This is a genomic window from Deefgea piscis, assembly GCF_019665785.1.
GTDB lineage: Bacteria > Pseudomonadota > Gammaproteobacteria > Burkholderiales > Chitinibacteraceae > Deefgea.
This window is the reverse complement of record NZ_CP081149.1, coordinates 2,304,268-2,361,938: the sequence shown is the minus strand read 5'-3', so window position 1 is coordinate 2,361,938 and position 57,671 is coordinate 2,304,268. Positions and strand designations below refer to the sequence as shown.

At 46.1% G+C, this 57,671-nt stretch carries 48 protein-coding genes (2 of these 48 only partly in view); 33 read left to right on the top strand and 15 right to left on the bottom strand.

Features of this window, described 5'->3' with window-relative positions; all coding sequences use genetic code 11:
- The 3 genes from smc to ligA form a co-directional block, all read left to right on the top strand.
- Nucleotides 1-785, top strand: the final stretch of a protein-coding gene (gene smc / locus K4H25_RS10860) for a chromosome segregation protein SMC (protein WP_221020528.1). It extends 2,686 nt beyond the left edge of the window; only the last 785 of its 3,471 coding nucleotides appear in the window; its start codon lies off the left edge, out of view; the stop codon is at nucleotides 783-785.
- Nucleotides 786-872: 87 nt separating this feature from the next.
- Nucleotides 873-2,192: a cell division protein ZipA C-terminal FtsZ-binding domain-containing protein gene (locus K4H25_RS10855; protein ID WP_221020527.1), complete on the top strand. Its 1,320-nt coding sequence runs from the start codon at nucleotides 873-875 to the stop codon at nucleotides 2,190-2,192.
- 265 nt (nucleotides 2,193-2,457) lie between these two features.
- Nucleotides 2,458-4,872 carry an NAD-dependent DNA ligase LigA gene (ligA, locus tag K4H25_RS10850; protein WP_221020526.1) on the top strand — a complete coding sequence of 805 codons (2,415 nt, stop codon included), beginning with the start codon at nucleotides 2,458-2,460 and terminating at the stop codon, nucleotides 4,870-4,872.
- Between the two features lie 158 nt (nucleotides 4,873-5,030).
- On the opposite strand, the gene K4H25_RS10845 is transcribed toward ligA, so the two are convergent.
- Nucleotides 5,031-5,273, bottom strand: a complete 243-nt coding sequence (locus K4H25_RS10845; RefSeq protein WP_221020525.1) for a hypothetical protein — start codon at nucleotides 5,271-5,273, stop codon at nucleotides 5,031-5,033.
- A 189-nt stretch (nucleotides 5,274-5,462) separates the two neighbouring features.
- On the opposite strand from K4H25_RS10845, the gene galU reads away from it, so the two are divergent.
- The 19 genes from galU (at nucleotide 5,463) to K4H25_RS10750 (ending at nucleotide 29,745) form a co-directional block, all read left to right on the top strand.
- Nucleotides 5,463-6,338: a UTP--glucose-1-phosphate uridylyltransferase GalU gene (gene galU / locus K4H25_RS10840; RefSeq protein ID WP_173534735.1), complete on the top strand. Its 876-nt coding sequence runs from the start codon at nucleotides 5,463-5,465 to the stop codon at nucleotides 6,336-6,338.
- A 355-nt stretch (nucleotides 6,339-6,693) separates the two neighbouring features.
- Nucleotides 6,694-8,130, top strand: a complete 1,437-nt coding sequence (locus K4H25_RS10835) for a class I adenylate-forming enzyme family protein (protein ID WP_221020524.1) — start codon at nucleotides 6,694-6,696, stop codon at nucleotides 8,128-8,130.
- The gene (locus K4H25_RS10830; protein ID WP_221020523.1) at nucleotides 8,108-9,490 is read left to right on the top strand and encodes an aldehyde dehydrogenase family protein; all 1,383 of its coding nucleotides are present in this window, start codon (nucleotides 8,108-8,110) and stop codon (nucleotides 9,488-9,490) included. Before K4H25_RS10835 ends, K4H25_RS10830 begins: the two co-directional genes overlap by 23 nt.
- Before the next feature lie 193 nt (nucleotides 9,491-9,683).
- On the top strand, nucleotides 9,684-10,796 hold the full coding sequence (locus K4H25_RS10825) for a radical SAM protein (RefSeq protein WP_221020522.1): 1,113 nt from the start codon (nucleotides 9,684-9,686) through the stop codon (nucleotides 10,794-10,796).
- 11 nt (nucleotides 10,797-10,807) lie between these two features.
- Nucleotides 10,808-11,296, top strand: a complete 489-nt coding sequence (locus K4H25_RS10820) for an acyltransferase (RefSeq protein WP_221020521.1) — start codon at nucleotides 10,808-10,810, stop codon at nucleotides 11,294-11,296.
- Between the two features lie 10 nt (nucleotides 11,297-11,306).
- A complete protein-coding gene (locus tag K4H25_RS10815; RefSeq protein ID WP_221020520.1) occupies nucleotides 11,307-11,528 on the top strand; it encodes a hypothetical protein in 222 nt (73 codons plus the stop codon).
- Nucleotides 11,529-11,787: 259 nt separating this feature from the next.
- On the top strand, nucleotides 11,788-12,813 hold the full coding sequence (locus tag K4H25_RS10810) for a class I SAM-dependent methyltransferase (RefSeq protein WP_221020519.1): 1,026 nt from the start codon (nucleotides 11,788-11,790) through the stop codon (nucleotides 12,811-12,813).
- Nucleotides 12,810-13,952, top strand: coding sequence for a dTDP-4-amino-4,6-dideoxygalactose transaminase (gene rffA, locus K4H25_RS10805; RefSeq protein WP_255587544.1), 1,143 nt, complete (start codon nucleotides 12,810-12,812; stop codon nucleotides 13,950-13,952). Before K4H25_RS10810 ends, rffA begins: the two co-directional genes overlap by 4 nt.
- Before the next feature lie 283 nt (nucleotides 13,953-14,235).
- A complete protein-coding gene (locus tag K4H25_RS10800) occupies nucleotides 14,236-19,110 on the top strand; it encodes a rhamnan synthesis F family protein (protein WP_221020518.1) in 4,875 nt (1,624 codons plus the stop codon).
- Nucleotides 19,111-19,256: 146 nt separating this feature from the next.
- Complete coding sequence (locus K4H25_RS10795; protein WP_221020517.1) at nucleotides 19,257-20,882, top strand: flagellin N-terminal helical domain-containing protein; 1,626 nt, start codon at nucleotides 19,257-19,259, stop codon at nucleotides 20,880-20,882.
- A gap of 88 nt (nucleotides 20,883-20,970) precedes the next feature.
- Nucleotides 20,971-21,345 carry a flagellar protein FlaG gene (locus K4H25_RS10790; RefSeq protein WP_221020516.1) on the top strand — a complete coding sequence of 125 codons (375 nt, stop codon included), beginning with the start codon at nucleotides 20,971-20,973 and terminating at the stop codon, nucleotides 21,343-21,345.
- 33 nt (nucleotides 21,346-21,378) lie between these two features.
- On the top strand, nucleotides 21,379-23,646 hold the full coding sequence (gene fliD, locus K4H25_RS10785) for a flagellar filament capping protein FliD (protein WP_221020515.1): 2,268 nt from the start codon (nucleotides 21,379-21,381) through the stop codon (nucleotides 23,644-23,646).
- 34 nt (nucleotides 23,647-23,680) lie between these two features.
- The gene (gene fliS, locus K4H25_RS10780; RefSeq protein ID WP_221020514.1) at nucleotides 23,681-24,136 is read left to right on the top strand and encodes a flagellar export chaperone FliS; all 456 of its coding nucleotides are present in this window, start codon (nucleotides 23,681-23,683) and stop codon (nucleotides 24,134-24,136) included.
- Nucleotides 24,123-24,443: a flagellar protein FliT gene (fliT, locus tag K4H25_RS10775; RefSeq protein ID WP_221020513.1), complete on the top strand. Its 321-nt coding sequence runs from the start codon at nucleotides 24,123-24,125 to the stop codon at nucleotides 24,441-24,443. Before fliS ends, fliT begins: the two co-directional genes overlap by 14 nt.
- Before the next feature lie 18 nt (nucleotides 24,444-24,461).
- Nucleotides 24,462-24,848, top strand: a complete 387-nt coding sequence (locus tag K4H25_RS10770) for a DUF2802 domain-containing protein (RefSeq protein WP_221020512.1) — start codon at nucleotides 24,462-24,464, stop codon at nucleotides 24,846-24,848.
- On the top strand, nucleotides 24,848-25,885 hold the full coding sequence (gene fliK, locus K4H25_RS10765) for a flagellar hook-length control protein FliK (RefSeq protein ID WP_221020511.1): 1,038 nt from the start codon (nucleotides 24,848-24,850) through the stop codon (nucleotides 25,883-25,885). The genes K4H25_RS10770 and fliK overlap by 1 nt, the downstream gene beginning before the upstream one ends.
- Nucleotides 25,875-26,225, top strand: coding sequence for an EscU/YscU/HrcU family type III secretion system export apparatus switch protein (locus tag K4H25_RS10760; protein ID WP_221020510.1), 351 nt, complete (start codon nucleotides 25,875-25,877; stop codon nucleotides 26,223-26,225). The genes fliK and K4H25_RS10760 overlap by 11 nt, the downstream gene beginning before the upstream one ends.
- Nucleotides 26,222-27,361: an MFS transporter gene (locus K4H25_RS10755; protein WP_221020509.1), complete on the top strand. Its 1,140-nt coding sequence runs from the start codon at nucleotides 26,222-26,224 to the stop codon at nucleotides 27,359-27,361. The genes K4H25_RS10760 and K4H25_RS10755 overlap by 4 nt, the downstream gene beginning before the upstream one ends.
- A gap of 377 nt (nucleotides 27,362-27,738) precedes the next feature.
- Entirely contained in the window at nucleotides 27,739-29,745 is a 2,007-nt protein-coding gene (locus K4H25_RS10750; protein WP_221020508.1) for an NADPH-dependent 2,4-dienoyl-CoA reductase, read from the top strand.
- Between the two features lie 313 nt (nucleotides 29,746-30,058).
- Here the strand turns inward: K4H25_RS10750 and K4H25_RS10745 are convergent, their stop codons facing one another.
- Nucleotides 30,059-30,970 carry a recombination-associated protein RdgC gene (locus K4H25_RS10745; protein ID WP_221020507.1) on the bottom strand — a complete coding sequence of 304 codons (912 nt, stop codon included), beginning with the start codon at nucleotides 30,968-30,970 and terminating at the stop codon, nucleotides 30,059-30,061.
- 161 nt (nucleotides 30,971-31,131) lie between these two features.
- Here K4H25_RS10745 and K4H25_RS10740 point away from each other — a divergent pair, with 161 nt between their 5' ends.
- From K4H25_RS10740 to K4H25_RS10725, 4 genes are all read left to right on the top strand, one after another.
- The gene (locus K4H25_RS10740) at nucleotides 31,132-32,127 is read left to right on the top strand and encodes an extracellular solute-binding protein (RefSeq protein WP_221020506.1); all 996 of its coding nucleotides are present in this window, start codon (nucleotides 31,132-31,134) and stop codon (nucleotides 32,125-32,127) included.
- 209 nt (nucleotides 32,128-32,336) lie between these two features.
- On the top strand, nucleotides 32,337-33,938 hold the full coding sequence (locus tag K4H25_RS10735; RefSeq protein ID WP_221020505.1) for an ABC transporter permease: 1,602 nt from the start codon (nucleotides 32,337-32,339) through the stop codon (nucleotides 33,936-33,938).
- The gene (locus K4H25_RS10730; protein WP_221020504.1) at nucleotides 33,938-34,981 is read left to right on the top strand and encodes an ABC transporter ATP-binding protein; all 1,044 of its coding nucleotides are present in this window, start codon (nucleotides 33,938-33,940) and stop codon (nucleotides 34,979-34,981) included. The genes K4H25_RS10735 and K4H25_RS10730 overlap by 1 nt, the downstream gene beginning before the upstream one ends.
- A 94-nt stretch (nucleotides 34,982-35,075) precedes the next feature.
- Nucleotides 35,076-37,148 carry a methyl-accepting chemotaxis protein gene (locus tag K4H25_RS10725; protein ID WP_221020503.1) on the top strand — a complete coding sequence of 691 codons (2,073 nt, stop codon included), beginning with the start codon at nucleotides 35,076-35,078 and terminating at the stop codon, nucleotides 37,146-37,148.
- Between the two features lie 219 nt (nucleotides 37,149-37,367).
- Here the strand turns inward: K4H25_RS10725 and K4H25_RS10720 are convergent, their stop codons facing one another.
- The 4 genes from K4H25_RS10720 to K4H25_RS10705 are packed head-to-tail and all read right to left on the bottom strand — an operon-like array spanning nucleotide 37,368 to nucleotide 40,268.
- Nucleotides 37,368-39,086, bottom strand: coding sequence for a SulP family inorganic anion transporter (locus K4H25_RS10720; protein ID WP_221020502.1), 1,719 nt, complete (start codon nucleotides 39,084-39,086; stop codon nucleotides 37,368-37,370).
- Nucleotides 39,083-39,499, bottom strand: coding sequence for a DUF6691 family protein (locus K4H25_RS10715; RefSeq protein WP_221020501.1), 417 nt, complete (start codon nucleotides 39,497-39,499; stop codon nucleotides 39,083-39,085). The genes K4H25_RS10720 and K4H25_RS10715 overlap by 4 nt, the downstream gene beginning before the upstream one ends.
- Nucleotides 39,500-39,508: 9 nt before the next feature.
- Nucleotides 39,509-39,934: a YeeE/YedE family protein gene (locus K4H25_RS10710; RefSeq protein WP_221020500.1), complete on the bottom strand. Its 426-nt coding sequence runs from the start codon at nucleotides 39,932-39,934 to the stop codon at nucleotides 39,509-39,511.
- Nucleotides 39,924-40,268 carry an ArsR/SmtB family transcription factor gene (locus K4H25_RS10705; protein WP_221020499.1) on the bottom strand — a complete coding sequence of 115 codons (345 nt, stop codon included), beginning with the start codon at nucleotides 40,266-40,268 and terminating at the stop codon, nucleotides 39,924-39,926. Before K4H25_RS10705 ends, K4H25_RS10710 begins: the two co-directional genes overlap by 11 nt.
- Before the next feature lie 81 nt (nucleotides 40,269-40,349).
- Here K4H25_RS10705 and K4H25_RS10700 point away from each other — a divergent pair, with 81 nt between their 5' ends.
- The 3 genes from K4H25_RS10700 to K4H25_RS10690 are packed head-to-tail and all read left to right on the top strand — an operon-like array spanning nucleotide 40,350 to nucleotide 41,866.
- Nucleotides 40,350-41,222, top strand: coding sequence for an MBL fold metallo-hydrolase (locus K4H25_RS10700; RefSeq protein WP_221020498.1), 873 nt, complete (start codon nucleotides 40,350-40,352; stop codon nucleotides 41,220-41,222).
- Between the two features lie 9 nt (nucleotides 41,223-41,231).
- Nucleotides 41,232-41,660, top strand: a complete 429-nt coding sequence (trxC, locus tag K4H25_RS10695; RefSeq protein ID WP_221020497.1) for a thioredoxin TrxC — start codon at nucleotides 41,232-41,234, stop codon at nucleotides 41,658-41,660.
- Nucleotides 41,661-41,677: 17 nt separating this feature from the next.
- On the top strand, nucleotides 41,678-41,866 hold the full coding sequence (locus K4H25_RS10690; RefSeq protein WP_221020496.1) for a YgaP family membrane protein: 189 nt from the start codon (nucleotides 41,678-41,680) through the stop codon (nucleotides 41,864-41,866).
- Nucleotides 41,867-41,960: 94 nt separating this feature from the next.
- Here the strand turns inward: K4H25_RS10690 and pbpG are convergent, their stop codons facing one another.
- Nucleotides 41,961-43,061, bottom strand: coding sequence for a D-alanyl-D-alanine endopeptidase (gene pbpG / locus K4H25_RS10685; RefSeq protein WP_221020495.1), 1,101 nt, complete (start codon nucleotides 43,059-43,061; stop codon nucleotides 41,961-41,963).
- A gap of 240 nt (nucleotides 43,062-43,301) precedes the next feature.
- Here pbpG and K4H25_RS10680 point away from each other — a divergent pair, with 240 nt between their 5' ends.
- Nucleotides 43,302-45,002, top strand: a complete 1,701-nt coding sequence (locus tag K4H25_RS10680; RefSeq protein ID WP_221020494.1) for a PHA/PHB synthase family protein — start codon at nucleotides 43,302-43,304, stop codon at nucleotides 45,000-45,002.
- Between the two features lie 99 nt (nucleotides 45,003-45,101).
- Nucleotides 45,102-46,280, top strand: a complete 1,179-nt coding sequence (locus tag K4H25_RS10675; RefSeq protein ID WP_221020493.1) for an acetyl-CoA C-acetyltransferase — start codon at nucleotides 45,102-45,104, stop codon at nucleotides 46,278-46,280.
- A gap of 89 nt (nucleotides 46,281-46,369) precedes the next feature.
- Here the strand turns inward: K4H25_RS10675 and mscL are convergent, their stop codons facing one another.
- The 7 genes from mscL to K4H25_RS10640 form a co-directional block, all read right to left on the bottom strand.
- Entirely contained in the window at nucleotides 46,370-46,795 is a 426-nt protein-coding gene (gene mscL / locus K4H25_RS10670; RefSeq protein WP_221020492.1) for a large conductance mechanosensitive channel protein MscL, read from the bottom strand.
- A 90-nt stretch (nucleotides 46,796-46,885) separates the two neighbouring features.
- A complete protein-coding gene (gene rlmM, locus K4H25_RS10665; RefSeq protein ID WP_221020491.1) occupies nucleotides 46,886-47,947 on the bottom strand; it encodes a 23S rRNA (cytidine(2498)-2'-O)-methyltransferase RlmM in 1,062 nt (353 codons plus the stop codon).
- A 119-nt stretch (nucleotides 47,948-48,066) separates the two neighbouring features.
- Nucleotides 48,067-49,617 (bottom strand): sensor histidine kinase, encoded by a 1,551-nt coding sequence (locus K4H25_RS10660; protein ID WP_221020490.1) that lies wholly within the window; start codon nucleotides 49,615-49,617, stop codon nucleotides 48,067-48,069.
- Nucleotides 49,618-49,665: 48 nt separating this feature from the next.
- Nucleotides 49,666-50,337 carry an energy-coupling factor ABC transporter permease gene (locus tag K4H25_RS10655; protein ID WP_221020489.1) on the bottom strand — a complete coding sequence of 224 codons (672 nt, stop codon included), beginning with the start codon at nucleotides 50,335-50,337 and terminating at the stop codon, nucleotides 49,666-49,668.
- 5 nt (nucleotides 50,338-50,342) lie between these two features.
- Nucleotides 50,343-50,978 carry an alpha/beta hydrolase gene (locus K4H25_RS10650; RefSeq protein ID WP_221020488.1) on the bottom strand — a complete coding sequence of 212 codons (636 nt, stop codon included), beginning with the start codon at nucleotides 50,976-50,978 and terminating at the stop codon, nucleotides 50,343-50,345.
- 185 nt (nucleotides 50,979-51,163) lie between these two features.
- The gene (locus K4H25_RS10645) at nucleotides 51,164-51,493 is read right to left on the bottom strand and encodes a (2Fe-2S) ferredoxin domain-containing protein (RefSeq protein ID WP_221020487.1); all 330 of its coding nucleotides are present in this window, start codon (nucleotides 51,491-51,493) and stop codon (nucleotides 51,164-51,166) included.
- A gap of 13 nt (nucleotides 51,494-51,506) precedes the next feature.
- Nucleotides 51,507-52,595 carry a hypothetical protein gene (locus K4H25_RS10640; protein WP_221020486.1) on the bottom strand — a complete coding sequence of 363 codons (1,089 nt, stop codon included), beginning with the start codon at nucleotides 52,593-52,595 and terminating at the stop codon, nucleotides 51,507-51,509.
- 268 nt (nucleotides 52,596-52,863) lie between these two features.
- Here K4H25_RS10640 and K4H25_RS10635 point away from each other — a divergent pair, with 268 nt between their 5' ends.
- Nucleotides 52,864-53,337 carry a WbuC family cupin fold metalloprotein gene (locus tag K4H25_RS10635; RefSeq protein ID WP_221020485.1) on the top strand — a complete coding sequence of 158 codons (474 nt, stop codon included), beginning with the start codon at nucleotides 52,864-52,866 and terminating at the stop codon, nucleotides 53,335-53,337.
- Between the two features lie 492 nt (nucleotides 53,338-53,829).
- Here K4H25_RS10635 and metG read toward each other — a convergent pair whose 3' ends face one another.
- A complete protein-coding gene (gene metG, locus K4H25_RS10630; RefSeq protein ID WP_221020484.1) occupies nucleotides 53,830-55,875 on the bottom strand; it encodes a methionine--tRNA ligase in 2,046 nt (681 codons plus the stop codon).
- Between the two features lie 126 nt (nucleotides 55,876-56,001).
- Between metG and K4H25_RS10625 the strand changes: the two genes are divergently transcribed.
- Nucleotides 56,002-57,671 carry the beginning of a PAS domain-containing hybrid sensor histidine kinase/response regulator gene (locus K4H25_RS10625; RefSeq protein ID WP_221020483.1) on the top strand. 2,611 nt of this gene lie beyond the right edge of the window, so only the first 1,670 of its 4,281 coding nucleotides appear in the window; the start codon lies at nucleotides 56,002-56,004; its stop codon lies off the right edge, out of view.

Genomic DNA, 57,671 nt, shown 5'->3' with positions numbered 1-57,671 from the left:
AGATGCGCTTAACTGAGCAAGAAACCCGACTTAATTTGGCGCGCTATGCCGATGAAATGCAGGCTTTGGCGGTGGATGAAGCGGCGCTGCAACCATTATTGGGACGTAGCGTCAAAGCTTACGCGGCAGAAATTACTCGATTGAATGGACAATTGAGTCAGTTGGGCCCGGTGAATTTGGCAGCGATGCAAGAATTGGCCGCTAATGAAGAGCGGCAAAGCTATTTGGCCGAGCAGTCCAGTGATTTGGAGCAAGCAATGGCCACACTGAGCGCGGCGATTACTCGGATTGATAAAGAAACCCGCAGTCTATTGCAGTCGACTTACGACAGTGTGAATGCCAATTTACAAGAGTTATTCCCTGCGCTATTTGGTGGTGGTCATGCTGAGTTAACGTTGACAGGGGGTGAAATATTAGATTCGGGCATGAGTTTGATGGCGCAGCCACCGGGTAAGAAAAATGCAACCATTCACTTGTTGTCAGGTGGTGAAAAAGCACTGACAGCATTAAGTCTGGTATTCTCTCTATTCAAGCTCAATCCAGCGCCTTTTTGCCTATTAGATGAGGTCGATGCACCGCTGGATGATGCCAATACGCTACGTTTTTGCGAATTAGTGAAAAAAATGGCACTGCACACGCAATTTTTGTACATTAGCCACAATAAATTAACCATGGAAATGGCGCAGCAATTGGTCGGCGTGACGATGCAAGAGCAAGGGGTGTCGCGGATTGTGGCGGTAGATATTGAAGCTGCGCTAAAAATGCGTGAGCCTGAGTTCAATTAAGAGAAAGCGCCTCATCCCTGGGTAGTGGGTGCAAAATATAATTAACGCGTAAATTAATTACGCCTAAGTTGAGACCTAAATAAAACAATGACTGAGTTGCAGATTTATTCCTTAGTCGGTGCCGGTGGGATTGTCGCCGCAGTGTATGGATTTAATTGGTGGCAAGAATACCGCTTTCGCCAGCAAGCGAATAAGGCGTTTGCGCGCAATCAGCCCGATGTATTGCTCAATACGCCCAAAAATATGGTGCGTAAAGGCGATGGGCAGCGTCTTGAACCGATTTTAGAGCCAACGCCGGTCGCGGAATCCGCGCCACTTTACGATGAAAATCGCTTGGATCAGGCCGAATACGATGTGCCCGATTTAAGTGAAGCGCAATTGAGCGATGCGCAGTTGAGTAATACGAGCAAATCGACGTTAAGCGACGATATGCCCGATGACATTCCTGAAATGCCGCCAGCCTATCGCTCGATGTATACGCCGCCAGCGCCAGTAGAACCTATCGCGCCAGCTTATACTGAGCCGACTTTTTCTGCGCCACCACCGCTTGCACCTGTTGCGCCAGTAGTCGCTGCCGTACCGACACTGCAGCAAGAAGTCGTCGATGAAGTGGTATTGGCCGGCAGTTTGCTTGATCCAGCGTTAGATTTTATTGCCGAAGTGCATGCGCCTGATGCGATCTCTGCTTCTGAAGTGCCGCCGTTTCCAGCGAATAAGCGGATTCAGGTTTTGGGTTTAAACCAAAACAAGCAATGGGAAATGCTTAATAGCACCACGCGAGGCCGCTTTAAAGAATTGCGCATTGGCTTACAAATGGCCGATCGGCAAGGCGCTTTAAGCCAAGAGTCGCTGAATGCGTTTTGTATGGGTGTGCAGCAGTTTGCTGATGCACTGGATGCTTCGGTAACCTTTCCGCAGCGCGCTGCCAAGCTTAATTTGGCGGCAGAGCTGGACGAATTTTGTGCTTCGGTCGATGTATTGATTGGCTTAAATATTCCTGCTGGTAGCCGACCATTGCCGATGGAAAAGGTGCGTATTTTGGCTGAGCAAGCCGGCTTGGTGCGCAATCATGCCGATGGCACGTTCCAGTATCGTAGTGATTCAGGCAAAACCTTGTTTGTTTTAGCCAACCAAGACCAAACGCCGTTGATGTCGACTTCGCAAGGTTTAACCTTGCTATTTGACGTGCCGCGCGTAGCGGGTGGTTTGGCGGTGTTTGATTATCTGGCCGATTTTGCGCAAAACTTGGCGATGGCCTTGCATTGCGATTTGGTCGATGACAATCAAAAACCACTCAATGCTGCGAGTTTAGCCAATATCCGTAAGCAACTGAGCGGCCTGTATGCCAGCATGGATGATCGCGGTATTGCTCCCGGCTCAATGGCGGCATTGCGCTTGTTTGCCTAGGGGCTGGGCGCTTTTCGCGGTGACTCTGCGTTGTAGCAAGCTCACATAGAATGACTATGTATCGCTTACTACGCCTTGATACGCCGCGAAAATCGCTCCAGCGCGGCGGGAAGCCAAGCGTCAACAGACCCTAGATGGTTAAGATAGGCCACGCTGTTGGCCTTACCGATTTATTTAGATTTAGTTTTGAGTGGTATAGAGTGAATAGCGCCGCTTCGGTTGAAGCGGCGTTTGCTATTGAAGTCCCTAATTTGGAAATTGAATCATGCTTGAAACTGCACAGCGCGCCGAGCAATTGCGCGAAGAACTCAACCGGTATGCGTATGAATACTATGTGCTCGATCAGCCAACGGTGCCGGATGCCGAGTACGACCGTTTGTTTCAGGCTTTGCAGGCGCTAGAAGTCGCGCATCCTGAATTAAAAACCGCCGACTCACCCACGCAGCGCGTTGGTGGCGCAATCTTGCCGCAGTTTTTGCCGGTAACGCATGTGATACCGATGCTGTCGATTCGCACCGAAACCGATGTCACGGCGCAAGGCGCGTTGGCGTTTGACGCCAGTGTGCGTAAAGAGTTGGATTTAGGGGCGAGTGCACCCGAAATTGAATACGCTGCTGAATTAAAGTTTGACGGTTTGGCGATTAGTTTGCGCTATGAAGACGGCGTTTTGGTGCAGGCCGCAACCCGTGGCGACGGCGCAACGGGTGAGGATGTGACGCAAAATATTCGCACGATTAAGCAAATCCCATTGCGCCTGCGCGCCAGTCAAGGCGTAGAGGCTGCACCGCACTGGCCCAAAGTGCTCGAAGTGCGCGGCGAAGTGTATATGCGGCGCGATGATTTTGAAAAACTCAATGCGCGCCAGCGCGAGTTGGGCGAAAAAACCTTTGTTAATCCACGCAATACCGCCGCCGGTGCGGTGCGCCAGTTAGACCCTAAAATTGCCGCCGAGCGGCCTTTATCGTTTTATGGGTATGGGCTGGGGGCGATTGAGGGCTGGGATCTGCAGCCTAATACCCATAGTGGGGTGCTGGATGCTTTGGCGGAATTTGGCTTTCCGGTGTGCGAGATTCGTGAAGTAGTGCAAGGCGGCCAAGGTTTGGTGGTCTACCATCAGCGCGTAGCGCAACTGCGCGACACGCTGCCGTTTGATATCGACGGTGTGGTTTACAAAGTCAATTCATTAGCGCTGCAGCGCCAGCTGGGCTTTCGCACCCGCGAGCCACGTTGGGCGGTGGCGCATAAATACCCAGCGCAAGAAGCGCTCACCGTCGTCGAAGCGATTGATGTGCAAGTGGGCCGTACTGGCGCTTTAACGCCAGTAGCGCGCTTGGCACCGGTGTTTGTTGGCGGTGTCACCGTCACCAATGCCACGCTGCACAATCAAGATGAAATCGATCGCAAAGACGTTCGCATCGGTGACACTGTCATCGTGCGCCGTGCCGGTGATGTAATTCCAGAGGTGGTGTCGGTGGTGATCGATCGCCGACCGATGGTCGAGGTATCTGGCACTGATTTATTTGATAGAGAGCTTGCAGCACAATACCCCGCCTATCGACTGCCCGAGCAATGCCCGGTTTGTGGTTCACACGCGGTGCGCGAAGAAGGCGAGGCGGTTACGCGCTGCACTGGCGGGCTGATTTGTGCGGCACAGCGTAAAGAAGCGGTACGGCATTTTGCTTCGCGTCGCATGATGGATATCGACGGTCTTGGCGAGCGGTATATCGATAATTTGGTGGATTTGGGTTATGTCACGAGCTTAGCCGATTTGTATCGTTTAACGCTGGACGACTTTTTGGCGATGAAGCGCCGCGCCGATGAGCGCGATGGCGTAACGCCAGAAAGCGTTAAAGCTGGGCAAGTCACCAGTAAGTGGGCCGAGAATTTATTGGCAGGGATAGAAGCCAGTAAGCGCCCGCCGTTGGCGCGATTTATTTTTGCGCTGGGTATTCGCCATGTGGGTGAGTCCACCGCCAAAACGCTGGCCGATTGGTTGGGTAGCCTAGCGCGAATTCGCCATGCTCCTGCGCCTTTGCTGCGCGTATTGCCCGATATTGGCAGCACAGTGGCTGCTGCATTGGCCGAATTTTTGACCGAGCCGCATAACCAGCAAGTGATTGATGACTTTTTGGCTTTGGGGGTCGCGCCGCAGGGCGAGCATGCACCGCATCCAGCTTTGCGCGAAAAACTCACGCCTGGTGCAATGTTGGCGGCATTGGAAATTCCTAAATTAACCGCAGCGCGCTGTAATGCGCTGGCTCGATCGTTCACCAACTTGGCCGATTTGCACGGATTTAGCCTTGGTCGATTGCAAGACGCAGGCCTGCCGCTGGATCTGGCCCAGTCTTTATTGGCTTGGCTGGCAACGCCTGCGGCGCAAGTGTTGGCACAGCTCGATACCGTGCGTGCCGAATTATTGGCTGCGCTGCCTGCGGCGGATGCCGTGACGCAAGGCGTGTTAAGCGGAAAAACGCTGGTGCTTACCGGCACATTGCCGACATTAAGTCGCGATGAAGCTAAAGCGATGGTTGAAGCTGCTGGTGGCAAAGTCTCGGGTAGTGTCTCGAAAAAAACCGACTATGTCGTAGCAGGTGAAGCGGCGGGAAGTAAATTGCAAAAGGCTGAGGAATTGGGCGTGGCGGTGTTGAGTGAGGCCGATTTGATTGAGATGTTGAGCTAGGGTATCTGCTGGTAGCTGTTTTTTGGATAAGACTGCAATGAGATACCTATGGATGTTTGGTGATGTTCAGACCGTGGATTGAGGCTCTGCTGGCTGAGCTGGCGCTAAAAAATCGGTTTAAGTGCGCCGAGTGAGTCAGAGGCAGCCTGAAGATGTCTCTAATTCAGACGCGCTGCGTAGGAGCGGGCTTGCCCGCGAAGGTTTTTCTTATTTAGCGCGCAGGGCGAGCCCGCTACTCCAAATTCCATGCTTGTATCGGTTTCTAAAGCAAAAATTCGATCAGTAACAGGTTTGTCATCGCTCTCACTACAATCAGCAAGCGCATGTACATTTTGTTTAATAAAATAAACAAATTTTAAGTCTAGGTAAGTGTTGACTTTGCTGTTTAAATGTTTAAACATAACGGCATGCGTAAGTCTGATGCTCTACAATTATTTGGTTCACAAACCCGTCTCGCCGAAGCCTTGGGCTTGGGGCGTTCTGCGGTTTCGCAGTGGCCGGATGAACTCAATCAAAAACAATCCGATCAAGTGATGGGTGCTGCTTTGCGCCTAGGCTTGATCGCGTCACCTGTTCAACAAGGAAGTTCCATGCAAAAAATCCGCAAAGCCGTATTCCCTGTCGCCGGCATGGGTACGCGTTTCTTGCCAGCTACTAAGGCTAGCCCCAAAGAAATGATGTCAATCGTTGATAAACCGCTGATTCAATACGCGGTAGAAGAGGCGTTGGCTGCGGGCATTACCGAAATGATTTTTATCACGGGTCGACATAAACGCAGTATTGAAGACCACTTTGACAAAGCCGGTGAACTAGAGGCGGATTTAGAGGCTAAGCAAAAAACCAAATTGCTCGAAATCTTGCGCGGAATTATTCCTAAATCAGTGACGTGTATTTATATTCGCCAGCCCGAAGCCTTGGGTTTGGGGCATGCGGTATTGTGCGCCAAGCCAGTGGTGGGTGATGAGCCGTTCGCGGTGATTTTGGCCGACGATTTGATCGACGGCAATGGCGTCTCAGAAATGAAGCGCATGGTCGACGTATTTGACGATACCCATTGCTCGGTACTCGGGGTTGAAAAAGTAGCGATGGAAGAAACCGGCAGCTACGGCATTGTTGAAGTGTCTGAGCACGCTGGTCGCTTGCGCATTGGCAATATCGTTGAAAAACCAAAACCGGAAGAAGCACCCTCAAATTTGGCCGTTGTTGGCCGATATATCCTTACCCCGCGGATTTTTCATCACTTGCAGCACGTGCAGCCGGGTAAAGGTGGTGAAATCCAGCTCACCGACGGCATTTTTGCCTTAATGCAAGAGCAACACATCCTCGCCCATAAACTCGAAGGCACCCGCTACGACTGCGGCAGCAAAATCGGCTTCTTGAAAGCCACAGTTGAGTTGGGTATGAAACACCACGAAGTGGGGGAGGAATTTACGGCGTATTTGAAAGATTTTTGCCAAGCAAAGTAAATGTGAGTAATGAATGAAACAAAAGGGTGCTACTTCTGGTAGCACCCTTTTAATTTATTTAAGATGTACTTCTACCATAAATATTATTTTTGATCGAAAATAGGTTGTTGCTGCTTAATGGAATAGGGTTGATTAACTTATTAATACATCTAGGTAGCCAAGTTATGTACTCTCTTTGCTGTAAGCATTTCTTGTTTATGGGCATTATGGGCTGGCGTAAGTATGTAGGATAAATGATTTTTTAATATTCCTATGCCTCTCTAAAACATTTAAATTTTAGTGTTTTTTATTGGGGTTATTTTCTCAACTGAGGTTAAGCTCTAGGTTGACTCTGCGTTTTTTGAATGATGAGGCCATGATGAAGAATAGGTACGATTTCTTTTCAGAAATAATTGAAAACAATAAAGATCAACAATTTATTCAAATTGATGCGTCTAAATTTATTACTTATAGTGAATTCTTAGATCGTGCAATTCGATTGTTGAATTATCTTGTAAAGCAAGGTGTTCGCTACGGTGATCGTGTCGTAGTTTGTCTTGAAAATAGGCATGAATATTTGGAGCTTATAATGGCTCTGGGTTTGGGGGGGGTAGTAATTTGCCCTGTGGATCCTAGTGTTAATATTGGGCAATTAGATAAGATTAAATTTTTGACTAAGGCAACGATGGTCATTAATTCATATGATCAGCTAGCTTATTCATTTGATTCAACAGTCCCAGGTTGTGTGTATCAAGGTGGAGTGGCTGACCCATTTTTAATTGTTTTTTCATCAGGAACAACAGGTGCTCCAAAGGGAGTCGTGCAAACATTGGAGAATTTTTTTGGCTCAGCAATCGCTTTTGCTAAATGCGCTGATTTTTTGCCAGGGAAACTAACGTTACACAATTGGCCGATGTTTTATAATGCGGGTTTGTTTAATTTATTTGCTTGCCCATTAGTTAGTGGGGGGCGAATAAAAATTGGAACTCGGTTCTCAGCAAAGAGTATTGAAAATTTTTGGAATGATGTTATTAATTTTAAACCTGATTATATTTATCTATCGCCAACAATGGCATCGTCACTAACAAAGACATTTAACTTTTTCAAATTTGATGCTGACTTATTAAAAGAAGTCAAGGTTATATCTACTGGTTCAATTTTATATCCTTCAATTAAAAATGAGTTTTTAAAAAAATTTGGAGCATCACTTCTTCCTTGTTTTGGAGTTACAGAGTTAGGCGGGTCATTTACAATTGGTTCCTCTGAGTCTACATCTTTTTCTGTTGGTACAGTGGTTGATGCTGTCACTGTGAAGGTTTGTTCCATATCTGATTCTGAGCTTTTAGTTAGTTCCCCTTATATGGCATTAGGTTATTTGAATGATTGTGGCGGATTGGATCTGTTTGATCGTTCCGTGCCATTTCATACCGGGGATTTGGCGCGCTTAGAAAATGGTGAGTTATTTATCTCAGGAAGAAAAAAGGATTCTATAAAAAAAGGTGGAGAACTGATCAACCTTTCAGAAATTGAAGATCTTATCCTTTCTGAAAATCTGTGTGATGAATGCCTTGCAGTGGGGCGTTTAGATGTTTTTTGGGGTGAAGTTTACGATGTATTCTTTATACCAAAGCAGAATTTGCGGAGTAATGAAGTTAAAGATGCACTAATTCGCTTATTGAATTGCAATTTATCGCAAATACAGCGCCCTTCATTAATCTCGGAAGTTGCCGATATACCAAAAACATCATCAGGAAAACCGATCAAAAGGCTTATTAGCTATGAAAATATCGATGCCGATCAATTTAGAAACTGAAGTGTCGCAACTAAAGAATTCGAGCCCTAGCGTAGTGGAGTCAGGGGGGCTTTGCACGAATCCGACATTAGTTGCGAAAGCTTGTCGTCAAGCTAAAGAAGCTTTTTATAGTTGCGGGCGCTCTTCAACCGCCACGGAGCGTTCTGAAGCTTTGTATGGTGTGGCTCGTTTAATTCGAGAAAATAAGCAAGAATTTGCACGGTGTGAAGCCGCTGATACAGGTAAATTAATTGAAACGGCCCTTCTGGAGGTCGAAGGAGCCATTGCATTGTGGGAATATGCTGCAGCATTAGCGCGAAGCTCTAGCAGTCATGCATTTTCATCTTCGATGAGGCAAGGGCTTGCCGTGACTTATTCAGAGCCTGTCGGTGTGGTTGGGCTTATTGTGCCATGGAATTATCCGCTGGTTACTACTTCAGAGCGTATGCCTTTTGCACTTGGGGCGGGTTGTGCTGTTGTATTAAAACCTAGTGAGGTTGCAGTTGGAGCTTTGCCTTTATTAATTCAAATAATTGTAGATAGTCACTTATTTCCCTCTCATATGGTGCAGGTTGTATATGGCGCAGGTGAGAGTGTTGGAAGTCAATTATGTATTAACTCAGATGTGAATATGATTGCGTTTGTTGGCTCAACTAAAGTTGGTCGTTTAATCGAATCTGCAGCAACCCTAACAGGTAAGCGTGTATCTGCTGAAATGGGGGGAAATAATTTTGTTGCAATTTATGCGGATGCTGATTTCGAGGCCGCTGCTCACGCTGTTATTGTTGGAGGTTTTCGAAATGCAGGGCAGGCTTGTATTGCAGGCACCCATGTTATGGTTGATCCAAAAATTGCAAAGGAGTTTGCGAGTGCCTTGCAGAGACAGTTTGACTTAATTTATGGGTCGTCCGATGAGAATATTCAATCCACAATTAGTTTGAAACATCAAGCTAGTGTTGTTGATGTAATTGAAGCTGCATTGGAAGAAGGTTTAGGGTTTTTGCCTGGGTGTTGTTTGAAAGTGGCGGGAAATAAATTAATACCAATTATTTTTGATGATGTTCCTCTGTCATCAATACTTTTTAAAAATGAAATATTTGGTCCGATTATTACGGTTTCCTATATAAATCAAAATGATTTTATTGATATAGTCAATAGCTCGGATTATGGATTGGCTGCATATGTATGGACTACCTCAGTAACGAATGCATTACACGTTACTAAACAATTGCGTGTAGGCCGAATTTGGGTAAATGCCCCTCCAGATTATTGGTTGCCTGAACTGCCTGTCGGGGGCTTTGGGGCTTCTGGTTATGGACGTGAGTCTGGTCCAAATGGGTTGGATACATATTGCCTAACAAAGTCAGTAATTATTTATTAAGATTAAATTGTATTTAATAAATAAAATATCACTTACTAAGTGTATGCGCTATTGGTTTATTGAGTGCTATATACCCTAGGTTTATATAAATTAATTATTTAGCTAAGAAACATACAATCTTAACTTGACTTGGTAGGTCCCTTATGTATGAGATTTTGTTTTTGACGTATTGTTTTTTAAAAGGGAAGCTTTAATGTCTCATTTGTCACGACCGCTTTCTCTAGTTGAGAAACTTAAGCAGAATACTGTTCAAGAATTTATTAATAAATTCTTATGGAGTAAAAGTAATAATGCACCTTTAGTGGTCGAGCTTGATCCAACAACGGCTTGTAATTTGGCTTGCCATGACTGCATCAGCGCCAATTTGCTCAATCAGGGCGGAATTGATAATGATCGTCTTTTACTTTTAGCACAAGAATTTGCAGATCATGGTGTTAGGGCTGTCGTGCTGATTGGAGGGGGCGAACCCATGGCCCACCCTAAATTTGGTGATCTAGTTCGATCGTTGCATGCTTGTGGTATTAAGGTGGGAGTTACAACCAATGGGACACTGATTGGTCGATATTTAACAGAATGTGCTGAAATGACAAATTGGCTTCGAGTTTCTGTTGATGCTGGAAGTGAAGAGGTTTTTGCAGATTTTCGACCGCATGCTAGTGGTAAATCTCAATTTAATTTAGTTATTGAGAATATGAAAGAACTGATCAATAAGAAAACTGGATTGGTTGGTTATTCATTTTTGTTGTTATCAAAACGAGATAAAGATGGTAGCTTGCTTCGTACAAATGCCATTGATATTGAAAAGGCCGCACGTTTAGCAAAAACAATAGGTTGTGATTATTTTGAATTAAAACCAGCTTTCGATATGATGCATTTTTTACAACGACAAGAATCAGCTGTCGTTGACTTAGTTAATAGAAATTTGAAAGCTATTCATGACTTGGCAGATGAGAATTTTAAAATTATTGCCCCACTAACTTTGGAAGATGCATTGAACGGTATTGGTACTCAGATTAAGTCTTACAATCGCTGTTTAACGGCAGAGCTAAGAACTGTTATAACTCCAAGTGGTGCTTATGTTTGTCCTTATCATCGAGGTAATTTAAATATGCGCATTGGTGATATTGCTAAAATATCACTTGAAGAGTTATGGAAAGGAGAACGGCGAAGTAAAGTGATGGAGCGTGTGGATCCATCTAAGCATTGTACATTTCATTGCATCAGACATGAGTCAAATTTATTGCTCGAAAGTATGGCCTCGGGTGAGGTGGTAGATGTTGTTTCTGATTTTGATTTATTTATATAGTGAGAAAATAAATGAAATATCTCAACTATGATGAATTGATCGAAATAGGATTTTCTTCTGTCGGTGTTGATACTAAAATTTCTCGTAGAGCTATATTTTACGATATATCAGGTAGTATTGGCGATAATGTTCGTATTGATGATTTTTCTATCCTAACAGGTTGGGTGGTGATTGGTAATGATGCGCATATTTCACCATTTTGTTTTTTGGGGGGGACAGGAGGGCGTATTACATTAGGTGTAGGTGTGGGCCTTTCAACGCATGTTAGTATTTTTACAAAAAGTGATGATTACCAAGAAAGATCAACAGGCCTACGAGGTAAGGTGAGTGGTGATGTTTTTGTGGGTGATTATTCTATTTTTGGAGCGCAGTGTGTATTGCTCCCAGGTGCTGAAATTGGTAAACATTGTTCAATTGGTGTTGGCTGTGTTGTGCATAATAAATTACTAGATTCAGGACGCTATATTAGTGTAGGAATTAAGTCTGTCATGTTGCCATGAGGAGTGAAATATGGAAGATGTAAAGAGTTGGCTTTTGCGTATTTTACAAGATAATGGATATTCTGAAATAATACGAGATCAGCCATTATTTGAACAGATTGATTCATTTATGGTAGTTGAGATTATTTTGGTATGTGAGGAAAAGTATTGTTTTTCTGGTGGGATAAATAACGATGGTTTTTCGAAATATACTTTTGATGAAATTGTTGAGTTAATTTTGAAAAGCAACTAAAAGATAGTTAGGTGGTTAGTGTTTTTTTAGGGTTTAATTGACTGTTTTCATGGTAGTAAGAATTGGTTTTTGGTTTTATTAGTTTATAGTGGTTTAACTTTTTTTGAAGGCAAGTAATTTATTGCACAATAATTTACTTCATTTTATTAAATGTTTTGATTGAAGCTACATGGGTCGTGTGTAGTGATTGCATCTGAAATATCTAATTTATGTTGTGGAAAATATTTCGAAATTGATTCGTTTTCTTTGAGAGGTAGGTGTGTCGTTAAATAAAAACTTGTTTGATGCAGCACTACACCCTGGTATCCGTGCATTAATAGCTTCGTCTAATCAATATCTCAGACAGACTGAAAGTGTTACATTTAATAGCTTATTAGATTCTAGTGGACAGTTTCTTGAGGGTGTTAGTTTTTTACGTAATTGCCCGCTGTGCAATAAATCACATTATGAAGGCTCTCTAGAAATAAGTGCGCATGGAATGCAATTGCTTCGTTGCCCTCAATGTCAATTGATCTATAGTCGTGAAGTAATTAACAAAAAAATTGAGCTTGAACGATATGTAGCCAGTTCTACGTCTGATGCTAATTTAGCATTAAAGATTAATTCTGCTTATGCAACGCTGGAACAAAAAAAGTCTAATTATGTTATTGCTCGATTGGTAGAGTATGCAGGTAATAAAGGTAGGTTGCTTGATATTGGCTCATCGACAGGATCTTTACTATTAGCGGCTGAAGCTAATGGGTGGGGGGCGTGCGGTATTGAAATTAATGTCGAAGCTGTAAATATTAGCAAAAAAAATGGACTCAGTGTTATTTGCGATGAGTTTCCATGTCAATTTCCTGAGGATTGGCGCGATTTTAATGCTGTTTCTTTATTTGATGTGTTAGAGCATATTGTGGAGCCATTAGATTTTCTAGCTGAATTATCAATGCATGTGCCGCCCGGAGGGTGGTTGATGATACAAGTGCCAAATTATCGAAGTTTGTTACTGACAATTGAAGGGGCTAAAAATAATAACATTTGCCACGGGCATTGGAGTTATTTTGAGGAAGAAACCTTGCTTAAACTAATGCAGAAGGCTGGTTATGAAGTGAAATTTTTTGAAACTTATATTACTGAGTTAGATCGTGTATTTATGCATTCTGATCAGGATATTAGTTCTGCTTGGTTCACTTTAACGGGGGAATGTTTAACACAACCACGAAACTTAACGGTAGATCAATTGCATGAATATCTATTGGGCTACAAGTTATTTGGCCTGTTTCAGAAGGTGTCATCAGTATGAGTAAAATTCCTTTCGGCAAGCCATTTATTGTTGGTAAAGAGTTATTTTATATTGCGCAAGCAGTAATTAATGGTTCTATTTCTGGTGATGGCTTATTTACAAGGCGATGTCAGGAATGGCTTGAGACAGAATTGCATTGTAAAAAAGTGCTGTTAACTCAGTCTTGTACTGCTGCTTTGGAAATGACGGCTATTCTTGCAAACATAGGTCCTGGCGATGAAGTTATTATGCCTTCATTTACTTTCGTTTCAACTGCGAACGCATTTGTATTAAGGGGTGGTGTCCCGGTTTTTGTTGATATACGCCAAGACACTTTAAATATCGATGAGCGGCTTGTTGAGTCGGCAATTACTGAGCGTACTAAGGCTATTGTTGTAGTGCACTATGCTGGCCAGCCTTGTGAGATGAGCGTATTTGAATCTATTTGTAGAAAGTATAATTTATTTTTGGTGGAAGATGCCGCTCAAGCTATTTTGGCATCTGATGGAAGCAGGGCTCTGGGAACAATTGGTGATATGGGTTGTGTTAGTTTTCATGAGACTAAGAATATTATTAGTGGTGAAGGTGGGGCTTTGCTGATTAATAATCCTGAGTTGATTGAACGTGCAGAAATAATTTGGCATAAAGGAACAAATCGTAAAGCTTTTTATCAGGGTCAAGTAGATAAGTATACTTGGGTTGATATAGGTTCCTCATTCTTGCCTAGTGAATTAACGGCAGCATTTTTATTTGCTCAGTTAGAGCAGGCAAAAAGGATCAATTCTAATCGTAGATCTTTGTTTGAAAAATACCTTAACATTCTGCAGCCTTTAGCAAACGAAGGTTTTTTTTCATTGCCTTATACGCGCGAAGGACTTCTTTCGAATGGTCATGTTTTCTATATAATTTGTAAAAATGATATTGAACGTCAAAATTTGATATCCTATCTTGCAGAGCAAGGAATTAATGCGGTATTTCATTATGTACCTCTCCATAATTCACCTGCCGGCATGCGCTTTGGTCGAACGGCAGGTGAATTAAATGTCACTGAGGATATATCCAGACGACTGCTTAGGTTACCAATGTTTAGTGAGATGAGTCATGTTCAAGTTAGGTATATTTGTCAACATTTAGCCTTGTTTTATCATGCAAAAAATTGAATTTATGTGCTGGGTTTTTTAATATTTTCGCTATTTGTTGTTCTGTGTGTGTCGTATTTGTTAGGTAGTTATTATGAAGATTTTTAAATGACTGTAAGTTAAGTGTTTCGGCTCTATATGGTTAGAAGGTGTAAAAATTACAGTCAATTTTATCGTTGGTTTGTAGTGTAATGTTTTAAATCGAGTGGGATGACTGAGGTTAATTTATTTTTTTCATTGTTTAATCTTTTTCCGAATTAGGAATTTAGCATGCGCACGTGTTTTTTATTATGGCAGAGCAATTATGTCTTTTGAGCTTAATGTTTCAACTAATTTGATTCGGTTTAACGATGGAATTGCAGAGATAAAGAAATTATTAAATGATAAAAATAATGAGCTTGCACTGCGTCAAGCACAAGGACTCGCAGCATTTGCTTGGCATAATAGTACGGGAGTATTTTCTTCGCCGGAATTGGAGGAGTTAATAGCTCGTGCTTCTGCGTGCTTACCTGCTTGTTCGATTAAGTTGCAAGAAATAAACAAGCAAGGAGGGCGTCATGTAGTAATGCTAATGAGTAGCTTATCAGCGAGTGGAGGGCATAGTAGAATTGCTTGGCGTTGGATGGAATTAGATTGTCATTCGCAGTACACATTGGTCTTGACAAATCAAATTGAATGTTTGCCAATTCAATTAAAGAAACTTATTGATCAAAGACGTTTAAAAGTTGAAATTTTAAATGAGTCAACATTATTGGAGCGCGCAATTAAATTGCGTTCGTTGTTTCGTTTGGCTGATTTTATTGTATTATTGATTCATCCATATGAAGTTTTAGCGAATGCTGCACTCGCTGGAATGGAGTCTCCACCTCCTGTTTTGTTTCAAGATCATGCATCGCATGCATTTTCTTTGGGTGTAACTGTATCTAATGTTGTCCTCAGTATGTCAGGGGCTTTATTGCAAAGTCGTAAAGGTATTTCTCCCGAACATATTAAGTGGCTTCCATTGCCGCTTGATTTTAATCGATTGAATTCGATAGTTGAATTTGATATTCGAAAGCAGTACGGCATATCAAATGATGATTTCTTATTAATGTCCTGCGGTTCACCATATAAATATTTATCTATTGACGGTGTAAGTTTGGCTGACATAGTATCTCCGATTTTAGAGAAAAATAAACACGTCCATTTAATGGTGGTCGGTCCGGATTATACTAATCCATGGGATGAATTGCGTGTAAAATTTCCTGAGAGATTGCATTGCGTAGGACATTTGTACGAAGAAGCACTGGTTGCCGCTTATTCTGCTTGCGACATTTATCTTGACTCTACTCCATTTACTTCCCCTACTGCTCTATTCGAAGCAGCTGCAATGACAAAGCCAGTGGTTAGATTTGCTCCTGTGGAATGGAGAAAGTGCGAATTTTCTTTAGATATTGAATCAACAATGCCAACTTCACTTTATGTTTGGTCTGACAAAATATCGTATTGCAAAGACGTGCAGCGCCTTATTGATGATAAAGAATTTAGGGCTTGGCGTGGTAAATTAGGTTATACATCAACGCGATTATTTCATGCAGATGAAACTTTTAGTTATGCACTTGATGCTGCTTATGAGCAAGCTTCGTATTTAGAAAGAATTACAATTGATCCGTATGTTTCAGCTGCGCGCTATACCCTGATTGATAATTTATTGCAACAATTAGGGGGGAATATGTCTCGCCAGTGTGAGTTGGATCAAACTTTAAATTCAAATAAATTGGAGGGGCAGCCTAGTATAGCTGTTGTCTTGCATTTATATTATTTGGATCAATGGAAAGACATTGTAGTTTCACTTGAAAATATTCCAGTCGATTTTGATTTGATTGTGACAACAACACCTGAAAATCAAGGACGAGTCGGAGACTTGCTCACTCATGCATATCCTGCGGCTAAATTATACATCACAGAAAATCGTGGCAGAGATATCGGGCCTCTAATCACCCTATTGCAGTATGAAAATCTGAGTAAGTATGATTTTGTTTGTAAATTACACACTAAAAAATCATTGCATTTAGATCCTGAATTTGTACAAAAATGGCGTAATGAAGTACTGAATTCTTTGCTGCCGTCTCCGGACGGTGTCAAAGCCATTCTTGATTTATTTAATGCACGTCCAGAGGTGGGCATTATTGCCGGCGCTGGAGGATTGTTGCACGCGCATTATTCACCAGGTGGCAATATTAATTTGTTGCGTGAATTAGCCGCACGCTTGGGTTTTAATTTGGATGAAATGGCCTATGAGTTCCCTGGTGCCTCGATGTTTTGGTGTCGCGGGCGAGTATTTGATTCATTACGTTCGCTAAATATTACGGTAGATGATTTTGAGCCTGAGTTGGGCCAAACCAATGGCACGCTTGCACATGCGATCGAACGCTTATTTCCTTTAATTGCTTATCATCAAGGTCTATTAACGGTTGACGCTGGTTATCAGGGTAATGTACCTAATCCACGATTCCCTAATAGCAGTGAAGAATATTTGGATTGGCTAAATCAGCAAAAACTCAGTGAGTCAGAGGCTAAGCATTTTGATATTCATGCTGAATCAACTGTAATGCCAAAAGTAACAATTTGCATTATTGATCGTTTTGGTGATAAAAATTTAGTTATTAAAACGATTAAGAGTATCTCTCAGCAACTCTATTCTAATTTGAATGTAATGATTTGCTCTGCAGCTGAAAATCCTATGCCAGGTGGAGGGTTAGATTGGATTAAAACGAATCAAGATTTTTACTCTACATGTTTAAATTTTAATCATGATTGTGATTGGTTGGGTTTTTTAGAAGCTGGTGATGAATTGACGCTGTCTGGTTTGTTGCTCGCGATGCATCAAATCGTTGATAAAGAAGAATGGAAGTCGGTATATTTTGATGATGACATCATTAATCTAGATGGTCGACCAGCTTGCCCAAGATTTAAACCCTACTTTGATATCAATTTAATTCGCAGCATGCCTTATGCTGATGGATTTTTACTTTTAAGACATGATCAGCTAGAGCTACTTCAGTCAATAAAAACCGATTTTTTTGGTTGTGAACAAATTGCAGTTTTATTGTCTATTTATGAATGTTATGGCGCACAGTCGATTGGGCATGTATCTGAACTTGTTGCTCATTTAAATATTAATGATGCCCGCGTCTTATCTAATTTGACGCGTTATCAAGCATTTGTCGGCTTGATTTATGAGCATTTTGATCGATTAGGTATTGTTGCTGAAATTTTAGATAATCAGCGTGTTGAAGGCGCTGTACGTATTCAATATGCCATATCAGATTCTCCTTTGGTAAGTATTATTATTCCAACAAAGAATCAATTGCCAATGTTGCAACGGTGTCTTGAATCTATATTAGAAAAGACCAGTTATCAAACGTATGAAATTATTGTGGTTGATAATCAAAGTGATGATCCGCGGGTCGCACCTTATTTGCAGCAGCTTGAATCAATATTAGCTGGGAAACTTCGCGTTTTATCGTATCCGCATGCATTTAATTTTTCTGCGATAAATAATTTTGCGGTCAGTCAAGCACGTGGTGAGTATTTGGTGTTGTTAAATAATGATACGGCGATGATTCAAAGTTCATGGCTCGATGAATTATTGCATCATGCGGCGCGCCCTGACGTTGGTGTTGTTGGTGCGAAATTATTATATCCAAGCGGACTTGTACAGCACGCAGGTGTGGTATTGGGTTTGCGTGGTCCTGCTGATCACCCATGCATTGGGGCTGCGCACGAAAGCTCTGGCTATATGCATCGTTTGCAATTGGAGCAGAATTATTCTGCAGTGACTGCTGCGTGTTTAATGATTCGCCGATCAGTTTATCAGCAGGTTGGTGGCATGAATGAAGTAGATTTTAAGGTTTCGTATAACGATGTCGATTTGTGTTTGAAAGTCGGTGAGTTGGGTCTGTTGGTAGTTTGGACGCCATTTTCGGTCGTGTTGCATGAAGGAAGTGTTAGTCAGAATACGGTTGATGTAGCCAAGCAAACGGAAAAATTGCGCCGTTTCCAATCCGAGCAGCAAGCAATGTATGCCAAATGGTCGACTAAAATTGGTAATGATCCGGCATATAACAAAAATTTAACATTAAGTGGTAATGGTTTTGAGTTAGAACATCGCGCTTTATTAAGCTGGAATCCATTAACATGGCATCCTGCGCCAAAAATATTATGTCATCCTGCTGATCAAATGGGATGTGGAAATTATCGATTGATTCAGCCGTTTTTGGCGCTTGAACAAGAGTTGAAAATCACCGGTTCATTAACGTTTGAGTTATTACCACCGTTTGAATTGGCGAAATACAATCCTGACGTCATGATTTTTCAAAGGCAAATTACAGAGCAGCAGCTTGAGTTTATGCGACAAGCTAGATCATGTAATTCGTCATTTAAAATTTATGAATTAGATGATTATTTGCCTAATTTGCCATTAAAAAGTGCGCATCGTGATCAAATGCCGAAAGACGTATTGAAGTCGCTACGTAAAGCATTAACCATGGTGGATCGATTTGTTGTGTCAACGGATGAATTGGCGAATGCTTATTCAGGTTTGCATTCAAATATTCATGTCGTCAATAACTATTTGTCACCGAGTGTTTGGGGGGGGGTATCGTCCGCAAGACGGCAATCTAAAAAGCCTAGAGTAGGATGGGCCGGGGGGGTAAGTCATACCGGTGATTTGGAGTTGATTGCGGACGTGGTGAAAGAATTGGCCGGTGAAGTGGAATGGGTGTTTTTTGGTATGTGCCCAGATAAGCTCAGGCCATATGTGCATGAATTTCATGCTGGCGTGCCGATTAATGAATATCCAACAAAATTGGCTAGTTTAAATCTTGATGTGGCTCTGGCTCCGCTCGAGCATAATTTGTTTAATCGTTGTAAGAGTAATCTTCGTTTACTTGAGTATGGTGTTTGTGGCTACCCAGTGATTTGTACTGATATTGAGCCGTATGCGCAGCATTTACCGGTAACACGGGTTAAAAATAGGCATAAAGATTGGGTTGATGCCATTCGTGCACATACGGCGGATTTAGATCATGCGGCCAGAATGGGGGATGAGTTAAAGTTTGCAGTAAACAAAGACTGGATGTTGCGTGAGCACAATCTGGATTTGTGGTTGGCGGCTTGGAGCGGGGCGAAATCGTAAGTGTTTTAAATCGAAGGTATGCAATTTGAATTTTTGACTAAAGTTATGCATTGCTTAACCGATAACTAGTGCAAGGGAGCTTTTGAAGCTGACCCGAAACTAATTAGGTAGTAATAAAACAAGTTAGGCGCGCAAGGAGATTTATCATGCAAGTCATTAATACCAACGTACCTTCGCTAACGGCCCAGAATAACTTAGCAAAGTCGTCATCAAGCCTGAATACCTCTTTGGAGCGTCTTTCTTCGGGTTTACGCATTAACAGTGCAAAAGATGATGCTGCCGGTTTAGCGATTTCAGAGCGCTTCACATCGCAAATCCGCGGTATGGATCAAGCGAAGCGTAATGCCAACGATGGCGTTTCATTAGCGCAAACGGGTGAGGGCGCGCTATCGCAAATGGGTAATATTTTACAACGCGTTCGTGAGTTGGCCGTTCAGTCTGGTAATGCAACGAACTCAACTTCTGATCGCGCTGCATTGAATGCTGAGGTTTCGCAGTTAGTTTCTGAGTTGGATCGTTTTTCAACTTCGACGGAATTTAACGGTCAAAAATTGTTTGACGGTAGTTTTTCTGCATCGACTTTCCAAGTGGGCGCCAATGCCAATCAAACCATTACCGCGAATACTGCGAATTTGCGTACCAATCAATATGGTACTTACCAGATGGGTGTGGGTAATGGTACTGGAACGTTAGCCACGACCAATAGTGTGAGTGGTACGTCAATGGTTAGCGCAGGCGCAACGGGTACGGTTAACGTTGCCGGTGTGGCCGTGGCATCGGGCGGGGGGGCTTTTAGCATTAATGGCAGCTCAATTACCGTATCAGGTACTGATATGGCGAGCGATATTGCCAAAAAAATTAATGATGCAGGTACTGGCGTGACCGCGACAGCCCGAACTGAGGTGAATTTAGGTCTTGGCTCAGGCTCGTATAGCTTAACTGTCGCATCGAAAAGCAGTACGTTTGAAGCGATTTCATTTAACGTGACGGATTCCGATTCTGATGGTTCAGTAGAAGCAGAAGATTATGCGCAGGCTGTTGCAGCATTTAATGCCAAATCATCGAAAACAGGCGTGACTGCTCAGCTAGCTACGTATCAAGATTCTTCTAAAACAACAGTGTATGCATTGAAACTGGTGGCTGATGATGGCGCTAATATTTCAATGAATTCAGCAGGCGTTGCAAGTGGTTTTGGTGGCGCGGTTCAAGTCTATAACCGTGATAATGCCGCTTCGAGTGGTTCTACTCAGTTTGTTTCAAGTGGTTCGGTAGGGCTTTCTACGACAGGTCCAAGTACTGGTAGTGTGACTTTTGGTGGTCAAATTACACTCAACTCATCTAGCTCTTACTCAGTGTCAACCAGTGGTGCTTCGTTTAGCTCTGGTACTTTAGCGGTAGGTGGTAGCTCATCAACAGTGTCATTGGCTTCAGGCCAGGCTTATGCATCAACATTGAAAACGGTTGAAAAACTCGATATTTCTACAGTTGAAAACTCAGTTCAAGCGCTACGTGTTGTTGATGACGCTTTGGCTGCAGTGAATGACCAACGCGCTAAATTCGGTGCCTTGCAAAGCCGCTTCCAAGCTACGATTAATAATCTATCTACTACATCAGAGAATATGAGTGCAGCACGTAGTCGAATTCGAGATGCGGATTTTGCTTCAGAAACAGCCGCCTTAACTCGAGCACAAGTATTGCAACAAGCAGGTACTGCGATGTTGGGGCAAGCGAATGCACTGCCAAATCAAGTGCTTAGCTTGCTAAGGGGTTAATCGGTAATTAGATTGGCACAATGAAATATAAATTGTGTAGCCCCAGTGATTATTTGATTGCTGGGGCATTTCTACAGGAGTGATGATCATGCAAATTCAATCCAATTTAGCCGCTCAGTCCTTGATTGTACCGGCGATGAAAGTGGCCACCACAGATGCTGCTGTTGCTCAATCAGCTCAGCAAACCACAGTTTCAAATTCTGCAGCATCGACCACTGTCGGAGCTGCATCGCCATCTGATCCTCAGTTGTTGAATCAATCAGTTGAGAAACTCAATAATATGGTTCAGGGTTTAGCCAATGGTTTGCAGTTCTCGGTTGATGAAGAATCAAAAGTGCCGGTAGTTAAACTTGTCGATTTAGATACTAAAGAAGTCATTCGACAAATACCAACAGAAGAGGCAATATCTATTGCACAAGCTATTGATCGTTTTCAAGGGCTTTTAGTAAAAGAAAAAGCATAACAACGGTTGTTATTGGTCTAAAAGGGGATTGCCATGCCATCAATTACTTCGTCGGGATCGGGCTCAGGCATTGATATTAATGGTTTAATTAGCCAATTAATGACCGCGGAAAAAATGCCGCTGCAAGTCTTGGATAAAAAAGAATTAACATTTCAAGCTAAAATTACAGCGCTTGGTACTTTAAAAGGTGCCATGTCTACATTTCAGACCGCTGTCCGTGGTTTATCAGATGTTAATAAATTTAAAAGCACCAATGTCTCAATTGCCGATGCAACCATTGGTACTGCCAGCTCAAGTACTATTGCTCAAGCAGGCACTTCAACACTTGAAGTGAGTCAATTAGCTCAGAACCAAAAATTAACCACGGGTGTTTTTACGTCGGTAAATTCACCGGTTGGTACCGGCAAAATTACTTTGCAATTTGGGACTGTAGATTCAAAAGATACGCCATCAAATGCCGATGATACTTTTACCGTTAATTCCGCAAAAGCCTCGATTTCAATCAATATTACAGCGTCAAATAATTCGCTTGCCGGTGTAAGGGATGCCGTGAATGCAGCCAATGCTGGAGTAACGGCAAGTATTTTAAATGACGGCTCTGGAAATCGTTTGGTACTGACCAGCAAAGACTCGGGTGCCGCCAATTCAATGCGATTAGTAGTCGAGGATACTGACGGCAACCAAACAGACACTAATGGTTTATCGGCACTTAGCTATGATCCAACGGGCACACGAAATTTACTTGAAACGCAAACGGCAAAAGACGCCAAGCTAAAAATTGATGGGATTAGTGTATCTAAACCTTCAAACACAATTAATGATGCGATTCAAGGTGTTACGCTTAATTTATTGAAAGTCACAACTACGCCAACAACCATCACGATTGGCAATGATGCGAGTGGCATTAAAACGTCGGTACAAAGTTTTGTTAAAGCATTTAATGAACTCAATAAATCACTCAGTGATTTATCTAGCTACGACCCCAAAACGGGTAAGGCTGGCATTCTGAATGGGGAAACAGCTATTCGTTCTGTACAGCAAGAGCTACGTGCAGTATTGAATCGGCCCTTAGGTGCCGGTAGCTTTTTTCAATCTTTATCTGAAGTTGGGATTAGTTTAGATAAAGCCGGCGCAATGACTTTAAATGAAACCAAGCTTCAGCAAGCTATTGCATCCAATCCAGGTGCAGTTGCGAATTTATTTACCGTCAATGGCATATCGAGCGACCCGAATATAAAATATATTTCCTCAACCAATCAAACCGTTGCAGGAAAATATCCGATATCAATTACATCGCCAGCTACGCAAGCTAAATTTTCAGGAACTGCTTTACCCTTTATGAAGATCGATGGCGCCAATAAATCCGCGTCAATTAGTTTGGCCGGCGCTTCGTCGAGTATTTCGATGGTTGCTGGCAATTACACCTCACAGCAGTTAGCCGATCAAATTAAATCCAAAATTACGGCTAATACAAATTTATTCACAACAGGCGATACTGTGAGTGTGGACTATAACTCATCAACAAAATTATTTGATATCAAGCATGTACGTGCTGGAACAACTAGCTCAATGTCATTAAATATTGCCAATACAAGCCAGCCTTTAACCATTGACGCAAACAACGACTCGATCATGGTGGCGATTGATGATATTTCTAGCTCAAGTATAAAACTTAAGCAGGGGGCATATGCTAATCCTACCGATTTAGCCGCAGAATTACAGTCAAAAATCAATGGTGACGCCAGTTTAGTAAAATCAGGTAAATCAGTGATTGTTAACTTTAATGAGAAAACCAGTAGCTTTGAAATTTTATCTTCAAGCTATGGTTCTAAATCAAATGTGCAAATTAGCAGTGTAGGCACTTCTTCATTGGCAACATTGGGTATTAATATTGCCGGAATGGCTTCTGGCAGTGATGTAGTGGGTACCATTGGTGGTGAGGCTGCTACTGGAGATGGCCAGCTATTAACTGGTACAGGTAAAGCCAGTGGCATGGTAGTGAGTGCGAGCGCGAGTACGGCTGGTGATTTTGGATCAATTAGTTTTAGTCGTGGCTTTGCATTTAATTTAGATAAAGCACTGGACGCGATGCTATCGAATCAAGGCGCAATTGCAAGTCGTGTTACTGGCGTTAATAAATCAGTCGAGGGGATTGGTGAGCAACGTATTCGCCTGAATCGACAATATGAAATGACTGAAAAATTGTATCGTCAGCAATTTACTGCGATGGATATCGCAATTTCAAATATGAAAAATATAAGTAATAGTTTGACTTCACAATTGGCAAATTTACCAAAGTAAGATAGCGCAGTTTGAGGTTAAGATAATGAGTGTGATGAAAAAAGCAATCTCTGCATATGGACAGGCGAGTATCGATTTAGTTGTTGAGAGCGCTAGCCCACATCAGCTAATTGTTATGCTGTATGAAGGTGCAATTAAGTCTGTTGTTACTGCCCGTTTTCAAATGGAACAAGGCAAAATTGCTGAAAAAGGCGCTGCAATTTCAAAAGCAATCGCTATTCTTGATGATGGTTTGCGTTTGGCTTTAGATCATGAGCAAGGTGGAGAGTTGGTTGAAAATCTAGACCGGCTGTATGAGTATTTAAGTTTTCAGTTATTAACTGCAAATATTAATAATGATGTCAATGCATTGGTTCATGTGATCGAAATATTAACGCAGCTAAAAGAAGCTTGGCAGTCCATTGGACCTAATCAATTAAATGCGGGATTGGCTATTTCGCAAGAAAAAGGAGTGGCTGCTCGCGATGCTGCAAGCTATGGAAAAGCCTGATTTAGCGGTATATCAGCAGCTTTGGCAGCTTTCGAACGAGGTGATGCTTGCTGCTGAACAAGAGGACTGGGATAAATCATTGCTCATTCAGCAGCAATTGCATGATTTATATCAGAAATTGCCTGCCTTAGATTTGAATTTAATACCTGAAGAATCACGCGATGATTTGCTGGCTTTGTTGGGTCGAGTGAATGATAATTTATTGAAGCTCGATACTCTTTATGTTGAGCGCAGAGCATTTTTGGCTGATTTTTTACAAGGTGCAAGTAACTTACACAAAGTAAATAAAGCTTATTTTAGTGGGTGATAGAATAGGGGCGGCGTTATGTTGGTGATTACATGGCCTCAATTGTTATATGTTAGCTTAATTGTTGTATTGTTTTATATTGGTGAATTGGTTTTTTTCTTTTTTAAGCAGAAAAAAATCAACTCTAGTTTTTTGCTTAAAAATCAAAGTGCTGAAATTTTAGGGTTAAAACAAGAGCTTGAACTGATTAAAATTCGATTGGCGGCGTTTGCTGCGTCGCTACCTGCCGATACCCCGCTGACCAATGAAGAACCTCGTCATCTTGCGAGTGAATCCCCTTATGCGCACGCGATTCGTTTAGCGCAGACTGGGGCAGATGCGCCGGAAGTGGCGGCCGCTTGCGGGATATCTCGCGGCGAAGCTGATTTGATCGTGGCGATTTATCGTAGCGCGGAACGCAACTAATGCTACCGGGCAATATGGCCAGCACCTTGCTAACGCAATATTTGCGTGGTCAGCAAGGTGTTTTAGAGGCGGTCAAACTCTCTCCTGATGATATTCGCCTTACCGTTGGTGAGAAAGTTCAAGCGACGGTAACCAATCTGTTACCCAATGGCCGCTTTGCCGTACTGATTAAAGATCAGTTGCTCGATCTCAACCTACCTCGTAATACCCAGCCGGGTGAAACACTGGATTTAACGGTGTTGGCCAAAACGCCAACGCTCACCTTTAGTCTGGCTCAAGCTGAAGCCAAACCGACATTAGCGCCGCCGCCCAATGTGGCATTAAGTAAAGGTGCTGCGATGCTCAGCGCGGTGTTAAACGCGCCGACGGATGGCAAAACGGCGGTGCTACAACAGGCGCAGCCTTTGTTTGTGGGGGCACCTAATTCGGCGCAATTGGCGGGCCAATTGGCTGGTCGTTTAGCAGAAAGTGGTTTGTTTTATGAATCACATCAAGCCGAATGGGTGAGTGGGCAGCGGCCTTTACAAACCTTGCTCAAAGAGCCTCAAGCGCAATTTAATCTTGGTGCCGAACAAACTCCCAAGGGTGATCTGCCTTTAGCGCGTCAAACCACGGCCATGACGGCGGATGCCTTGTTGTTGCATAAAAAAAATGAGGATATGCCGCCCGAGCAAGCGATGCGGCAATTAGTTCGCCAGCAAATTGATTTACTTGAGCAGCGGCCTTTGATTTGGCAAGGGGCGGCGTGGCCCGATCAGCCTTTGCGTTGGGAATTAGAGTTAAAAAACGAGGGTGAGGCGCATAGCGAGCACAACCCTGCGCAGCAGCAATGGCAGACCAAACTGGATTTAACTTTGCCTAAGCTCGGTGAGTTGGGTGTTGTTGCTAGCTTGCAACACGGGCAGTTTCATTTGCGCTTTAACGCGCTGAACGCAGATACCGCAGATTTACTCAAGCAGCAGCAAGCTAGCTTGCTCGAGCGGTTTGCGGCGGCAGGGCTTAATGTCGTGCAATATCAGGTCAGCAATGAGCCATAAACCCTTATCACGCGCGGTTGCGCTGGCTTATCGAGAAGGCAGCAGTGCGCCGCGCGTGGTGGCTAAAGGGCAGGGTTTGCTGGCCGAACGTATTATCGAAAAAGCCAAAGAGGCCGGTATCTTTGTGCATGATTCGCCAGAAATGGTGTCTTTATTGATGCAAGTTGATTTAGACAGCCAGATTCCCGCGCAGCTGTATCGCGCTGTGGCAGAATTGCTGGCGTTTATTTATATGCTCGAGCGGGGTGACACCGTCACCGCGCCTGATTTTAGTCATTTATCTGCTTTAAGCGAGCCGCAGGCTGCGCCTTTAGTTATTGATCCGACGGACTCCTTGTGAATATTTCTTCAGTCTCTTTACGCCGCAGTCAGCTGGCGGTGGCTTCTTTATTTCTGGTGTTAGGTTTTAATTTTGGTACTTGGGCTTCGCGCATTCCTACCTTAAAAATGCAATTGGATTTAAGCGCCGCCGAGGTGGGGATTTTATTATTGGCCAGCGGTTTGGGCGCGGTGTTTTCTTTTCCAATTACCGCCACTTTGCTGCATAAACTCGGTTCGAGAAAACTCTGCCTGCTGGCTGGGGCGGCGATTCCATTGATTTTGATTGCCTTGTCTTTAGCGCCGACTTTTCCATTGGCAATGGCGGTCATGGCGCTGGAAGGTATCGCTGTGGCGTGCCTGAATGTCGCGATGAATTCGCAAGGGGTTGAGGTTGAGCTGGCGGGTAAGCAAGCGATTATGTCGCGTTTACATGCGGTATTTAGTTTGGGCGGTTTATTGGCGGCTTTGTTTGCTTCTGGGCTGACGCTGCTGACGGATTCTTTATGGGTTCATTTTGTTTCTGCCGCTGGTTTGTTGTGGCTTGGCGTGGCTTTTGCGCGTAAAGGCTTGTTGCCCGAGCAGATAAAAGACGCCGAGCAGTCCAATGGCAAACGCTTTGTGATGCCCAAAGGCGTGGCACTGTGGTTGGGGTTGATTGCGCTCTGCGGCACGGTGGTTGAAGGGTCGATGTCCGATTGGTCGGCTTTGTATTTAAAAGAAATGGCTGGCGCTTCGGCGCAGTTGGCCCCATTGGGGATTGCCTGTGTTTCCGGCACCATGCTAATTGCGCGTTGGATGGGTGATGGTTGGCGTACCCGCTGGGGCGCTGAGCGGATGTTAACGGGCGGAGGTCTGTTGGCTGGCGTGGGTTTGGCGCTGGCTTTAGTGGTTGGCGGCGTGGTACCGGCTTTAATCGGCTTTGCTTTGGTTGGGCTAGGCGTGGCGGCAGTTTCGCCGTGTGTGTATGCCGCAGCCGCCAAGCATGGCGCAGTGGCGTTAGCGGCAGTGACGACCATGGGCTCGATTGGGGCGCTGATGGGGCCACCATTAATTGGCTTTATTGCTCATGCCAGTAATTTGGCGTGGGGCATGGCGGTGATTGCGCTGGCGGCTATATTGATTGCTTGGTGCACTCGACGAGTTGATTGGCGCTGATGGGGGTGAACGGCGCAGCACACAACAGTGCTGCATCGTAGTGCTCAATACGCCTTCTGATGAGCAGCCAAGTCAACAGCATTCTGTAGGAGCGCGCTTGCCCGCGAAAACAATGCCGATATAGGCGTGAATCACCCCAGTTGACCGCGCTTTCGCTGGCAAACCAGCGCCGATAAGTGCAATTTTTGCTGGCAGAGATGGTCATCTAATCAGGATATTCCTTTGCTGCTAATACACATGGTGTCAGCTTATTGTGTGCGCTGTTGGATGGGCTTGGGGCTAAAAGTGTCGTTTAATCGAGACTGAGTGATTAACCCTAATAGTCTAGCGAGGGCGATCTAAGCTAATGTCATTCAAACGATCGTTTGGAGACGGCTGTGCCCTTATACCCGCATTTATTTACCCCGCTTGATCTTGGTTTTACCACGCTAAAAAATCGCGCCTTAATGGGCTCGATGCACACCGGTTTAGAAGAGCACGACGATGCCCCTGAGCGATTGGCGGCTTTTTATGCTGAACGTGCTGCGGGTGGGGTGAGCTTGATTGTCACTGGCGGCATTTCGCCCAATCCGGCAGGTTGCATGTATGTTGGCTCATCGATGCTTAATGAGGCCAGTCAGCTGGCACGGCATATTCCGATCACCAGCGCAGTGCATGCCAATGGCGGCAAGATCGCCCTACAAATTTTGCATACCGGTCGCTATGGCTATCATGCGGATGCGGTGGCACCGTCGGCGATTGCTTCGCCCATTTCTGCTTTTACGCCACGCGAACTCAGCGCCGCTGAAATCGAACAAACCATTGCCGACTTTGCCAATACCGCCAGTTTGGCGCAGCGCGCTGGCTATGATGGCGTCGAGATTATGGGTTCGGAAGGCTACCTAATTAATCAATTTTTGGTTGAACGCAGCAATGTGCGCCAAGACGCTTGGGGTGGCAGCGTCGCCAATCGGCAGCGGTTTGCCATTGAAATCGCCAAAGCAGTACGCGCTGCCTTAGGGCCCAATTCAATTGTGATTTTCCGCATTTCTTTGCTCGATTTAGTCGAGCAAGGCGGCACTTTGGCCGAAGCCATTGAATTGGCCCAAGCGCTGGAATTGGCTGGGGTGACATTACTCAATACCGGTATTGGTTGGCACGAAGCCCGAATACCCACCATTGCCGCAACCGTACCGCGTGGTGCGTATAGCTGGGTAACTCGGGCGCTAAAACCGCACGTGGGCATTCCTTTGATTGCGGTGAATCGGATTAGCACGCCAGAAATCGCCGAAGAAATTTTGGCGCGTGGCGATGCCGATATGGTGTCATTGGCGCGACCTTTATTGGCTGACCCAGAGTATCTGCTTAAAGCCCAAACTGGACGTGCGTTAGAGATCAATACCTGTATTGCGTGTAATCAAGCATGTCTGGATCATGTGTTTGAAGGAAAACCTGCTTCGTGCTTAGTCAATCCACGGGCGTGTAATGAGACTGAACTCAATGTCGTAACGAGCCAACAGCCGAAAACCATCGCCGTGGTGGGTGCTGGGCCTGCCGGATTGATGGCTGCCTTGACCGCCGCGCAAGCTGGGCATGACGTAACGCTGTTTGAAGCTGGGCCAGAAATTGGTGGGCAGTTTGGCTTGGCACAAAATATTCCAGCCAAGGCCGAATTTAGCGAAACATTGCGCTACTTTACGGTGATGTTGGCCAAATTTAACGTTGAAATTCAACTTAATCAGCGGGTCACCGCTACGCAATTGGCAGGCAAGTTTGCTGAGGTGATTGTTGCGACTGGGGTGGTGCCGCGTGTGGCGCAAATCGAAGGGATTGATCACACCAGTGTGGTGAGTTATCCCGATTTAATCTCTGGTAAAGTGCGGCCAAAACAAAAAATCGCCGTAATTGGTGCTGGGGGTATTGGCGTCGATGTTGCGGATTTCTTAGTCAATGGCATGCATACCGAGCGGGAGTATTTGGCCGAGTGGGGTGTTGATACCTCCTTAAGCCACCAAGGTGGTTTAGTTGCGCCGCAAGTACACGATAGCGGTCGTGAAGTTTGGCTACTTAAACGCAGTAAAGGTAAACCTGGCGCTGGGCCAGGCCGCACTACCGGTTGGATTCACCGCATCGGCTTACAGCGCAGCGGCGTGCATTTATGGGGCGGCGTTGAATATTTAAAAATCGATGATTCCGGTTTGCATATACGTCATGACGGCGTTGAAAAATGCCTGCCAGTCGAGCAAATCATTATGTGTGCCGGGCAAGAGTCAGTCAGTGATTTATACGCTCAGCTGCAAGCTTTGCAGCAGTCGGTGCATTTGATTGGCGGCGCGCTTGAGGCGGGTGAACTCGATGCCAAGCGGGCGATAGAGCAGGGCTTTAAACTCGCTCTAACTTTGTAGTTGTGGCTTTGGTAATAAAAACCAGCCTCGTTAGCGTCATGCTGTTCATTCAATAAAGACACTTAGACGCAGAGGCGCAGAAAAAAGCCAAGTCAGAACTTAAACCCCAGTAAAAACCACGGTTTAAGCGGTAATGCCGTTCACTTAAGTCAAGTGAGCGGCATTTTTTCCTTAATTTCATTGCGGGTGTCGCTTTTGACGCAAAGGTACAGAGAAAATCAATCGAAAAACCCTGAATTTCCTCCGCGCCTCCGCGTCTCTGCGCCTCTGCGTTGGCTTTTCAATGTTTGAGTGGTGTCGGCGACTAAATAGCTTAGGTTTTTTGCGTTTCGCCGCCCAGCGCTTCAACTAATTCAGGAATAAACCCGCGTAGCTCACCAATCAATAGCGCCATTTGTGACTCAAAAAGCGCGTCTTGCGTTTCGGCGTCCATATCTTTGACTTCGTCTTTGAGTACGTCAAGCATCGCCAGTGATTTGATCTCTAACGCTTCGGTCAGCGTAAACGTGAGGCGTTCACCAAAAGCTAAGGCTAAACGCGTGGCAATTTTGCCTGCTTCTAAATGTTGGCGAACTTCTTCGCAGTCCATCACTTGGCGTTTAAAGCGGGCAATCGAGCCTTCATCGCCCGGTACTTTAAGCTCGGCATCTTGGCCGATGGTAAACGCTTGGGGTGGTTCGCTCGCCAGCCAATCGGTCATCGCCATTGCTGGGCTGATTTCGGTATCAATCAAGCGGGTTGGCAAGCTGCCGAGCGTTTCGCGCAGGGTTGAGAGTAGATATTCGGCTTTGGCGGCCGATGCCGCATCGACAATGACTAAGCCATTGGCTAAATCAAGCAAAGCGCGATTGGTGCGGCTACGGGTAAATGCACGTGGCAACAACTCATCGGTAATGCGCTCTTTCATTTCGCGCTGTTCTTTACGGCCAACTTTGCGGTTTTCTTCTTGCTCAATATGCAAAACACGCTGATCGAGCTCGTCTTTAATGACGGCGGCAGGCAGTACTTTTTCTTCGGTTTTCAGACTAATCAACACGGCATCTTGGCGTACGAAGGCGAAATCTTCTGGCGCATGACGGGCGGGTGCAACCCAGCCACAGCTTTGCATATCCATGCTGCCGCAAGGCACAAACGGGCGTTTGGCCAACTCGGTGCCAATGGATTCGCTGGTGAGTGCATGATCGGCGCTGAGACGATAAATTTGTAAGTTACGAAACCAAAGCATGGGGCTTTCCTTTATCTGGGTAGGCGATTGTAGCGCTGCTGGCGGCAGACGCAAAATCATAAGCGAAAAAGAGTCGGTTAGCTTTGTATATGATATTGAGAATGATTGCTATTGTGTGCTACAGTGATCGCACTTTACCTTTCTTTTTTTTGGAATGACTCATGATGAAACGCATCGCATTCTCTGTGCTGACCTTGTCTTTGCTGTCGGGCTTTGCTCAGGCAGAAACCGTCACTGTTTATAGCGCACGCAATGAGCAATTAATTAAGCCATTGTTTGATGCGTATACCCAGCAAACTGGCGTTGAAATCAAAGTGTTGACCGATAAAGAAGGTCCATTGATGGCGCGTCTACAGGCTGAAGGCAGCAACACCCCAGCAGATATGCTGATTACTGTGGATGCGGGTAATCTTTGGCAAGCATCGAATTTGGGTTTGTTGAAAACAGTGAACTCAAAAGTGTTAGACGCGAATATTCCAGCGCATTTGCGTGATCAAAAAGGGCAATGGTATGGCCTCTCAGTGCGCGCACGCACCATGTTTTACAACCCAGAGTTAGTGAACGCCGATCAGTTGTCGACGTATGAAGACTTGGCCGATCCAAAATGGAAAGGCAAATTATGCTTACGCACTAGTAAAAAAGTCTACAACCAGTCATTGGTTGCGATGATGATCGCGCAATATGGCGAAGCGAAAACCGAGAAAATTGTTCGCGGTTGGGTGGCAAACTTAGCGACCAATGTATTCCCTGATGACACTAAATTGTTGGAAGCCATTGCTGCCGGTCAGTGTGGTGTGGGTATTGCCAACACCTATTATTACGGCCGAATTGTTGAGAAAGACCCTAAATTTAACGCTAAATTATTCTGGGCCAATCAAAAAGCTGAGGGCGTGCATGTCAATGTTTCGGGCGCTGGTGTAACACGCTACGCCAAAAATGAAGCGGGTGCTTTGAAGTTGATCGAATGGTTGTCGTCGCCGAAAGCGCAAAATATCTATGCCGATAAAGACATGGAATTTCCTGTTAATCCAGCGGTTAAGCCCGATCAATTGGTAGCTTCTTGGGGCCCATTTAAGCAAAACTTAATCAATATGAGTAAAGCCGGTGAATTGCAATCGCAAGCGGTTAAATTAATGGACCGTGCTGGATATAAATAATGTCATTGTAAGTACGACCTCCAGTGAATCTTGCCGCAAAACACGCTGTTGTTTTCGTTCTTAGTGTGTTTTGAGCTTGTTTGTTAAAATGGATATGTCGTACTTCGCTTTCATTTTATTGTAATCAATACGTGGCATATCGCCCGCGCCCGATTACAATTCATAGGCAGCCGTTAATCGGCTGCCTTTTTCATATTTTTGGATTTCTAATGCGTTTTATGTCTCCACGCGGTGCGGTGCTGCTGTTGCCAATTGCATTGCTGACCCTGATTCCGCTGTTGGTGGTGATGGGATCTTTCTTGCATCCCGAGCCTGAAATTTGGCAGCATTTATCTGAATATGTCTTGCCCGATGTACTCAAAAATACCCTGATCTTGATCGTGGGCGTGGGTCTAGGGGTGTTGCTCTTGGGCGTGCCGCTGGCTTGGCTTACCGCCGTATGCCAGTTCCCCGGACGGAAATTTTTTGCTTGGGCTTTAATGTTGCCTTTGGCCATGCCAGCCTATGTGCTGGCTTTTGTGATGGTGGGATTTTTAGATTTTACTGGGCCGGTACAAACGCTATTGCGTGAATGGACGGGCTCGTCGGCGTGGTTTCCGCGCATTCGCAGTACTGGCGGCGTGATTTTGGTGATGTCGTTGGCGTTTTATCCCTATGTGTATTTGCTCGCTAGAAATGCGTTTTTAACCCAAGGTAAACGTGCACTTGAGGCAGCACAAATGTTGGGCATGTCTCGTCCTCGGGCGTTTTTTGCTGTGGCATTGCCCATGGCGCGGCCTTGGCTTATTGGTGGTGTGACGTTGGCGCTGATGGAAACGCTGGCTGACTTTGGCACGGTGTCCATTTTTAATTTTGATACCTTTACCACCGCCATTTATAAATCGTGGTTTTCATTATTTAACCTCACTGCAGCCTCGCAATTGGCCTCTTTGCTGGTGTTGTTGGTGCTACTGATGCTCGGGCTTGAGCGTTGGGGGCGGGGTGCTCGCCGCTATCATGGCCGGATTGTGGCGCGTGAACGGATTATTTTGACGCGCTCGCAAGGTCGTTGGGCCACAGCGGCTTGTACCTTGGTGCTGCTATTAGCGTTTTTAATTCCGATGGTGCAACTGCTAGTTTGGTGTGCTGAAGTTTGGCGTGAGGATTTTGATTCGCGCTATCCGGGGTTTATTTTGCGCTCGATCGGCATCTCTTTGTTGGCGGCATTGATTGTCACTGTATTGGCATTGCTAATGGTGTATGTGCAGCGCCGCTATCCAGCAAAAATCACCTCAGTCTTGGTAAGAATCGCCACCGTGGGTTATGCCGTACCGGGGACGGTGTTAGCCGTTGGGGTGTTTATACCGATTGCGTGGCTAGATAATCAATTGCTGCCCATTGCCCATGCTTTGGGCTTTACGACGTTTCAGATTTTAAAAGGCTCAGTGGCGGTGATGCTGCTGGCTTTGGCGGCGCGGTTTATGGCGGTGGGCTTTCAACCGATTGATAGTGCGATGCAAAGGATTAGTCGTAATCAAGAAGATGCGGCGCGCACCTTAGGGGTGAGTGAGCGCGGTTTATTGTGGCGTTTGCATTTACCGCTACTGCAAGGCGGGGTGATGACGGCGGTGTTGATGGTGTTTGTCGATGTAATGAAAGAAATGCCAATCACCTTGATGACGCGCCCATTTGGTTGGGATACCTTGGCGGTACGGGTGTTTGAAATGACGTCTGAAGGCATGTGGCAAAACGCGGCTTTGCCGAGTTTATTGATTGTAATCAGTGGCTTATTGCCAGTGATTTTATTGGTTAGAAAATCAGAGAGTGAATAATGGCATTGCTACAAGTTGAGGCGCTGGCAGTTTCGTTTGCCGGGCGTAAAGTCGTTGAAGATTTGTCGTTTGAATTACTCGAAGGTGAAATAGGCTGTTTGCTCGGCGCTTCGGGCTGCGGTAAAACCACGGTTTTACGCGCGATTGCAGGGTTTGAACCCTTGCTTGGCGGACAAATTATTTTGGCTGGACGCAAAGTAGGCTCGGCGCAATTGCAAACGCCGGTGCAAGAGCGCGGCATCGGCATGGTGTTTCAAGATTACGCTTTATTTCCGCATTTAACGGTGTCGGCGAATATTGCGTTTGGTTTACCTAAAAAAGACGCTCAGCAAGACGCCAAGAAAATCGCTGAACTGCTGGAGTTGGTCGGCTTAAGCCATGTGGAAGATCGCTATCCGCATCAATTGTCCGGTGGGCAACAGCAGCGCGTGGCATTGGCGCGCGCCTTAGCACCCAAGCCGCGATTGCTTTTGCTGGATGAACCGTTCTCAAATTTAGACGTTGAGTTGCGTGAGCGTTTGGGGCAAGAGGTGCGGGCGATTTTAAAAGCCAGTGGAACCACGGCGATTTTAGTGACGCATGATCAGCGCGAAGCGTTTGCGATGGCTGATCGCGTGGGCGTGATGCACGATGGTGCATTACGGCAATGGGCTGCACCTTATGATTTGTATCATGAGCCGGCGGATCGCTTTGTGGCCAATTTTATTGGTGAAGGGGTGATGCTGCCCGCGCGCTTAAGTGGGCCCAATTGTATTGAATTTGAACTCGGTGAGATTTGCCGTACGGTGCCGATTGAATGTGGTATCGGCAGCGAAATGGAAGTGCTGATTCGCCCGGATGATATTGTGCATGTCGATCACAGTCCGCTCAAGGCCGAGGTCGTGGCGAAGGTATTTCGCGGCGCGCATTTTTTGTACACTTTGGCGCTGCCTTCAGGGCATAAGGTGCTGTCTTTGGTGCCTAGCCATCACAATCATGCGATTGGCGAAGCCATTGGTATTGAGGTGGAATGCGAGCACGTGATTTACTTTCAAGCCGAATAGTGTTCGATTTGCTGTTGCCGTTGATTTGTCTAGGTGAATAGTGCCGTATTAGTTAAAATTAATATAACTAATTACCTATCTCGCTGGATTTCAAATGCTGCACTTAAGCCGTATGAGTTTAAGAACCAAAATCTTGTTGTTTACCTCTGTCGCCATTGTGACTGGTTTTTCGGCAATGATTTTAATTATTGCCAGCAATGCCTATCAATCGGCTAAGGCACAAGGCTTATTGCGCTTGCAAGAACAAGCGCGTGCTTATGCCGATCAAGTTGAAGGTCAGTTTACTGCCGCTTACCAATTGCCGATTAATCTAGCGCTGGCGATGACAGGGATGCAAGCGAATGGTGTTCCTGAGCGTAAAGTACTCGATAACGTCATGATGAGTATGTTGGCCTCGCAACCTCTCGCTTCTGGTTTGTATATGGTGTGGGAGCCCAATGCGCTAGATGGTAAGGACGATGGGTATCGACAGGATTGGCCCAAGCATGATCCTACAGGACGATATACCCCCTATATTGTTCGTAGTGAAGGCAAGATTATTCAAGATACATTATTGGGCTCGGCACAAAAAGCCGCCGCTGAGCCATTTCGAGCCAATCCTTTGCAATATCAAGCACCGTACGAAACTGCCGGCTGGGGCGATTTTTATTATGTGCCTAAGCAGCGCCAGCAAGACACGGTGACTGAGCCAACGTCGTACGATGTAAATGGCCAGCAAGTGTTGCTGTCGTCATTGGTGGTGGCGATAAAAAATGCTGCGGGGCAATTTTTAGGCGTTGCCGCCGTTGATTTGCCTTTGGCGTCTTTGCAAACGAGCATCGGCCAAGCTAAGCCTTTTGGTGTGGGGCATGTGAATTTGATTTCGAATGGCGGTCTGTATGTGGTGGCGCCCGATGCGGCAAAAGCCGGTAAAAAGGTCGACGAGGCGGATTATCCAGCTGGATTTATGGCTGATTTACGTGCTGGCAAAGCGGTGCATTTTGAGCGCGATGGCCTGTTGTATGAATATCAGCCGATCAAAATAGGCAATAGCCAGCAGCCATGGTCTGTGGGGGTGGTCGTACCTGAGTCGGTGGTGGTGGCCGAAGCGGTGTCGGTACGAAACTGGGCGATCGTAGTGGGCTTGATTGCGCTGGTGTTGATTGTTGCGGTATTGAGTGTGGTCCTCAATATCTTGATTGCCCCGCTGCGCCGTTTAGCCATCGCGATGGAAGAAGTCTCTAGTGGTCAGGGCGATTTGACGCGGCAATTGCCGATTCATGGCCAAGATGAAATTGGCCGCACCGCGCAAGCATTTAATCAATTTGTCGTCACGCTACGCGGTATGTTTTTAGATGTTCGCTCGCAAAGCGAAGCGGTTAGTCAGGCCAGCCAGCAATTAGCGGGGCCCGCTGAAACGGTGAAAACATCGTCAATTCATCAGGCTGAGGCAGCGATCTCCACTGCGGCCAGTGTTGAAGAAGTCACCGTCAGTATTCAGCACATTGCCGATTCGGCGCATGATTTTGAACAAACGGCACGTGAAACCGGCAAAGAAACCTCGGCCAGCCAGTTTAAAGTCGATGAAGTGGCGAAAGAAATCGCGCAAATTCACGAAACAATGGCGCATTTGGTGGCGTCGATGCAAAGCTTGAATACCCAGTCTTTGCAAGTGAATCAGATTGTGCAAACGATTAAAGAAATTGCCGACCAAACTAATTTGTTGGCACTGAACGCAGCGATTGAAGCGGCGCGCGCTGGGGATATGGGGCGCGGCTTTGCGGTGGTGGCCGATGAAGTGCGAAAACTCGCTGGGCGCTCGGGGGAGGCAACGATTGAGATTTCTAAAATCGTGAATGCGATTCAAGGCGAGATTCATAAAGCGGGTGATCATATGCAAGTAACTCAGCAGCAAGTGGGCGCGAGCGTACAGTTGTCACGCCAAGCTGCCGAATCAATGAATACGGTTCGTGCTGGTACAGAGCAGATGCTGGTTAACATTGGCGACATTGCCAACGCCACACGTGAACAAGCTGCGGCCAGTACCGATATCGCGCAAAACATCGAGACCATTAGCAATATGTCACAACGCAATAGTGATGCGATGTCTGAAGTAGGCGCTTCGGTGAAAGATTTGGAGAAAATGGCCTTACATCTAAAAACCATTGTGTCTGGATTTAATCTCTAGTCTCGATGCCTAGTTCTCTACACTAAGTGTAAAAAAGCCGTTCATTATTTGAACGGCTTTTTTGTTTACTAGGTTGAAATTACAGGGTATCTCTCTATGGATTATTATTGGCTTGCCTTGCAGTTAAATACCTGATCAATAATCCCTACATTCAACTGGATGTGGATATCATGCCACAGCCACGGTATGCCATTAGCGTCGTAATTATTTAACCCGCAATTAAATACTGAAATCCTCCTCCGCAGGTTCACTCAGTGTTTTGACGGCGATATGGGTGGAGAGAAAAATCGGTCTGGCTAGTTCACCCAGAAATGCACTGTGTTGCAAGGTGTTTTGTACGTGACGTTTGACTTCGGCTAGATGCAGCGTGATGCCTTTTTGCGCCAGGGACTTGCGAAAATCACGCAAAGCTTCGATTGCGCTGACGTCAATTGAGTTTACCGCCGATAGCACCAAAATTAAATTTTTAGCGCCGGGATAATCCAATAAATATCGTTCACATTGCTCAACGACTTGATTGCAATTGCCAAAGTAAAGACTTTCATCGATTCGAATCGCCACAATGTGGGCTGGCATTTCTACTTTAAAAAACCGCGTATTGCGAAAGTGCTCGCTGCCGGCAATACGGCCAATAACCGCAAGATGCGGTTTGCTGGTGCGTAAAATAAACAGCAATAAAGAAACACCTACGCCAATGGCGATGCCGTTAATTGGGCCAACCAGTAAGACGCAGCAAAATGTCAGTAGCCAAGCGGCACCATCGCGGCGATCAATACGCCATGCTGCGCGTAAAGAGGCAGGGCTGAGCATTTTGATGGTGGCTAAGATAATGGTCGCCGCCAATAAAGGCAGCGGCAATAGCGCGATTACATCTTTAAGAAAAAGCAGTCCCAATAGCATCCAAATGGCAGTCATCACGCCCGCGAGTGGGGTGTGCGCCCCTGCGCTGGCATTGACCGCGGTGCGAGAAAACCCTCCGCTCACGGGCATGCCGCCAACAAACGCCGCTGCAATATTGCCGCCACCGAGTGCGATAAATTCCTGATCGACTGAGATTTTTTCATTGCGCTCAGCGGCAATGGTTTGCGCGATGGTGATGCTTTGTAAAAATCCAGCTAAACCAATTAACAGCGCGGGAAGCCAAAGCTGCTCCAGCGCATTAAGGCTGATTTGTGGGCCAACAATGCTCAATCCAGCGCTCGGTAGTGTGCCAATAATTTGGATTTTAGGCTGATCAGTCAGACCAAATTGCAGTACTAAACCGGCCAAAATAAGCACGAACAAAGGCAAAACTCGGCTGATGAGTTGCGCAACTTTGAAGCTCATTCCCCAGCGTTGCAGTAGTGAAATCGTTGGTGCCCCACTGGCCCACAATAAGGCCAAACCAATCAGGCCAAACAGTGTCGGGATGACGCTCAGTTGTTGTAATGCATTAGGGGCGGCGATGAGCCAATCAATCAGATTGCTGCTTTGCCATGAAACGCTGAGTAATGCGCCGGTTTGTGTTAGTGCGATTAATAGCGCCGTGCCGGCACTAAAGCCTTGAATCACTGGAATCGATAAAATCCGCGTGAGTTTACCGAGTTTAAAGCTGCCAAAAGACAGCATAAATAAGCCAGAGATTAAGGTTAAAGTGCTAGCCAGAGCGATATAGCTAGCACTGCCGACTGGCGCGAGGGGCATTAGTGCGGTCGCGGCCATCGCTGACGTAATCGCCATTGGGCCAACCGATTGGGTCATACTGCTGCCTAACAAGGCATAGATCAAAACGGGTGCAATGCTGGCGTAGATGCCCGCCAGTGCAGGTAAACCCGCCAGTTGTGCATAAGCCAAACCTTGCGGGATAAGTAATAAGGCGACAATAATGCTGGCGCCAAAGTCGCCGTATGCTAGCTCACAGCGATAATTGGGTAGCCATTGCAAGATGGGTAATTTCATCTCGCTTGTAACCGATCAAACAGCAGCATGCCGGCCCACATGGCAGCAAAGAAAATAGTCCCACCAATTGATCCTGCGCCAACGGCCACTAAAGCTGGGCCGGGGCAGATGCCCGCAATGCCCCAGCCTGCGCCAAAGGCAACGCTGCCAAGAATGAGTCTGGCATCAATGGTCTGGTTATTGGGTAATTTCATCGCCTCGTGCGTGACTAGGGTGGTGTTACGTTTTTTTGCCAGCGTAAAGAAAATCACCGCTACGCTAATACCGCCGGCCATAACGAAGGCCAAACTCGGGTCCCATAGTCCGGTAATGTCAAGAAACCCCTGTACTTTTGCTGGGCTGGCCATGCCCGCCAATAACAGACCTAGGCCAAAAAGAAGACCAGTAAGCAGACCGATAACATTTAATTTCATCTTCATCGCCTAAAGAATGTGTTTGATCAGGTAGACGCTGACAAAGCCGCTACTCATAAAGGCCAGCACCGCAATCAATGAGCGCAATGAAAACCGTGATAGTCCACAAATACCATGTCCGCTAGTGCAACCATTAGCATAGCGGGTGCCGATACCGACCAGCAGGCCAGCGATGATCAGCCCGGGTATTGAGGTCACCATTGTTAACGACGGCAGCGGCGCAAATAGTTGCCAAACCCAAGGTGAAATCAGTAGGCCCAACACAAATAAAGCTCGCCAAGTGCGATCTGGCGACTTATTCACTAAGCCGCCCAAGATGCCAGCAATGCCAGCGATTTTGCCGGCGAGTAAAATCAGCAAGCCCGCCGATAGACCAATCAAGGCGCCGCCAGCGAATGACGCGAGCGGGGTAAAGTTTGCATAATCAATCTGCATGCGAGGGCTCCGAAGTGTTGCTATTGAGGTCGATAGGGCAATACAGCTCATACAAAACGCTGATTAAGTGTCGAACTTCTTCACTGGCCAGCGAGTAATAAATTCGTTTGCCATCTCGGCGAGTATTTACTAGCCCCGCATTACGCAGTACGGTCAATTGTTGCGATAAAGTCGGCTGGCGAATGTCAAGTAAGTCTTCAAAGTCAGAAACGCATTTCTCTCCCGTGCCCATTTGGCACAGCAATAAGAGGCGATCTTCATTGCCCATGATTTTTAAGGTTTGCGTTGCTTGATGGGCGGCAAGGCGCATGGCTTTCATTGCTTGTGGGTCCATTGTGTCACGCTAGGAATATTGTTTGACTTTATGATATATAAAATAATATTATATGTAAATAAATTTTATCGAGGCGTGGCTATGTCGCAATCATCGGCGCAGGTATTACCTTTTTTTGATCCAAACAGTTTTACTGTCAGCTATCTGGTTTACGATGTGGCCGGTGGTCATGCCGTGGTGATTGATCCGGTGCTCGATTTTGATGCTAAATCGGGAAGAACAACCAGCACGCAGGCGCAAAAGATTGTTGCTGCTGTTCAGTCGCTCAATCTCACTGTCGATTGGATTTTGGAAACGCATGCGCATGCCGATCATTTATCGGCGGCAGTTTGGTTGCAACAGCAGATGGGAGGCAAGATTGCTATCGGACAGGGGATTGAAAAAGTACAGCAAATATTTAAACCCATTTTTGGTTTAGAGCCTGAATTTGTGGCCGATGGTCGGCAATTTGATTATTTGTTTGCTGCGGATGAAGAATGGGGTATTGGTACCCTAAGCGCTAAAGCATTGTTTGTTCCGGGGCATACCCCAGCAGATATGGCCTATTTAATTGGCGATGCGGTCTTTGTGGGTGATACCATTTTTATGCCCGATGTGGGTACTGCACGCTGTGACTTCCCGGGCGGCAACGCGGCAACACTCTACGAATCGGTGCAAAAATTGTATCAATTGCCTGATGCGACGCGCGTGTTTGTTTGTCACGATTATTTACCCGCCGAGCGAGACCAATATCAGTGGCAAAGCAGTATCGCAGAGCAAAAAGCGCACAATATTCACCTGCCATTGTCTTGTACACGCGATGAATTTGTTGCACTACGGCAGGCACGTGATGCTACGCTGGCGGTGCCTAATTTAATATTGCCTTCAATTCAGGTGAATATTCGCGCTGGGCATTTGCCGCCGGCAGATGAGCAGGGACGACAATTTTTAAAAATACCGTTGAATATGATTTAAGGAATAAAAATGAGTTTAATTCTGGCCTGCCCGCACTGCCAAACTAAAAACAAGCTCGCGATTGAGCGCTTGAGTGAGCAGCCACAATGCGGCGCTTGTCATCAGCCTTTGTTGTCCGGCGCGCCAATTTCAGCGACCAATGACAATTTAAGTCTCATTTTAAAACACAGCCCTTGGCCAGTGGTGGTTGATTTTTGGGCGCCTTGGTGCGGACCTTGTCAGAGTTTTGGGCCTACTTTTGCCGCCAGTGCTGCAGCGATGGCGGGGCAACTCTTGTTTGTAAAGGTTGATACCGAAGCGTACCCGGCATTAGGGCAACAATATCGGGTACGTAGTATTCCCACGCTGTTGGTCGCAGAGGGTGGGACAGAACTTGAGCGAGTGTCTGGTGCTTTGTCGGCCGGACAGTTTAAGGCGTGGTTGCAGCAGTTTTTATAAACTGAAGGAGAAGAATCATGAATGTCGGTGGTTTGGATCGTACTCTGCGGGTGCTCGTTGGTGCCGTATTGATTTTGGCGACGCTATTGGGCTGGATCGGTGTCTGGGGCTGGATTGGTATTGTGCCTTTAGCGACGGGGATATTTCGGTATTGTCCTTTGTATCGGCTCTTTGGCTTTAATTCCTGCCCGCTAAAGCCGAGATAATTAGGCGTTAGCGTGTAGCTGCTTGATCAATTTTTGCGTTACAAAATAAAAAGCACCAATATAAAATTGGTGCTTTTTATTTTAAAAATTTAAATTATCCCGCGCGTAATTTGGCTAGTGGGCTGGTTTCAATCCATTTACGAATACGCTGTGCATCGCCAATTCGAGTATATTTACCGTTCGAATCCATCAGCACAATCACCACTGGTTTACCATTAATCATGGCCTGCATCACAATGCAGCGACCCGCTTCATTAATAAATCCCGTTTTAGAAACGCCAATATCCCAATCGCTGTCTTTAACTAAAGGGTTGGTATTGCGAAAAGTCATCATGCTGCCATTTTTGTTGGACGCAAAGGTGTATTCGCTAGAGGTGGAAAACTGATGAATTTCAGGATAACGCTGCGCAGCTTTAACCATTAAACCCAATTCCCGCGCCGAAGATACATTGCTCGGGTTTAGTCCGGTTGAGTCATAAAAGCGCGAGTTGCGCATACCCAGTTGCTGGGCTTTTTCGTTCATTTTGCGAATAAATGCATCCTTGCCGCCAGGGAAGTGATGACTAAGCGTTGATGCGGCACGATTTTCTGATGACATTAGCGCTAATAACAGCATTTCGCCACGAGTCAGCGTGGTGCCGACCGAGAGTCTTGAACTGGTGTTTTTGAGCGTGTCGATATCCGCTTCAGTAATGCTAATTAATTCATTCAGTGGTAAACGTGCATCAAGTACAACCATCGCGGTCATTAATTTGGTAATGGATGCAATTGGAATGATGCTGTCGGCGTTTTTTTCGTATAAAACTTCGCCCGATTGCTGATTTAATACCAGTACACCACTGGATTGAACGCCAGGATTATCGGCGTCCATGCGTGCGGCGATGGTGCGGGTGACTTGAACGTCTTGCCGGGCATTGGCAATGGCTAATTTTGAAACATTGGATTTACGGCTGGTGTAGGTGACTTTGCTTTTGTTGGTTTTATTGGTTTTAGCGCTACTGGTTTTGGTGGTTTTTTTCTTAGAAGCTGTTGTTTTTGATGGTTTTTTTTGCGCACTAGTCGTGGCTTTTTTGGTGGTCTTTTTTGCGCTGCTCGAAGGCGTTTCTTTGGTTTTTTCTGCGCTATAAGCAAGCGGGGTGTAGGCAATTACACTAGCACTAATCAGCACACATAATGAATTTATAAGCTTAGACATCAATCTTCCCCAACCTATTCGGGTTGTGCATTAGTAATCGGTAATTTATTTTACTGAATAGAATGAAAAATGTCATGTTAAATCAAGTAGTAGTCGTGTTTTTTCAATGCAACAACTGAGGAGTAGCAAAGCTTGCAAACTTTGTTAGACTACGATAATGTTGCATTGCAATAAAATAGAGCGTGTCAATTAATCTGCAGAATAAATTCGGAGCAATACACTGTGTTAAATAACCCCGCTATGGACACTTTTTTTCAGCAAATTACTGAAGCACATCGCCAGTGGACCCAAAACTGGGTTAATTCACAGCCGAATGCCGAGACGATTGATCCGATGCATGCGATGAATGATTTGGCGCAAAAAATGAGCCCAGTGCATAGTGCATGGTTGGGATCACAATCACAGTTCTATCAACAGCAGCTTGATTTATGGCTGGGTTTAATTGGCGCTAAGCCAGCAGCTAAAGTGGCTGAACTAGAAAAAAATGATCGGCGATTTAATTCGCCAGAATGGGATGCGCCACTATTTGACTATATTCGCCAAAATTATTTAGTAACGTCTAGATGGTTGCTGGAAATGGTCGGTGCAGCCAATAGCGATGATGCCAGTAAAGAGAAGGCAGCATTTTTTACTCGGCAGTATTTAGATGCAATGAGCCCCGCTAACTTTGCATTTACTAATCCAGAAGTGATGAAGCTTGCGCTAGAAACGAAAGGCGAAAGTTTGCAAGAAGGTATGAAAAAACTCATGGCGGATATGCAAAAAGGCGCCATTACCATGACCGATGAAAGTCAATTTGCGATTGGTGAAAATTTAGCGATGACGCCGGGTGAAGTGATTTTTGAGAATGAATTATTTCAACTGATTCAATATACGCCCACCACGCCTAAAGTGTATAGCCGTCCATTATTGGTGATTCCGCCGTGCGTGAATAAATACTACATTATGGATTTACAACCGGCTAATTCGATGATGGCTTATATTGTGAGCCAAGGCTACAGTACCTTTTTAATCTCTTGGAAGTCGATTGAAGCGAATCAAGGTCATTTGCAATGGGATGATTATATTGAGTCGGGCGTCATTAAAGCCACCGAGGTGGTACGAGCTATTAGTAAAGCTGAAAAAATCAACGCATTGTCATTTTGTATTGGTGGTGAGTTATTAACCACGGCGATGCCAGTATTGCAAGCACGTGGTTTGGATTGGTTTGAGTCAATTACTTTGATGACCGTGATGCTCGATCACACTGATCCGGGTGAAATTAAACACTTTATTGATTGGAAGTTGATTCGTCAGCGAGAGTCTCAAGTTGAAGGCGTGATTGACGGCAAAGAATTGGCGAAAACATTTTCCGCACTGCGTGCGAATGATTTGGTTTGGAATTATGTGGTAAATAATTACCTTAAAGGCAAAAATCCACCACCGTTTGATTTGCTGTATTGGAATAGTGATTCGGCCAACTTGTCGCTGCCAATGCATACCTTCTTTTTACGCAATATGTATTTAGAGAATAATTTAACTAAACCTAATTCCTTTAGTTTGTGTGGCACACCGATTGATTTAACAACAATTAAAGTGCCAGCATATATTTTTGCTGCGCGTGAAGATCACATCGTGCCTTGGCATTCCGCTTTTTTAAGTACTCGCATTTTGCAAGGACCAAAACGGTTTGTGTTGGGCGCATCAGGGCATATTGCTGGCGCGATTAATCCGGTTTCGACCAATAAGCGCAATTATTGGGTAAATGAAAATACCGATCAAGATGCCGATGCGTGGTTAGAACAAGCCGAGTCTCGTCCAGGTAGCTGGTGGCAAGATTGGGCAGCTTGGCTAGCACCACAATCGGGTTCACAAGTGGCCGCGCCTAAAAAATTGGGTAACACTCAATATAAAATGATTGAAGCTGCGCCTGGCCGTTATGTGAAGGCACGTGTGGTATAAATCTGATTTTTTGAGAGAGCAAGGCGATTAGCCTTGCTTTTTTATTACGTATTGACTTACAAACTTACTTGCAAATTATCTACATTAACGAGGTTTTGTATGACAGAAGTTGTTATTGTTGCTGCCTATCGTACCGCGCTTGGCAATTTTTCGGGTTCTTTAGCCAAAGTTTCAGCACCTGAATTGGGCGCAACCGTGATCCGAGGTTTGTTGGCCAAAACAGGTTTGGCCGCCGAGCAAGTGAGTGAAGTGATTTTAGGTAATGTCTTAACGGCGGGTTTGGGACAAAATCCTGCGCGTCAGGCGGTGCGTCTTGCTGGTTTGCCCGATGCAGTGCCGGGTTTGACCATCAATCAAGTGTGCGGCTCGGGCTTAAAAGCGGTGGCTTTGGGCGTACAAGCGATTTTGGCTGGCGATAGCGAGATTGTGATCGCCGGTGGCCAAGAAAATATGAGCGCCACGCCGCATTTACTCAATGGTAGCCGCGACGGCTTTCGGATGGGCAATGCCAACTTGATCGACAGCATGGTGTATGACGGTTTGACCGATGTTTACAACCAATACCATATGGGCGTTACCGCGGAAAATATTGCTAAGAAGTATGCTATTAGCCGTGAAGAGCAAGATGCTTTGGCGTTAACGTCGCAGCAACGCGCGGCTGCGGCGCAAGCGGCTGGCCGGTTTGTCGATGAAATCCTACCGGTGAGCATTCCACAGCGTAAGGGCGATCCGGTTATTTTTGATCAAGATGAGTTTATTAAACCGGCCACTACCGCCGATTCTTTGGCTAAATTGCGGGCGGCTTTTGATAAAGCCGGTACGGTAACCGCAGGTAATGCATCGGGTATTAATGATGGCGCTGCAGCGGTATTGTTGATGACACGTGAACGCGCTGATGCCTTGGGCTTAAAACCAATGGCGGCGATTCGTGCTTCGGCCAGTACTGGCGTTGACCCAACAATTATGGGTATGGGGCCGGTTTTGGCTAGCCAAACTGCACTTAAGCGTGCTGGTTGGGATTTAGATAGCGTGGATTTAATTGAAGCCAATGAAGCATTTGCAGCGCAAGCTTTAGGTGTTGCACGTGAAATGAAATGGGATATGAGTAAAGTCAATGTCAATGGCGGCGCGATTGCACTGGGTCATCCCGTGGGTGCATCCGGTTGCCGAGTGTTGGTGACCTTGCTGCATGAAATGGTTCGCCGCGATGCAAAACGCGGTTTGGCAACGCTGTGTATTGGCGGTGGTATGGGTGTTGCGCTGTGCGTTGAACGTTAAAAAAAGGCTGCAGTGAATTGCTGCAGCCTGGTTTTTAATAATGGGTATTTATCGCTAGGCCTTTATCAATAAAGCGTAGCTTTAAATACCTATTTTTTTAGCGAGTCACGAATTTCGCGTAACAACACAATATCTTCTGGTGTTGCCGCTGGTGCAGCTTCGGGAGCAGGCTTATTGCGATTAATCTTGTTAATGGCTTTAACAACCATAAAGATCGCAAAAGCCACAATAATAAAACTAATGAGCGAGTTTAAAAACATCCCTAAATTCATCGTGACTGCGCCAGCATCTTGCGCAGCTTTGAGCGTGGCATAGGGACCAGCAGTTTTGCCATCGGCCAAGGTAACAAATAAATTGGTGAAGTCGACTTTGCCAATGATAAAACCAATCGGCGGCATAATGATGTCTTTGACCAGCGAGTCGACAATCTTACCAAAAGCCGCACCAATCACGACACCAATCGCCAAATCAATCACATTGCCACGCATGGCAAATTCACGAAACTCTTTAAACATAAGCTAGCCCCTAAAAAGAAAAGGATTTGTACCACAGTTTGATGTAAGAATACATGGTTTTGGCATAAAACTGTGGCATGCTTGCTTAGTTTAGTCTTTCACTGCAGTGAGATAGCAAGTGATTTCTTCGCGGTCATGAAATAATTGCTTGGCCGTGATTTTATAAGCGATGTCGGCTTTCTTTAATTTTTGATCAATCAATGCAAAGCATTTCTCAACTTCGAGATGGCGCTTTTTCATCGGCAGTTTCAAATTAAAAATAGCGCGGCGTGCATTGCCGGATGCCACCCATTTGGCAATTAAATCCGCGATGCGAATTGGCTGTTCCACCATGTCACACACCAGCCAATCGACTGGATTTTTCGGGCGATATTTAAACCCATCATCGCGGACATGTTTAACTTGATGATGGCCATCCATACTGCCTTTCATTGGGCCATTATCGACTGCAAATACTTTTAAACCACGCGCAACCAGTTGGTAAGTCCAGCCGCCCGGTGCTGCACCGAGATCGACTGCCGTCATCCCCTCACGGAATTTACGTTCTGGCTCATCGACCAACACTAAAATGGCTTCAAGCATTTTTAGTGTTGAGCGGCTTGGCGCATCAGAGGGCATCCGTAAACGTGGAATGCCATTGAGCCAATCGGTGGCGCGAACCGGGCGTGAAGCAACCATGACTTCATTTTGCGCCGGGAAAAATAAATGCAAACGCTGGCGAGATGTTTGAGGTTGCAACCAATCATGCGTTGTCATGGCTTTGGCAACATAGTCACCAAATTTACGCGTAAATCCAGATAGCGATTTACCTTCATTGCTATCGGGGTGCTCTAACCAAACATCACTAAAAACGGTATTTTGAATTTTTAACGCATCAACAATCGGCGTTAAGCGATCTTTGCTGCCTAGGCTTAGACGCTGATGAACTTGCAGTGTTTGGCGTGAAAAAATTAAATTTAGTGCGAGTAGATCACGCAAAACTTTTTGGCAGCCACTTTTTTCTGTTGGGGTAAAAACCACCCAGCCATCGCCACGTTCAAATTTACCTGGTGCGAGTGCGCGATCAGCAATTTCTTCGGCGCATTCTGGCTCAAAACCGGGGCGACAGTAGGCAAGAAGGGCGTAGGGCAATCCGGTTTGAGTGGTGGTCATGGCTCTGGCTCGTTGCAAAAGGCGCAAGCATACCCAAAATTACAGCTTTCACCAATGCCGCTGGTATTTTTGACGAAGATGGTCGCTCTATCAAAGCGGTTTTCTGGGCCGATTTAAGGCTACGCCTCACTGGCTTCTTTATGTTTTGGCGCAATATGCGGAAAGGTCATATTAAAGACGGTGCCTTTGCCAACGGTGGACTCCACGTTGATATGTCCACCTAAAGTTTGGGTGACTAAATTAAATACAATATTCAGTCCTAAACCGCTGCCACCATTGGCGCGCTTAGTGGTGTAAAAGGGATCAAAAATCTTACCAATCACGTTGCCATCGATCCCTTGACCATTGTCGCTGACCTTGAGTGACACTGTTTGTTGGTGTTGCTCGGCAATAATATGCACTTGTTTTTTTGTGTCGCCTGAATTGGGTATGCTGGAAAAAGCATGTAGCGCGGCATTATTAATTAAATTGCTAATGATCTGCGAAATTGCGCCTGGATAGCCTTCCATGTCGATTTCATCTGGGCAATCAATCAAGATTGAAATTTGCGAGTGTTTTAAAGCTGGACTAATACTAGTGACGGTTTCGTGTAGATATTGGCTGAGTTCAAAATCGCGCCGTGCTTCTGAAGTCTGATCGACGGCGACGCGTTTAAAACTTTGGATTAACTCGGCCGCACGCACCGCATTGCTAATAATCAGTGCTGAGGATTGTTCCGCTGTTTGGCTATAGCTCACCACTTCGGATTTTTTCATATTGCCAGACTCAACTTTGGCCGAAAACATCACCGAATCATCGTGTAATACTGAGGCACTGGTTAAGATAATGCCCACTGGCGTATTGATTTCATGTGCAATCCCCGCGACTAAGCCACCTAAGGACGCCATTTTTTCGGATTGAATCAGACTGGTTTGTGCGTCTTTTAGTTGGTGCAAGGCCGTTTCTGCGTCCTCTTTGGCGGTACGCATTTGTTGCTCGGCAAGACTGCGGGTTGCCACATCTTCTTTTAATCGCTTGATAATCCGGCGAAATCCATCGGTTAAATCAGAAAAATCTTTGTAAGGATTGTTGGGTAAAGCGATGGTTTCTAAGTCTTTATCTGAATCCGCGGCTTGGCTGAGCCTTTTACCGAGTAATGACAGAGGGGTAATAACAAAGTGCTGCAAAACCAGCGTCAGCGTTAGCATTAAAATGGCATCCAGTAGCAGGATTTCGAGCGCTTTTTCTACTACTAATTGCCGTAATAATTGGTCAGTTCGTTGCCGAGAAACGGTAATGATGATTTTGCCTATGGGTTTTGCCTCGTACCTAATTTCGGCGCTTTCGGTTTCTGGACCAAGCTGAGTTTTCGGTGCGGTGAGTACCACGATTTTATCGTTATCGCGAATTCGCCCAGTGAGAAAGGCATCTGTGCCAAATACTTCAATCGAATGAATGTCGGGAGAACGCATTTCGGCGTTTAAAATGAGGGCCAATTGTTGGTCATCAAAATTCCACATCACGCTGGGCAACACATTTTGTAATTGAATGGTGAGTGATTGCTTGAACTCACTGAGATCGTGCTCCAGCTGAGCTTGCGTTCGGTAATAGGACAGCGCGCCAGACAGTGTGAGCACAATGGTCACGATGGCAATAAAAATTAAATTCAGATCGGTGCGAATTTGGCGCATGTCAACGAGTACTTTTGCTGGTTTGCTTGCAACCAATTTAGCAGAAGATTACGGTTTGCGCAGGTATTGGCTGTCTTTAAAGCTACTTACTGTGCCTGGAGACCATACCACCAGTAAGCTTATAGTAAAGCCGGTAATGAATGCCTCCGGCCAAGCCATTAAAAAATAAACCGGCAGCACTGAATTGAGTAGAAAATCGCCAGAGTAAATCGCGAGCAAAGCATATAAAACACATAGGCTGATGCCATGAATCAGCATGCTTAAAGCTGCTGCGGCAAAAGCGTTAATAAAAATATAAATAAAATAATTATGTGGCAATCGGCGCTGGGTGAGCTGCAGCAAACCTTGCGTCGTGGCGATGGGCAGAACTGCCGTCAGCAAAAAAGTCAGGCCAAGACTACTAAAGGCGCTGCTCACTTGTGGTGAAAAAGCAGCAGTAAGGATGAGTAACGCCGCCATAGCCAGTAGCGCTCGCCAAGGGCCGGCGATCAATGTGAGTAAGGTGGCGCCTAATAAATGAAAGCTAATACCCGGATTAACGCTGGCCTGCCATTGCCAGCTAATCAGTACAGCAAGGGTGTAAATTAACCAGCTCCGATTTTCAACCGGAGTGAGTGCCGACCAAGCTTCTTGTCGTACCGCGTACCCGAGTAGCCACAGTGCAGCAAGATTGCTGCCAATCAGTAGCGAACTCGAGAAAAATTCCGCGGGTAAAATCATACGGCCTAACGCCAGGCTGCGTGGACTAAGTCGGCCAGTTGCGTGAGGCGGCCATGGAAAAAATGCCCAACACCCGGTGCAACAATAATCGGCAGTTGCTGCGGGCGGGCCCAGTTTAATACGGCTTCGAGTGCAATGACTTCGTCTTGCTCGCCATGAATGACTAAAGTGCCTTTGGGCACATTGGGGAAAGCGTAGCGGCTGACTGCTGGGCCAATCAAAATCATCCCTTCGATTTCGTCGTCACTAAGACGGGCGCGTAAGCAGCTTTGTACATAAGTGCCAAATGAAAAGCCCGCCAAGGTAATGCGCTTTAATTCAGGGTGTTGCTTGCGGGCAAAAGCCAGCACTGCGGCCATGTCATCCACCTCGAACTCACCGTAACTATGACTGCCTTCTGATTCACCCACGCCGCGCAAATTTGGGCTGTAAGCGACATAGCCTAAGCGTGAAAGCGTTTTAGCGAGGGTATGGACGATTTTGTTATTAAAGGTGCCGCCTTCAGTGGGATTGGGGTGAGCCACCAAGACGATGCCAATCGGTGCATCAGTGGCAGCATCGAGGCGTAAGCATTCAAGGCGGCCGGCAGGGCCAGCGAGGTGGATGAGTTCAAAAGAAGGGGCTTTACGGGGTATGGTCATGGGGCACTTATTGAGTGGAGTCTTGAGGTAGATACATCAATTATTTTTACTGGTTGCTCGCAAAAACTGGGTTGTTTTGCCGCTAAAGTCGATTTCAATTGCAGCGTAGATTAAATAATGACGGTCAATGGAGATTGAAGGTGAAGGCATGCGTTATTGCGCATGCCTTCACCGTAGCCCAATGATTACTCAGCAGGGCGCGGCGGAATGAGGAGTCGCTCAACAATTCGGCCGTGCAATAAATGCTCGTTGACGATTTCGTCAATGTCGTCTTTATCGATATAGGTATACCAAGTTTCTTCGGGATAAATCACGATAACCGGACCTTCTTCGCAGCGCTCAAGGCAACCGGCTTTGTTAATCCGCACTTTACCGTCGCCATTGAGTTTGAGTGCTTTAACGCGCTCTTTGGCGTAGGCCCACAGTTGATCTGCGCCGCAGCTATTGCACGATTGACGCTCGCCGGGCTCGCGCTGATTCAGGCAAAAAAACACATGGTATTGATAATGACTCATCGCCCAGCTCCTTTTATTGCAATACCGGTGCTTTGGTATGCGGCGTGATAAACAACGGCAAACCATCGGTATCAAACACCGCCTGTACCCCGTCAATAAACACCAAATCAGTCATCCGGCATTCCAGCATCAGCTCTTGGATGTATTGCACAATCAGCTCGACATGATCAGACGGCAAGAGCGGCCAAACATAGCCTTCCCAGCGTTCTGGATCTTCTTTGCTGGCAAAGGTGATGCGAATTTCGTTGTTTTCATGGGCGGCAACGGTCACCACTGGGGTGCGACCTTTGCTGCGAATGCTGCGCAGCGCATTGCTGGTCATCACTTGCAGCCGCGTTTCCAGTTGGGTGACGCGGCCCACATCTTGTGCCGCAAGCCAAGGTAGCGGTGTGCGTGGAATCGGGAATAAAGTCACGCCGTCGGTTTTGAGTGCTTCACCAATTAGATTGGCGAGCGGCATGCCCCAGCTGCCAACTTGGCCGCCTAATGTAATCGCAGCGGGTGCACCAGTGCGTTCAATGGCTACGCCGATTAGATAACGTAAAGCGACCGCTTCGTCTTTAAATTTAATCGCACTGCCGGCCGAATCAATTGGGAAATCACTGGCGGTGCTCAAGGTTGCACGCCATTCAGCCAATTGCGCTGGGCTGATCGCCGCCAAGACATCGGGGCCAAGCAATGCGCCTGATAGCCAAGCATCCGCATCGGCAGCAACCACACCATGCTCGCGCAAAATAGCCAGCGCCGCATCGCCATCGATTTCGCTCGGTAGCGCGGCTTCACCTTTGCAACCAGCGACCAATACCACCGGAATGGCAAATAAAGTGGCCGATTGTTGCGCGTGCTGGCTAGCGCTTTCTACTTCTTGGCGTAGCGCATGCCACAGCGTCATCCATGCGTCTTGCGATGGCGCTTGAGTGAGTGCGCCATTGAGGGCGTAATGATCTTTGGCCATGAGTAGTTCGGCCATCAGTTGTTGCAAACCTAAGCGTTTTTGCGCCACTTGCGCAGCATCGCGCTCAGTCAATAACGACATCAGTTGACGAATAATCGGATTTTGTGGGTTAACACGAGGGTAAAGACGTGGATCAGGCAGGTTCATGGCAGGCGCTAAGTGAAACCAAAACGGCAATTATACCCATCTGATTGCAATCTGTCGGCATCAAGGCGTGGTTGATGTTGATTCGTAGCGGGTGATTTTGCTGTGTTTACCTAAGGTCATGGTTTGCTTGGTTTTTAGTGCCGTGTGTGACTGCGCTGGTTGTTGAATAACGGCATTTTCGTCTCTTGGAGTGAAGGCTGGAGGCTTTGTATTTGTTGTCAGTTGCGGTTTTATTGCATGATGCGGTACTTTCTTGCTGAGTACCGTTATGCAAACTCGTTTTATCGATCAAAGCTTATTGTCCGAATTGCTGTGTGCTGCCGAGCAAACACCACGGCAGCGCAAAAATTATAATTTTCACACTGCGGACGATGCCAGTTGTCATCGCTTGCTTAACGCGCTGCAACCCAATAGCTATGTGCAGCCGCATTGTCATTTGTCCGTGGATAAAGCCGAAACGATGGTGGTGCTGACCGGTCGAATGGGTGTGCTCATTTTTAATGCCGAGGGTGAGGTGATTGAGCAAAAGGTGATTACGGCGGGGGGCGATTGCTTGGGGATTGATATTGCGCCGGGGGTATTTCATAGTTTGGTCGCATTAGAGCCTACCGTGTTTTTTGAAGCTAAAGCCGGGCCATATATTCCGGTGGCGAGCCATGAGCGTGCGACTTGGGCGCCAGCAGAAGGCGAGGCTGGCGCGATTGAATATCTAGCCTGGATGCGTTCACGATTTGAGGTATAGCTTGCTAGGGTCTGTTGACGTTTGGTTTTCCACCGCGCTGGGTCGATTTTCGCGGCGAATCAAGGCGTAGTAAGCGATGCATAGTCATTCTATGTGAGCTTGCTACAACACAGAGTCGCCGCGAAAAGCGCCCAGCCGGATTTTATATATAACAACTCGGTTTGGCGGCGGCTTTTTTAAAATAAAGTCAGCCTGATGCTGCGTTACAAAGCGCTGGCGTAGAATGACTACGCGACGCGCTTCGTGCCTTGCCTTAGACCAAAATCTGCGCAAACGCAGTTGGCAAACCAAGCGTCAACAGACCCTAAGCTTGATTGTGTATGAGCTATGGGCTAATACGTAGGTATTTTGCTTAGTCACGATTCGTTTTGAGTGAAGTACGATTGCCCCACGCACGACTGGCTATGGGGCGCTTGTCGGGGTTGTGTTTTTTGAGGTGGGCAAAAAAATGCCGCGCCAGAAGGCGCGGCAAGTGGATGCAGTTGCTTGGTTTTATTTCACCCGCATTCCCGGTTTTGCGCCTTCGTGCGGCTCTAGGATGTAAAGACCGCCGTCACCGCCAGCCGCTAATACCATGCCCTCAGACAAGCCGAACTTCATTTTTCTTGCGGCTAAATTGGCAACCATCACGGTATGTTTTCCGATTAAATCTTCCGGTTTATACGCCGACTTAATCCCAGCAAATACATTGCGTGTTTCATTGCCTAAATCGAGCGTCAGTTGCAGTAGTTTCTCGGCGCCAGCAACGTGTTGTGCGTCAGCGATGCGCGCAATGCGTAAATCTACCTTCATAAAATCATCAATGCTGATGGTTTCACTGATGGCAGGGATTTCGTAAGCGGGCGCTGCTGGTGCTGGCGTGTCGAGCACTTGGATATTGGCTTCGATCATTGCCGCAATGTTTTTAGGGTCGATGCGCACCATTAAATGGCTGTAGGTGTTGATCGGGTGATCGAGCAATAAATGCTGAGCATCAGACCATTGCAATGGCGCAATATTGAGGAAGGCTTCAACGTCAGTGGCGAGTTTTGGCAGCACTGGTGAGAGGTAGATCGTCAAAATGCGGAAGGCATTGATCAAGAAGCTGCATACCGCATGCAGATTGTCACTTTGCTCAGGGTGCTTGGCCATTTCCCATGGTTTAACGGTGTCGACGTATTGATTGACTTCGTCAGTTAAAGCCATGATTTCGCGAATCGCACGGCTGTATTCTCGCGCTTCAAATAGGCTGGCAATGGTGTCGCTGGCGCCTTGCAGTTTCTTTTGCAGCGCGACAATGGCCGGCATTAGCGCATAGGTTTCCGCTTCAAACACGCCGCTGTGTAGGCGACCTGCAAAGCGTTTACTGATAAAGCCTGCGGCGCGGCTGGCGATATTGACGTATTTGCCGATCAGGTCAGAATTTACCCGTGCGGTAAAGTCTTCGAGGTTTAAGTCAATGTCTTCAGCGGTGTTGGATAGTTTGGCAGCATAGTAATAGCGCAGCCATTCTGGGTTAAGGTGGTCTAGGTATGATTCGGCGGTGATAAAGGTGCCGCGCGATTTGCTCATTTTTGCGCCGTCAACGGTCAAAAAACCGTGACTATAAATCGCCGTTGGCGTGCGGTAGCCCGAGTATTCGAGCATTGCTGGCCAAAATAGCGAGTGGAAATACAAAATATCTTTGCCAATAAAGTGATACAGCTCGGCGTCAGAATCTTTGCGCCAATAGCTATCAAAATCTAAGCCTAAGCGATCGCATAGATTTTTGTGGCTGGCCATATAGCCAACAGGCGCATCGAGCCAAACGTAAAAATACTTGCCCGGTGCATCCGGGATTTCAAAACCAAAATACGGTGCGTCGCGCGAAATATCCCAATCGGTCAGACCCGATTCAAACCATTCTTGCATTTTATTGGATGCTTCTTGCTGCAACTTGCCCGGCGTGGTGGTCCATGACTTTAAAAAGTCTTCGCATTCGCCCAGCTTAAAGAAGAAATGTTCTGAATCCCTTAGTACCGGTGTTGCGCCCGATACAGCGGAGTATGGGTTTTTAAGTTCGGTCGGTGCATACGTTGCGCTGCATACCTCACAATTATCGCCGTATTGATCTTTTGCACCGCACTTTGGGCATTCGCCTTTGACAAAGCGATCGGGCAAGAACATTTGTTTTTCTGGATCAAACAATTGTGAAATGGTTTTTTTTGCGATTTTATCGTTGGCTTTGAGCTTGGCGTAGATGTCGTAAGCAAAGTCACGGTTTTCTGGGCTATTGGTGCTGTAGTAATTATCAAACGCGACATGAAAACCGGTGAAGTCACGTAAATGTTCACCATGAACACGGGCAATCAGCGCCTCTGGCGTGATGCCTTCTTTTTCTGCGCGCAGCATGATGGGTGTGCCGTGCGTGTCGTCCGCACAAACATAATGGCATTGGTGACCGCGAGATTTTTGAAAGCGTACCCAGATGTCAGTTTGGATGTATTCAACCAAGTGACCAAGGTGAATGGCGCCATTGGCGTAAGGTAGGGCAGAGGTAACGAGTATTTTGCGGGTCATGGTCGGCCAAAATATGCAAGAAAATAACTTCGATTATAACGCAGAGTCGACGATGACGGTTTGACAGAAAAATAGCATGAGCTCGACTATAGTAATTTCAACTCCCATACAAATAATTGTCGGCAGATGTCAACAACAAAGCAAAAAATTCAGCATTTGAATGATTTTCGCTTACTGGCGGTGGTGGTCGTCGGCGTGCTGCTGTCGATTTTTGTTTGGCAGTTCGCTGCAATTAAACTCAAGCAGCAGACCGATATTCAATTTGAGCGGCAGACCGAGCCATTGGTGAATGGCTTAAAACTGCGCGTGCAAAGCTTGGCTTTGGGTTTGTATGGCGCACGAACGGTGCCTTTGATGGCGCATGGTGAGTTAAAACCACAGCATTTTAAGCAGTATGTGGCGCAATTGAATTTAGAGGATGTTTTTCCCGGTGCTTTGGGGGTTGGCTTTATTCGCCGCGTTGAGCCGCAAGATGTGGCCGCATTTGTGAGCGATCAGCAGCATTATCGCCCTGAGTTTCAATTGCGTGAGCGAGGTCCTAATGCTGGGGCAAAATTCATCATCCAATTTATTGAGCCGATAAAAGGCAATGAAGTGGCGGTTGGATTAGACATTGCCAGCGAACCCATTCGTAAGGCCGCCGCGATGACTGCGATGAATTCGGCCGAAATGGCGATTACAGCGCCGATTCAGCTGGTGCAAGACGGTAAAAAGACCCCAGGATTTTTAATTTTATTGCCTTACTATTTGTCAACAACAGTGGGCAGCAAAATTGAGTTGGCGAATGAGCGGACTGAGTCCTTAATCGGTTGGGTTTATGCGCCAGTATTGATGTCAAAACTGGTGGCGGGATTGAGTGATGTGCAGCATAAAACAATCGATTTTGAGGTGTATTCTGGTCGAGTGCTCAAACCAGAGTTTTTGTTGTATGACAATGACTCACATTTAAGCCAGGGTGCAAGTCAGCCTCAGTATCGAAGCTTGCGTCGGCAAGTCGAGATTGAATTGGGGGGGCAGACTTGGACTGTCCTGATGAGTTCAAATGATAGCTTTGCTGCCCGTTTAGAAAGCTGGTTACCTTTGGGTTTGTTGTTGTTTGGCTTGAGCCTGACTGGCTTGATTGCAGCAACTTTATTAAATGCCGCACGCTTAAAAGACAAGGCGCAGTCTCTCGCTGAGTCAATGTCTTTGCATGCGCGCCAGCGAGAAGTCCAGCTCAATGCGGTGATTGACAGTACGCCAGATGCCATTGTGACGGCGAATCAGCAAGGCACCATATTGGGGGTGAACCGATCGGTAACGTCTATCTTTGGTTATGCTAGCGATGCCGTTTTGGGAAAAAACATCAAGATCTTTATGCCCGATGAGGTGGCGAATAAGCACGATGGTTATGTTGAACGCTATCAACATCAAAATGGCGCGGCGGTCATGGGGAAAGGTCGTGAGCTTTGGGCGCGCCACGCCGATGGTCATTTGATTCCGATTGAGGTCAATTTGAATCAATTTCACATTGATCAAGAGACTTTTTTGGTGGCGCAGATTCGTGATGTCAGTGTTCGTTTGGCAAATGAGCAGGCATTACGCGCTAACCAGCGGCAATTGTCGATGATTGTCGAGGCGTCTGGCTTGGGGATTTGGGATCTGGATTTACGTAATGGAGAGTCTTTTTTTGGGGGTATGTGGGGCGAGATGCTGGGTTTTGTCACTCAGGAGTTAATACCTAGTGTTGAGACGTGGAGAAGTTTATTGCATCCTGAGGATTTGCCATTGGCCGAGGCCTCGTTGACCGCGCATTT

Excerpts from the sequence above, each read along its gene's own strand:
- fliK (WP_221020511.1), top strand. The coding sequence starts at position 24,848 with ATGCTACCGGGCAATATGGCCAGCACCTTGCTAACGCAATATTTGCGT.
- K4H25_RS10800 (WP_221020518.1), top strand. The coding sequence starts at position 14,236 with ATGTCTTTTGAGCTTAATGTTTCAACTAATTTGATTCGGTTTAACGAT.
- K4H25_RS10690 (WP_221020496.1), top strand. The coding sequence starts at position 41,678 with ATGAATGTCGGTGGTTTGGATCGTACTCTGCGGGTGCTCGTTGGTGCC.
- metG (WP_221020484.1), bottom strand. The coding sequence starts at position 55,875 with ATGACCCGCAAAATACTCGTTACCTCTGCCCTACCTTACGCCAATGGC.
- K4H25_RS10760 (WP_221020510.1), top strand. The coding sequence starts at position 25,875 with ATGAGCCATAAACCCTTATCACGCGCGGTTGCGCTGGCTTATCGAGAA.
- K4H25_RS10660 (WP_221020490.1), bottom strand. The coding sequence starts at position 49,617 with ATGCGCCAAATTCGCACCGATCTGAATTTAATTTTTATTGCCATCGTG.
- K4H25_RS10820 (WP_221020521.1), top strand. The coding sequence starts at position 10,808 with ATGAAATATCTCAACTATGATGAATTGATCGAAATAGGATTTTCTTCT.
- K4H25_RS10740 (WP_221020506.1), top strand. The coding sequence starts at position 31,132 with ATGATGAAACGCATCGCATTCTCTGTGCTGACCTTGTCTTTGCTGTCG.
- galU (WP_173534735.1), top strand. The coding sequence starts at position 5,463 with ATGCAAAAAATCCGCAAAGCCGTATTCCCTGTCGCCGGCATGGGTACG.
- K4H25_RS10655 (WP_221020489.1), bottom strand. The coding sequence starts at position 50,337 with ATGATTTTACCCGCGGAATTTTTCTCGAGTTCGCTACTGATTGGCAGC.
- fliS (WP_221020514.1), top strand. The coding sequence starts at position 23,681 with ATGAAAAAAGCAATCTCTGCATATGGACAGGCGAGTATCGATTTAGTT.
- K4H25_RS10855 (WP_221020527.1), top strand. The coding sequence starts at position 873 with ATGACTGAGTTGCAGATTTATTCCTTAGTCGGTGCCGGTGGGATTGTC.
- K4H25_RS10710 (WP_221020500.1), bottom strand. The coding sequence starts at position 39,934 with ATGCAGATTGATTATGCAAACTTTACCCCGCTCGCGTCATTCGCTGGC.
- K4H25_RS10715 (WP_221020501.1), bottom strand. The coding sequence starts at position 39,499 with ATGAAATTAAATGTTATCGGTCTGCTTACTGGTCTTCTTTTTGGCCTA.
- K4H25_RS10830 (WP_221020523.1), top strand. The coding sequence starts at position 8,108 with ATGCCGATCAATTTAGAAACTGAAGTGTCGCAACTAAAGAATTCGAGC.
- K4H25_RS10645 (WP_221020487.1), bottom strand. The coding sequence starts at position 51,493 with ATGAGTCATTATCAATACCATGTGTTTTTTTGCCTGAATCAGCGCGAG.
- K4H25_RS10835 (WP_221020524.1), top strand. The coding sequence starts at position 6,694 with ATGATGAAGAATAGGTACGATTTCTTTTCAGAAATAATTGAAAACAAT.
- trxC (WP_221020497.1), top strand. The coding sequence starts at position 41,232 with ATGAGTTTAATTCTGGCCTGCCCGCACTGCCAAACTAAAAACAAGCTC.
- K4H25_RS10675 (WP_221020493.1), top strand. The coding sequence starts at position 45,102 with ATGACAGAAGTTGTTATTGTTGCTGCCTATCGTACCGCGCTTGGCAAT.
- K4H25_RS10770 (WP_221020512.1), top strand. The coding sequence starts at position 24,462 with ATGTTGGTGATTACATGGCCTCAATTGTTATATGTTAGCTTAATTGTT.
- K4H25_RS10795 (WP_221020517.1), top strand. The coding sequence starts at position 19,257 with ATGCAAGTCATTAATACCAACGTACCTTCGCTAACGGCCCAGAATAAC.
- K4H25_RS10815 (WP_221020520.1), top strand. The coding sequence starts at position 11,307 with ATGGAAGATGTAAAGAGTTGGCTTTTGCGTATTTTACAAGATAATGGA.
- K4H25_RS10730 (WP_221020504.1), top strand. The coding sequence starts at position 33,938 with ATGGCATTGCTACAAGTTGAGGCGCTGGCAGTTTCGTTTGCCGGGCGT.
- rlmM (WP_221020491.1), bottom strand. The coding sequence starts at position 47,947 with ATGACCACCACTCAAACCGGATTGCCCTACGCCCTTCTTGCCTACTGT.
- pbpG (WP_221020495.1), bottom strand. The coding sequence starts at position 43,061 with ATGTCTAAGCTTATAAATTCATTATGTGTGCTGATTAGTGCTAGTGTA.
- K4H25_RS10635 (WP_221020485.1), top strand. The coding sequence starts at position 52,864 with ATGCAAACTCGTTTTATCGATCAAAGCTTATTGTCCGAATTGCTGTGT.
- K4H25_RS10650 (WP_221020488.1), bottom strand. The coding sequence starts at position 50,978 with ATGACCATACCCCGTAAAGCCCCTTCTTTTGAACTCATCCACCTCGCT.
- K4H25_RS10680 (WP_221020494.1), top strand. The coding sequence starts at position 43,302 with ATGGACACTTTTTTTCAGCAAATTACTGAAGCACATCGCCAGTGGACC.
- fliT (WP_221020513.1), top strand. The coding sequence starts at position 24,123 with ATGGAAAAGCCTGATTTAGCGGTATATCAGCAGCTTTGGCAGCTTTCG.
- K4H25_RS10825 (WP_221020522.1), top strand. The coding sequence starts at position 9,684 with ATGTCTCATTTGTCACGACCGCTTTCTCTAGTTGAGAAACTTAAGCAG.
- rffA (WP_255587544.1), top strand. The coding sequence starts at position 12,810 with ATGAGTAAAATTCCTTTCGGCAAGCCATTTATTGTTGGTAAAGAGTTA.
- K4H25_RS10845 (WP_221020525.1), bottom strand. The coding sequence starts at position 5,273 with ATGTTTAAACATTTAAACAGCAAAGTCAACACTTACCTAGACTTAAAA.
- K4H25_RS10720 (WP_221020502.1), bottom strand. The coding sequence starts at position 39,086 with ATGAAATTACCCATCTTGCAATGGCTACCCAATTATCGCTGTGAGCTA.
- fliD (WP_221020515.1), top strand. The coding sequence starts at position 21,379 with ATGCCATCAATTACTTCGTCGGGATCGGGCTCAGGCATTGATATTAAT.
- K4H25_RS10735 (WP_221020505.1), top strand. The coding sequence starts at position 32,337 with ATGCGTTTTATGTCTCCACGCGGTGCGGTGCTGCTGTTGCCAATTGCA.
- mscL (WP_221020492.1), bottom strand. The coding sequence starts at position 46,795 with ATGTTTAAAGAGTTTCGTGAATTTGCCATGCGTGGCAATGTGATTGAT.
- ligA (WP_221020526.1), top strand. The coding sequence starts at position 2,458 with ATGCTTGAAACTGCACAGCGCGCCGAGCAATTGCGCGAAGAACTCAAC.
- K4H25_RS10705 (WP_221020499.1), bottom strand. The coding sequence starts at position 40,268 with ATGGACCCACAAGCAATGAAAGCCATGCGCCTTGCCGCCCATCAAGCA.
- K4H25_RS10640 (WP_221020486.1), bottom strand. The coding sequence starts at position 52,595 with ATGAACCTGCCTGATCCACGTCTTTACCCTCGTGTTAACCCACAAAAT.
- K4H25_RS10790 (WP_221020516.1), top strand. The coding sequence starts at position 20,971 with ATGCAAATTCAATCCAATTTAGCCGCTCAGTCCTTGATTGTACCGGCG.
- K4H25_RS10700 (WP_221020498.1), top strand. The coding sequence starts at position 40,350 with ATGTCGCAATCATCGGCGCAGGTATTACCTTTTTTTGATCCAAACAGT.
- K4H25_RS10725 (WP_221020503.1), top strand. The coding sequence starts at position 35,076 with ATGCTGCACTTAAGCCGTATGAGTTTAAGAACCAAAATCTTGTTGTTT.
- K4H25_RS10745 (WP_221020507.1), bottom strand. The coding sequence starts at position 30,970 with ATGCTTTGGTTTCGTAACTTACAAATTTATCGTCTCAGCGCCGATCAT.